Genomic DNA, 55,813 nt, shown 5'->3' with positions numbered 1-55,813 from the left:
CCTGCGGCCCGACGGTCTGGCCATAGCCGAACTTGCCGTCGACGATCGCCAGCGACGGCAGATCGACCGGCACATCAACGACCCGATCGGGATGCACCGCGCCGGCCTTGCGCCAGCGGATGTACACCGGCACACGAATGACGCCGTGGCTATCGTGGCCGGTGAGATTGGCGGTGGTAAGATAGGAACCGATGCGGCGCGCTTCGTCCTTGGACGAGCCGGCGCGTTCGAACACCTGCGCGACGAAGTCGATGAGTTTGTCGGCTTTCAGCGTCACCATGACGACGCCCTTCCCCGGCGGGGCTGGCCCGGCTGATCGCTCATCGTCTCCTCCCCTCGCGGCCCGGCGCATCGCCTGCGGCCGTCATTTGCGCCGGCGAGTTGAACCAAAATCAGCGTCGCTGTCCACCGCGCCCGCGGCATGGCGCACCGGCATCGCCGACAAGCTGTCGTCGAGCGTACGCAACAGATCCTGCAACTCGCCGAGCTGCGCCCCGCCGTAACGGCGCGCGATCTCTGCATAGATGGCTTCAGAGAATGGACCGACGGTCTCGATCAGCTTCACGCCCTTCGGCGTGATCGACACCATGCTGCGGCGCTGATCTTCGCGCGCAGTCTTGCGCGCAAGCAGCTTGCGGCTTTCGAGATCGCGCAGGATGCGCGACAGGCTGGGGCCGAGCAGAAACGCGTCATGCGCCAGCTCGGTGACCTCGATAGCATCGACCGCGCTGAGCGCGCGCAGGATGCGCCATTGCTGCTCGCTGAGCCCATGCGCCCGCAGCAACGGCCGGAAGTGCCGCATCACGGCTTCGCGGCCACGCAACAGCAGCATCGGCAGTGAGCGCGAGAACTCGCGGATCGGCGCGTCTTTATTCTGCGCTTGCCCATCCGTGTCATTGCGAGGCGCATCGCGCCGAGGCAATCCAGCGCCGGTACGTGCGGCTGGATTGCTTCGCTTCGCTCGCAATGACGACGGAGGTGATTTTTGCATTGCAACAAGCACGGTTTGGGTTTGAGCCCGATCATTTAACATGTTAATCAGTTCGTGCGCGAGCGTTTTCGAGGGCGTCGGCGCAGGGATGGAAAACGAGGCGGAAGCCGAGCATGGCGTTGTCGACCAACGAAATTCGCGCCGCGGCTGAGCGGCTGCATCAGGCCGAAAAGACCAAGGTGCAGATCCGCCAGCTGTCGCTGGATCATCCGACGATCACGATTCCCGACGCCTACGCGATTCAAAGTGCGTGGATGGACCTAAAGGTCGCTAACGGAAGACGCGTGCGCGGCCACAAGATCGGTCTGACCTCGAAGGCGATGCAGAGCCAGCTGAATATCGATGAGCCGGATTCCGGCGTGCTGCTCGACGACATGTTCTTCAACGACGGCGGCGTGGTGCCGACCGATCGCTTCATCGCGACGCGGATCGAGGCCGAACTCGCCTTCGTGATGAAGCATCGCCTCGCCGGGCCCGACTGCACCATCTTCGACGTGCTGAACGCCACGGACTTCGTGGTGCCGGCGCTGGAGATCCTCGATACGCGGGTGCAACGCGTCGATCCGGAAACCAAGGCGACGCGCAAGATCTTCGACACCATCGCCGACAATGCGGCGAATGCCGGCATCGTGGTCGGCGGCCGGCCGATCCGCCCGCTCGACACTGATCTGCGCTGGATCGGTGCGCTGACTTACAAGAATGGTCAGCTCGAAGAGACGGGCCTTGCCGCAGGTGTACTCAATCATCCAGCCACCGCGGTCGCATGGCTCGCCAACAAGATCGCCCCGCAGGGGCTGGCGCTGGAGCCGGGACAGGTGGTGCTGGCCGGCTCGTTCATCCGCGCCATCGAATGCCGCAAGGGCGACACCATCCAGGCGGATTATGGCGCCTATGGCAGCGTCAGCTGTTACTTCGGATGATGGACTAAGCGAGGCACCGATGCCGCATTTCACCATCGAATACTCCGCCAATCTCGACGACCGCGTCGACATGCGCGCCGTCGTCGAACTGGTGCGCGTTTCCGCGCTGGAGACCGGCATCTTTCCGATCGGCGGCATCCGCGTTCGCGCCATCCGCTGCGAGACCTACGCGATCGCCGACGGCCGCGAGAGCTTCTCGTTCATGGCGATGCTGCTGCGGATCGGCGAAGGCCGCGATCTTGCCGCGCGCAAGAAAGCCGGTCAGCACGTCTTCGACAGACTGTCCCACCATCTCGACCCGCTGTTCGCCGACGAAGGTTTCGCGCTGTCGTTCGACATGATGATCAACGACAAGGAAACTTCGTGGAAGCGCAACTCCATCCACGATCTGCTGATTGCCGAGGCCCGACATGGCTGATGCCGCCACGCTTTCCCCGAAGTCGAGTTCGGCCTTCCAGGCCAATCTCGACCGCGCCGCGCCGCTGCTCAAGCAGCTCCGAGCCGACGGCATCGGCCATCTCATCAATGGCGAGATCGTCGCCTCGTCGTCGGGCGAAACCTTCGCGACCTCGTCGCCGATCGACAATGCGGAGCTGGCGCAAGTGGCGCGCGGCACGGCGGCGGATATCGATCGCGCCGCAAAAGCAGCGAAGGACGCCTTCCCTGCTTGGCGCGACATGGCGCCGGCGAAACGGCGGAAGATCTTGAACAAGATCGCCGATGCGATTGAGGCGCGCGCCGACGACATCGCCGTGCTCGAATGCATCGACACCGGCCAGGCGCATCGCTTCATGGCCAAGGCCGCGATCCGCGCCGCCGAGAACTTCCGCTTCTTCGCCGACAAATGCGCCGAGGCGCGCGACGGCCTGAATACGCCGAGCGACGAGCACTGGAACGTGTCGACCCGGGTGCCGATCGGCCCGGTCGGCGTGATCACGCCGTGGAACACGCCGTTCATGCTGTCGACCTGGAAGATCGCGCCGGCGCTGGCTGCCGGCTGCACCGTCGTGCACAAGCCGGCCGAATGGTCGCCGGTGACGGCCGACATGCTGACGCGGATCTGCAAGGACGCCGGCCTGCCGCACGGCGTGCTCAACACCGTGCACGGCTTCGGCGAAGAGGCCGGCAAGGCGCTCACCGAGCATCCGGCCATCAAGGCGATCGCCTTCGTCGGCGAGACCGCGACCGGCGCCGCTATCATGGCGCAGGGCGCGCCGACGCTGAAGCGCGTGCATTTCGAACTCGGCGGCAAGAACCCGGTGATCGTGTTCGACGACGCCGACCTCGACCGCGCGCTCGACGCCGTGGTGTTCATGATCTACTCGCTCAACGGCGAGCGCTGCACCTCGTCGAGCCGGCTGTTGGTCCAGCAGTCCATCGCCGACAAATTCATCGAGAAACTGGCCGCCCGCGTCCGTGCGCTGAAGGTCGGGCATCCGCTCGATCCGGCGACCGAAGTCGGGCCGCTGATCCATCAGCGCCATCTCGACAAGGTGTGCTCGTATTTCGATATCGCCAGGAAGGACGGCGCGACCGTCGCGGTCGGCGGCGCGCGTTATGAAGGTCCCGGTGGCGGCCATTATGTGCAGCCGACGCTGGTGACTGGCGCGCGCAGCGACATGCGCGTCGCGCAGGACGAAGTGTTCGGGCCGTTCCTCACCGTGATCCCGTTCAAGGACGAGGCTGAGGCGATCGCCGTTGCCAACGACATCCGCTACGGCCTCACCGGCTACGTGTGGACCGGCGACATGGGCCGCGGTCTGCGCGTCGCCGATGCGCTCGAAGCCGGCATGATCTGGCTGAACTCGGAAAACGTCCGCCATCTGCCGACGCCCTTCGGCGGCATGAAGCAGTCCGGCATCGGCCGCGACGGCGGCGACTACTCGTTCGAGTTCTACATGGAAACCAAGCACGTCTCGCTGGCGCGCGGGACGCACAAGATCCAGAAGCTGGGGGCGGTGTAGTGCTGGGCTTCTCGACCTGTCATTCCGGGGCGCGCGAAGCGCGAACCCGGAATCCATACTCCCTGCCGGCGCGTTCGTGCACAGCCGCCAACACAGGGGTTATGGATTCCGGGCTCGCCGCTTCGCGGCGCCCCGGAATGACGAACTTTGATTCTGTGAACTAACAACTAGGCTTCCTGGGGACCCTGCAATGCCGGTGCCGCAACACGTGTTCGATCCGCCGTTCAACATCGTCCGCTCCAGCCATGTCGTGCTCGACGTCGTCGATCTGAACAAGAGCGTCGAGTTCTACGACAACATCATCGGCCTGCATGTAGAGGATCGCGACGACACCACCGCGTATCTGCGTGGCAGCGAGGAGCATCAGCATCACTCGGTGGTGCTGCGTAAGGCCGAGCAATCCGCGGCGGCGCGGCTCGGGTTCAAGGTCGGCAGCGAAGCCGATCTCGACAAGGCCGGCAGCTGGTTCGCCGAGCACGGCGTGCTGTACAGCTTCGTCGACCGGCCGTTCCAGGGGCGGACGCTGCACGTCACCGATCCGTTCGGCTTCCGGCTCGAGTTCTACGCCACGATGGACAAGCGGCCGCATCTGCTCCGCCGCTACGAGCGCTACAAGGGCTGCCATCCGCAGCGGCTTGACCACTTCAACGTGTTCGCCGCCGAGACGCAGGACACGATCGACTTCTATGCCCGGCTCGGCTTCCGCCTCACCGAATACGCCGAGGAGGACGGCGACGGCGGCCGCATTGCCGCGGCCTGGATGCACCGCAAGGGCAACGTCCACGACTTCGCCATCACCAATGGCAAGGGGCCGCGGCTGCATCATTTCGCCTATTGGGTGCCCGGCCCGCTGAACATCATCCACCTGTGCGACGTGATGGCGTCGAGGGGGCTGGCGCTGGAGCGCGGCCCCGGCCGCCACGGCATTTCGAACGCGTTCTTCCTCTACGTTCGCGATCCGGACGGCCACCGCATCGAGCTGTATTGCAGCGACTACCAGACCATGGACCACGACCACGAGCCGCTGCGCTGGTCGCTGCGCGACCCGCGCCGCCAGACCCTGTGGGGCGCCCCCGCGCCGCGCTCCTGGTTCGAACAAGGCTCGCCGTTCCCCGGTCAGGAGGTCCGCGAGCCGGTGTTCGTAGCCGATGTGGTGATTGCGGATTGACCCCGGTCATCGCCCGGCTCGTCCGGGCGATCCAGTATGCCAGAGCGCCGGTTCGAAACACGACCGCTCTGGAATACTGGGTCACCCGCATTCGCGGGTGATGACGGCCTCGCAAGACGGCCTTGCAACAAGGACATGCCGCCATGACCACGCCTCGCCTCGCCACCTTCACCGTCAACGGCCTCACCCGCTACGGCGCGGTGTGCGATCATGGCGTCGTCGATTGGTCGGCGCGCCACGCCAATGATTACCCGACGCTGCGCGAGGTGATCGCGGCCGGCGCGCTGACCCGGATCGTCGACGAGGCCGACTACACCGCGCCCGATTTCGCCCGCGACGCGGTGAAATTCGAGCCGCCGATCCCGCAGCCGGAAAAGATCATCTGCGTCGGCGTCAACTATCCGGACCGCAACGCCGAATACAAAGACGGCAGCGAGGCGCCGAAATTTCCGTCGATGTTCATGCGCACACCGCGCTCCTTCGTCGGCCACGGCACGCCGCTGGTGCGGCCAAAGGCGTCCAAGCTGCTGGACTACGAGGGCGAGCTGACGCTGGTGATTGGCAAGGGCGGCCGGCACATCGCCGAGGCCGACGCGCTGAACCACATCGCCGCGATCACGCTGTGCAACGAAGGCACGATTCGCGACTGGGTGCGCCACGCCAAGTTCAACGTGACGCAAGGCAAGAATTTCGACCACACCGGCAGCATCGGACCGTGGCTGGTGCCCTACACCAATGAAGCGCAGATCGCCGACATCCGCCTGACCACGCGCGTCAACGGCGAGACCCGGCAGGACGACCGCACCTCGCGGATGATCTTCGGCTTCCGCTATCTCATCCACTACATCTCGACCTTCACCACGCTGGTGCCGGGTGACATCATCGTCACCGGCACGCCGTCCGGCGCCGGCGCGCGGGCCGAGCCGCCGGTGTATCTGAAGCCAGGCGACGCCATCGAGGTCGAGGCCGACGGCATCGGCATCTTGCGCAACGGCGTCATCGACGAAGCCGACTAATCACTCCAGCGATACAGGAAACTCCATGAGCGTCATCACTGGCGGCGAAGCGATCGTGCAGGGCCTGGTCGCCCACGGCATCGACACCGTGTTCGGCCTGCCCGGCGCACAGATCTACGGTCTGTTCGACGGCTTCGCCAAGGCACAGATGAAGGTGATCGGCGCAAGGCACGAGCAGGCCTGCGGCTACATGGCGTTCGGCTACGCCCGTGCGTCGGGCAAGCCCGGCGTGTTCAGCGTCGTGCCCGGCCCCGGCGTCCTCAACGCCGGCGCCGCGCTGCTGACCGCCTTCGGCTGCAACGAGCCGGTGATGTGCCTCACCGGCCAGGTGCCGAGCGCCTATCTCGGCAAGGGCCGCGGCCATCTGCACGAGATGCCGGATCAGCTCGCGACGCTGCGCAGCTTCATGAAATGGGCCGACCGCATCGAATATCCCGGCCAGGCGCCGGCGCTGGTGGCGCGGGCGTTCCAGGAGATGATGAGCGGCCGGCGCGGGCCGGTGGCGCTGGAGATGCCGTGGGACGTGTTCACGCAGCGCGCCGAGACCGCAGCGGCGCTGAAGCTCGATCCGGTCGCGCCGCCCGCGCCCGATCCCGACCGCGTCGCGGCTGCCGCCAAGCTGATCGCGGCCAGCAAGACGCCGATGATCTTCGTCGGCGGCGGCGCGCTCGACGCCGGTGACGAAATCCTCGAACTCGCCGAGATGATCGACGCACCGGTGGTGGCGTTCCGCTCCGGCCGCGGCATCGTCAGCAACCGGCACGAGCTCGGCCTGACCTTCGCGGCAGCCTATCAGCTGTGGCCGCAGACCGATCTGATCATCGGCATCGGCACCCGCATGGAGCTGCCGACAACGTTCCGCTGGCCCTTCAAGCCCGATGGTCTGAAGTCGGTGCGTATCGACATCGATCCGGCCGAAATGCGGCGCTACACGCCGGATGCGGCGATCGTGTCGGACTCCAAAGCCGGCGCGCGGGCGCTGGCCGACGCGGTGAGCAAGGTCGGCTACAGCAAGACCAAGGGCCGCCGCGAGACGATCCGCGCCGCTACGGCGAAGACGCAGCAGGACATCCAGGCGATCCAGCCGCAGATGTCATACTTGAAGATCCTGCGCGACGTGCTGTCGGACGATGCCATCGTCACCGACGAACTGTCACAGGTCGGTTTCGCATCGTGGTACGGCTTCCCGATCTACCAACCCCGGACGTTCCTCACTTCCGGCTATCAGGGCACGCTCGGCTCCGGCTTCTCGACCGCACTCGGCGCCAAGGTCGCCTGCCCGGACAAGCCGGTCGTGGCGATCACCGGTGACGGCGGCTTCATGTTCGGCGTGCAGGAGCTCGCCACCGCCGTGCAGTACAAGATCGGCGTGGTGACGCTGGTGTTCGACAACTCGGCCTATGGCAACGTCCGCCGCGATCAGTTGCACGGCTTCGAAGGCCGCGTGGTGGCGTCCGATCTGGTCAATCCGGATTTCGTCAAGCTGGCGGAATCGTTCGGCGTCGGCGCGTCGCGCGTGACGTCCCCCGATCACTTCCGTCCCGCGTTGGAGAAGGCGCTGGCCGCTGGCGGCCCGCAATTGATCGCCATCGACGTGCCGCGCGACAGCGAGGCCAGCCCGTGGCCATTCATTCACCCGCCGAAGCCGTAACGGTTAGTACCGGTCGCCGTGAGCGGCGACCTCCTGCGGCGATGCCGCGAGGCGTTGATGCCACGCGACGGCAGCGTGACCGGCGAGCCGGCGAACGTCCATCAGCACGGTGGCCTGCTCGGTCGACAGCCGCTGCCGCCAACGCAGCAGACCGCCGAGATCGTGCAGCGCGATCTCTGCCTCGATGCTGGCCATCCCGGCGGCGCGGCGCAGACGGTGAATGGTCTCGATCGGCGCATTCGATAGCACCGCATCGTGATAGGCCCGGTTGGCGTCGTGGCTCCGCGCGATCCGCGTCTGCAGCGACGGACCGAGCTCCGGCCAGAACACGATCACGGACAACAGCGCCGCGATGCTGCCGATGACGTTGTCCAGCATGCGGGCCGAGACGATACCGGTTCCCGGCTGCAGCATTTCGGCGACGATGATGAACAGCATGGTCAGAAACACCACGAAGGCCGTGTAGTTAACGCTGCGCAACGCGATCGCAGCGGTCGCCAGCAGGATCGCGACGCCTGACAACAAGATCTTGGCATCGACAACGTGGAGCAGCGCCAGCGCGAGTGAACCGCCGAGCAGGCTTCCGAGAATGCGCTCGATGGTGCGCGTCCAGGTCGAGCGGACGCCACCTTGGAGAACAACGACGACGGCCATCGTCGCCCAGTAGGGATAGCCAAGATCGAACGCGAGCGCCGCGGCGTAGACCGCGACCACGCCTGCGGATTGCCGCGCCGCCTGGCGCAGACCGGGGCACAGCTTCTCGCGCCACGTCGGACGATTTGTCGGCGGGACGATGTCTTCACGGCCCCGCTGCCGGCCACGCTCCGCGATCAGTGTGAGGGCCTCATCGAGTGCGACGACGCAGCCGGCCAACAGTGGATCAGACAAGTTTTCGCGCAACCTGCCGAGCCGCGCGCGGCTGCGTCGAAGGTTCGCCAGCTTCGCCGGATCGTGGCGGATGTATCTGAGCGCAATACCATACGCGCGCGTGACGGCCGCACGCTCCTGCGCCGAGCCCAGCCCATCGATGAAGGCCTGATCCAGCGCGATGAGCGCGCTGAATACGGTCTCGGCGAAATCGAGCAATCGCCGCGTCGGCTCCGGCACTCCGGCAGGCTCGCCCGAGTAACGGTCGAGTAATCCGTGCAGCCGTTCCAGCGCCAGCCGCACGGCGCGGCGATGCTCGGCGTGCTCGCTGTGCCAATGCGTATCACGATGCGAGCCGCGTCCGATCGCCAGCAGATCGCTCGTCATGTCGGTGAGGCGCGCCAGCACCGCGTCGCCGTTCTGACGCAGCGGCGCCTTTGGATCGATCCGCCAGATCGCATTGATCAGCAGCCACGCCCATCCCGCGCCGGCCAGGAAGGCCACGGCTTGGACGGCCGCCAGATCGAGTGGTCGCGGGAATCCGACCGCCACAACGGCCACCACCGCCAGCAGCGTGCCGAGCAGCGCTCCATAAGCGACGGCCGACGACAGCAGGATCACCACGAACACCAGCAGCGGGCCGGCGATCAGACCGGCGGCGGGCGCGAACGACGCCGACCACGAGCCGACAAAGGCAATCCCGGTCCCGAAGACAACGAAGCTCAGCAGCAGGCGGCGACGCAGACGATCGGGCCCGGGGCTGTCGCACAGGCAGGTCCAGAACGCGGCAAAGACCGACCAGCCCATCCAGCTTTGGCCGGCCGCGACGGCGATCACCAGAGGGACGGCGACCGCGATCGCAGCCCGCGCGCCTTCGGCGAGGCTGAACTGTTCGGGCGCCAGGCCGATCGCCCGCAGTTCGAGCCGACGCGCCGCCCACCGCAACCGGCTCGCGGCGGTTCGCATCGCCGGAGCCGACATGCTGGCCGGGCGGGACCGCAACAAGCGCTCATTCATACCCGTCCCATCGGCCATCGCGACAACCCTGCCAGAATTGGTAAGACCAATATATACATTGATCCAGATCAATCATAAAGATATACGCCATTTCGATCAACGTCCACCTCGGCGAACGCCAAAGTGGTAAGACCAAAACTGAAGGGGTCGAATGCTCATGGAGTCGCTGTCGGACCGGATTGAAGCGCTGATCGCGCTGCGCGGCTTGAAACCGGGGGATCGCGTTCCTTCGGAGCGGCAGCTCGCTGTCGACCTCGGGGTTTCGCGGCCGACGCTGCGCGAGGCCATTCGGCAACTCGCCACGCGCGGCCTGCTGGTCAGCCGGCATGGCGGCGGAACGTTCGTGACTGCCGCGACGGATTCCGACCCGATGCGCACCGCCCTGCTGCCGCTGGCGTCACTGGCGCGCAGCGAGGCGGGCTACTGGCGCGACGTGATGGAAATCCGCAGACTGATCGAAGGCGAGACCGCCTCCTTCGCCGCGCTTCGTGCCGACGAGGCCGACAAGGCGATGCTCGAGGTTGCTTATCAGGGCGTGTTGAACGCGCCGGCCGACGATCTGGATGCGCAGGCGCGGCTCGACGCCGCCTTCCACATGGCCGTCTGCACCGCAGCTCACAACGTCGTCCTGCAGCAGGTGATGGCCGGCCTGCTCGGCCTGTTGGAAGCCAGTATTTCGCAGAGCCTTCGCCGGCTCTATCACCTGCCCGGCATTCTCGACGAACTGAACGATCAGCACCGTGAGATCCGCGACGCCGTCATCAGCGGCGACGCTGAGTCCGCGCGCGCCGCCGCCAGCCGACACCTCGATTTCGTCGAGGATCGCCTGCAGCGGATCGAAGAGGACGCACAACGCCAGCGCCGGGCTTCGCGCGCGCTACAACACATCGCCCAGGAGTGAGACGCCGCGCCATGATCATTTCGTCACCACTCGACTTCCGCGAAGCCGCTCGCCGTCGCCTGCCGCCCTTCCTGTTTCATTACATCGACGGCGGCGCCTATGCCGAGCAGACGCTGCGGCGGAATTGCGACGATTTGCAACAGCTGGCGCTGCGCCAGCGCGTGCTGAAGGAGGTCGGCACCGTCGATCTCTCGGCGCGGCTGTTCGGCCGCGACATGAGCTTGCCGGTGGCGCTGGCGCCAGTCGGACTGACCGGCATGTATGCACGCCGCGGCGAGGTCCAGGCCGCGCGCGCCGCGACGGCGCGCGGCATTCCCTTCACGCTGTCGACCGTCTCGGTCTGCCCAATCGAAGAAGTGCAGAGCCACGTCGACCAGCCGATCTGGTTTCAGCTCTATGTGCTGAAGGACCGCGGCTTCATGGCCAACGCGCTGGAGCGAGCCTGGGCGGCCGGTGTTCGCACGTTGCTGTTCACGGTCGATATGCCGGTGCCGGGGGCACGCTATCGCGATGCGCATTCGGGCATGTCGGGCCCGAACGCCGCGTTCCGCCGCGCGCTGCAGGCGATCAGCCATCCGCGCTGGGCGTGGGATGTCGGCCTGCGCGGCCGCCCGCACGATCTCGGCAATGTCAGCGCCTATCTGAAGCGGAAGATCGCGCTCGACGATTATGTCGGCTGGCTCGGCGCGAATTTCGATCCGTCGATCGGCTGGCGCGATCTGCAATGGATCCGCGACTCCTGGAAGGGCGAGATGATCCTCAAGGGCATCCTCGATCCGCAGGACGCACGCGACGCGGTGCGGTTCGGCGCCGACGGCATCGTCGTGTCCAACCATGGCGGCCGCCAACTGGACGGCGTGCTGTCGACCGTGCGGGCGCTGCCGGCGATCGCCGATGCGGTCAAAGGCGAGCTCACTGTGCTGGTCGATTCCGGCATTCGCTCCGGCCTCGACGTCGTCCGCATGCTGGCGCAGGGCGCCGACGGTGTCCTGCTCGGCCGCGCCTTCGTCTATGCGCTCGCAGCCGCCGGTGAAAAGGGAGTCGCGAAGCTGCTCGAACTGATCGACAAGGAAATGCGAGTGGCGATGACGCTGACCGGCGCACGCCGCATTGCGGATATCTCGCGCGACAGCCTGGTCTCAGCCGGAATCGCCGATCTGAATCTGGCGGCGTGACTCCGGCAGTTCACAGCGCTTTGCGGAACGTCAGGTTGATGCGCTGACGGCCGAGCAGCGGGTGCTCGCCGTCCTTCAGCGCCAGCACGCCGTGATACACGAGCCGCGTCGGGCCGCCCCAGACCAACACGTCGCTGTGGCGAAGTTCGTAGCGGCGCGGCTTGTCGCTGCGGGCCATGCCGCCGAACTGGAAGATCGCCGGCAAGCCGAGCGAGACCGAGACAATCGGCGCCGAAAAATCGCGCTCGTCCTTGTCCTGATGCAGCGCCATCTTGGCGCCGGGGACATAGCGGTTGATCAGGCAGGCGTCCGGATCGAAGCCGGCGAAGCCAACCTCCGCCGCGGCGCGACGCGCGAGATCGCGCAGCACGGCGGGCATCTCGGGCCAAGGCGTTGCGCTCTCCGGATCGTTTGGCGAATACCGATAGCCGCGACGGTCCGTGACCCAGCCGGCCGTGCCGCAACTCGTCATCGCCACCGACATCGTGTGACCGCCCGGCGTAGTCATGTGTCGAAACGGGGCGCGGGCAACCACCTCATTGATCGCCGCAAGCACCTCACGCTCCTGATCACGAGCGAAACCGCTTAGCAACGCGGCGCCGGGCGCGATATCTTCGCGCCGAGGCGACTCGTCGAGGCTGTCGAACAGATCCGCCATCACAACGCAGTCCTCTCGGCCTCGCCGCCGAAGCGCCAGTCGCCCGTTTCCACCGCGATATCGATGAAGGCACGGACTTTGGCTGAGAGCAGCCGAGAGGTCGGGTAGACGATCGCGATCGGCAACGGTGGCACCTCGTAGTTCGCGAGCACGATCTGCAGCCGCCCCGCCGCAATCGCGTCCGCGGCCTGATAGGCCAGCACGCGCGTCAGGCCGCCGCCCTGCTCGGCATGCAGGATGGCGACGTCGGCAACGTTGCTGACAAGGCGCGGGGCGCAGGCGACGCGGACATCGCGGCCGTCCACGACGAAGCGCCAATCGATCGGCGATCCGGTCTGGCCGAAGTGAACGATATCATGCGCGGCGATGTCGGCTGGCGTGTCGGGCGTCCCGCGAGCCGCCAGATAGTCCGGCGACGCCACCACGATCCGCCGCATTGCACCGAGTTGCCGGGCCACCAGACTCGAATCTGCGAGATGTCCAATCCGGACGGCGCAATCGACGCCGTCTTCGACCAGATTGATCATCAGATCCGACAATCGCAATTCGCCGGTCACTTCGGGATAGCGCTTCAAATAGTCCGACAGCAGCGGCGCGATATAGCGCCGGCCGAAACCCACCGGCGCCGACACCACTAATTTGCCGGAGGGCGTGACTCGCTCGGCCGAGGCCGAGGCATCCGCCTCTTCGACATCGGCCAGGATGCGCCGGACCCGCTCCAGATAGCGGACTCCGGTGTCGGTGAGTGCGACCGAACGCGTCGTCCGCTGCAGCAGCCTGGTGCCGAGCCGGTCTTCCAGCGCCGCAACCAGGCGAGTCACCGCAGACGGCGACAGGCCAAGCTTCCGCGCGGCCGGAGCAAAACCCTGCAGCTCGGCGACGGTGGCGAACGCATTCATGGTGTCCAGACGATCCATGGCACTATTTCAAATGACGCAACAATGAAGTGTCAAATCAACTGATTGCTCCAATCATTAGAAGGGACCATCTCTCTCCTCGTCAAGCAGGGAGGGTCTCATGACCGAAGTACTGCAAATCTCCAGCGACATCGCCTTCACCCCAGCCGTCAAGGCGATCCAGGCCCGAAAGGGTTCGCGCGACGCTTATGCCCGCGTCGAACGCAATGGCGGCTGGGCGACCGCCATCGATGACAATCTGAAGTCCTTTCTGGAAGCCCAGACCAGCGTGCTGCTCGCCACCGCCAGCGCCGACGGGCAGCCCTATATCCAGCACCGCGGGGGCCCGGCCGGCTTCCTCCATGTGCTCGACGCGCACACGATCGGGTTCGCCGACTTCAAGGGCAACCAGCAATTCATCACCCAGGGCAATCTGGCCGAGAATCCCAAGGCCTATCTGTTCGTGATCGATTACGCGCACCGCCGGCGTATCAAGATCTGGGGCCGCGCCAAGGTGATCGAGGACGATCCGGAACTGATCGCAAGGCTGATGCCGACCGGTTACAAGGCGCGCCCCGAGCAGGCAATCCTGTTCGAGGTCGCGGCCTGGGACACCAACTGCCCCCAGCACATTCCGCAAAAGTTCGATGCGGCTGATGTTGCCGCAGCGATCACAACGCGCGATATCCGGATTGCAGAATTGGAAGCGCTGCTCGCTGCCGCCACTCAGGGGCGGGAATAACCGACGATTTCGACGCTCCGCCCGCGGCTGTCGGTATCGCTGACAGTCGGGGCGGGCTAGACAGCACGGATGACCGCCCTCGCCCAGATCGATCTCGCAAGCCCGTGCCAGGGTTGCGGCGCTTGCTGTGCCTACTCGGCCAATTGGCCGCGATTCACAATCGAGGACGACGCCGCGCTGGATGCGATCCCCGCAGAACTCGTGAATGCTCGCTTGTCCGGCATGCGCTGCGAGAATGACCGCTGCGCCGCCCTCAGCGGAAAAGTTGGCGAGGCCACCGCCTGCACGATCTATGCGCTGCGGCCGGAGGTTTGCCGCGACTGCCAGCCGGGCGATCCGGAATGCACAATGGCGCGGCGGAAGTACAAGCTTCCGCCGCTGCCGGATACCCGTCCGGCCTAGGCCAGCCCAACCAGCCCCGTCTCGCTCACCGAGGATTCAGCCTCGTCGTCGTCCAGATCCAGCGGCGCAAAGCTCGACAGCGGCTTGGTCGACAGCGTGATCGCCTTGCGATGGCTATATGCCGACGGCGGGCGGTGCCGGGGCTTGGCGGCTTCCCGCGCCAGCGCTGCCAGCACGGAACCGACCCGTCCACCATGGTGGATCAGATCGCGCTCGTCGCAGCTTGCGGCGATGGTGAGCGCCAGAGCATGGAGATGCGCACGGCGGTAGCAGAACAGTGCAAGTTGGGCACGGACGTCGGAAGAGACACTTTCGACCAGGGCCGGCAGTCCGTTCTCATTGGCGCGATACATCGCGCCGAGGAGATCGTCCCGGACAGGACAGTGGTCGTTTTCGAAGGCTTCACGGCTCGACAACATCGGCGTTACTCCGAGGCGACTACGATGCCGAGGATGCGATCGAATGTCTTAATGAGCTCTTAACTATCCCTTCTGATACCTCCGATGCGCCCCGCCCGATTCGCATGGAACGAAAACGCGATCACGTTTTTCCGATCGCTCCGAATTGATCACTCGGGAGACAAGATCGGCGTTAACATTCAATAAATGCGGCGTCCTGTCCGCATTTGCCAAGTCACGACGGAGGATTCCTATGAGTGATCCCGTGACACTTTTTCCAAATCTGTTGACCTCCGGCGCCAAGTCCTATGCGCCAGCCGGCATCACCTTCTGGGAAAATGAGGAAACCATCCTCGCCGGCATGAAGGAATTTGCCGAAGGCTGGTTCGAGCGCCGGCGGGTCGGAACTCACGCCGCGCTCGAAACCGCAAAGCGGATCAGTCAGGCGGCAACGCCGCTCGATGCGCTGCGCGAGTATCAGGACTGGTTCAGTGGAGCGATGGCCAGGGTTCTGGAGGACGGGCTGGCATTTCAGCAGCAGTTCACCAAGGCCAATGCCAGGATTGCTTCGCACGTGCCGCAGGCTGAGCCGGCGTCGCACAACGCAGGCGACGATCGCCTCAGCGCTTGAAGCTGACGCCGTGTAGGCTGTCGAGGGTCCCGCCGGATGTTATCGGCGCGCGGACGCTTTGCGGTTATCGCCGACCAGCGGGCCGTTTTGCGCCATGTCTGGCGCCAGGGCGATGCTGGTCGCGGCTCCGACGTCGACTTCAACCCGATTGCGGCCATGCACCTTGGCGCGGTAGAGCGCCTGGTCGGCGCGGGCCAGAATGCCGGACGGAGAGTCGCCGGGATGGAACTCTGCGGCTCCGAAGCTCGACGTGACGCTCCCAACCTGCTCAAACGGCGTATGCGCGATCAGCACCCGCAGCTTCTCGGCCACCTCGGCGGCGCCCGCCAGTTCGGTATCGATCAGAAGTACGACAAATTCCTCGCCACCCCACCGCGCCAACAGATCGGTCTGCCGGACATTGGCCTTGAGCGTGTGGGCCAGCTGAACCAGGACCTGATCGCCGCGCGGATGGCCGTAAACATCGTTGATCGACTTGAAGCGATCGATGTCGAGCAGCACGAGCGAGAACGGCGCGCCTGTGCGCTCGCTGCGCGCCACTTCCTCCTGCAGGCGTTCATCAAACCTGAGGCGATTCGGAACACCGGTGAGTGCGTCAGTCGAGGCCTTCTGGGCGAGCTTTCGCGCGCGATGATGTAATTGAACACGGCGCAAGCGCAGAAAGCGGTCACGGACGCTTCGCTCGCGCCCCATGAAATACACCAGCATGCCGATGGCAATCTGCGTCGTGATGACGAGGCCAAGCAGGCGCCCTGCGAATATGTCGGTACTGGGAATGCTCAGCACCAAGGACCATCCGGTCGTACCAATCGCCTCCCGGACCACATAGCCAGGACGCCCATCGATCGTGCTCCACTCGCCCCCCTTCACCTCATGGGCGAAAATTGCGGGACGCGCCGGGGCCCCGAACTGCTCGCCGAGGCTCTGCGGCGGCAAGTCAGGCCGCGGCCATAGCGTGCGCTGCAACTCCGCGCGACGATTGCTGAGCAGAACGACGCCTCGGGAATCGATCACAAAAAACAGGTGATCGAAGGCCCGCAAATGCGCCGCGAGTGACTCCAGCGAACTCTCCATCATCGCCACACCAATGACGGCGCCGCTTGCGGAGCGCACCGCAGAGGCCGTGATGTAAGAGCGGGCTCCGGTGGAATCGATATCCAGGCTGTGACCTTTGCCGTTCCGCATCGCCCCGACAAACCAGGGCTCCGACTGCCGGTTGGGTACAGCCAGCGGCTCGAGCTGCCTCGGCTCCGTCGATCCCAGCACGTTGCCCGTACTGTCGAAAATCGCCGCCAGCGAGGCCCCTGAGGCATGGACGTTGAGATCCAGGATCGCCTGGAGACGCCCAGTGTTTGCCACGGTTGCATCCCGGAGCGTATCGGCGACGAGCGGCTGGCCGGCCAGCACCTGCACCATCGCGTCGAGAGTCGACGTCTCACGGGCAATTCGTCCGGTCAGCACGTCCGCTTCTGCGTTAGCCTCGCGCTCGATCTTTTCGCGGAACACATCGCCAATGAAGCCGGTGAGATTCCAGCCAACCGTCAGAATGATCAGCAGCGTCGCCAGCGCTCCCAGCGCAAGACGCTTCAAGTACGTGCTGTACAGGCGGGAGTCGACGGACTGGATCAGCAGGGAGCCCCAGGCGACCGATGCCATCAGCGAGAGAATGACGGCTGTTGCTCCGCGGATCAGTTGGATCGGCACGCCGGTGAGGTTTGCGAACCAGGCCTCGTTGACGACATTCGCCGGCCAGAACGGCGCCGCCGGAACGATCGCCGTGGAGATACCATAGACGGCGAAGGACGCCGCGACGCCGATCTTGATCGGGCGGATCGCGCGATCGTAGTCGTTGCGGCCGGCAAACATCGTGGCGCTGGTACCAAGAGCGCCGACGAGGCCGAACGAATAGCGTGCCAACACCTCGGCGGTCGTGAAACCGGCGGTGTAGGCCACGGCCGCGAGCACGATGACACCAACCACATAGATCCAGCGTCCGGGCGCGCGATGCTTGAACCGGATCGCACCCCGCCGCGCAGCTTCGGTCAACAGCATGAACGATGCCACCATCAGCGCGGAACGCAAGGTCGAAAATTCGGCCGCGGCGCCGGTCAGCAGAGTCGTCATGGCGATCCACTCGGCGACACCATGGACGATGCCGAACAGGCCGATCATTCGCACAGTGGGGGCGCCGGCGGGTCTGCTACGGGCCACGACGAAGCACAGCGTACCGAGCGAGATGAACGCCAGACCGTAGAAGAAATAGATGAAGTCCAGCTCGTATAGGTACTTTCCGGCCATGATCACCTCGGTCCCCGCTGACCGAAATCAGGTACCGATGCAAGCCGGCATCCTGCAGCCGGAGACGCTAAGCGAGAGCCATCATTCAGGAGTTAACCCCGACCCTAGTAGTAATACCTGTGTGATTACGCACAGCTACCGGGCCATCATCAATGATGATCGCTGCGATCGAATCCCGCTCAGTTCAAGCGAGGATCGATCGGCTCTGCGCTAGAGGCGTGGTCAGGGATTGGCGGCCAGAACCACTGACAGGCCGAAGCCGGTGAGATGGTGCAGCGCCTGGTCGGTGCCGATCAGCCACCAGAACCAGCGCGACTCCGGCGTGACGTCGAAATGCGAGACGCAGAATCCCTTGGCGCGATCGATCGCCAGATGGATCGCAAAGTCGATCAGGCCGATGAACCAGAAGCGCGGCGCGAGCACCAGCATTACTGCGGTCGTCAGCACTAGATGCACGCCGCAATGCGCCAGCAGCGGCAGCGCCCAGCCGGTCTTCTGGTCCTTGCCCATCGCCATCCATTTGTTCTGCAAATAGAAGTCGGCGACGACGTGCTTGACGGTGAGCACCAGCATCCATCCGACGAGCGCACCAACGGAAACCGTCGACGACAATTGGGGAAGGATCAATCTCACGCCCTTTGCCTGGGCCCGGGAAGCATCGCGGCATGAACAGGAGCACTGTTCGTCGTCCGGAGCTCCGCGCGGGCGCTGAGCATCTCAACCGGTCGGAGGGACCGTAGTCCCTTTATGACACTTTTGGTTCCGGAATGCACGTGGCGGAAACTCCAAGGCTTCGCACCGGCCGACTTTCTTGCGGATTGAGGTTAGCCGTCCTGCAACGGTTCAGGGCATCACCGACGCGGGAAGCGCCCTCGCGCTGGCGCGGTCGCGTATAGCCGCAATGGTGCGCTTCAGGGCCGTCTGGCGCCGATCCGGGACGGCGGCGCCGCGCGCTTCGGCAATTGCCGCCGTCAAATCGTCCAGCTCCAGCGTGCCGGCGAACACCGGCTTCACCAGGCTGTCGATGATCAGCGTCCAGTTGGCGAGGCCATAGCGGTAAGCGTCACCGTAGCCCCCGATCATCGTTGCGCTCTGCAGCACGGCCCACACCGCCTCCGGCCGCTTGGCCAGACTGCGGTCAATCATGTGCAGCCAACGCTCGACCCAGATGCGCTCCTGAGCGAACCGGCTCGACAACATTCGCCAGCGCCGCAGCCACGCTTCGATCTGCAGCCGACGAATGCCGAGCCAATCCGTGGCGTTGAAGCGGATCTTGATCGGCATGTGCTGCCAGCCGAGCGCCCCGAGCACCTTGAGGATCGGATTGGCAACGACGATCGGCAGCGCCGACACCACCTCGTCGATTCGAAATCGGCACTTGCGATCGACGCGGTTGCGCGGAACGCCGTCCGGCCCGATCGCCGCTTCCATCAGCGCCAGTTGAGCGAGCCGGATCGGATCCTCATAGGTCATCCGCACCGCCATCAGACGCGCGATCTCGCTCAGCAACTCGTCGCCGATATCGAGCCGACGCGCGAAGCGGCCGATCCGATCGAGATAGAGCTGCGCGTAGCGGCGGTTTTGATACTCGATCAGCCGCCCGACGGCGTCACGCACCAGTCGCTCGACGTCGGGAGAAAGCCCGCTCGGAATTTCGAGCGACACGATGGCATCGCGTTCGCCGAGTAATTCGGCGAGCGTGGACCGCAGCGCATCGATATAGCCAGCCACCGCTCCGCCCTCGCCGTATTAGGCCGTTTCGCTCGCGACCTCGGCGGGCACCGCGACATGCGCTTGCGCCAAGCGCGTTTCCAGCGTCTCGATGTTCTGAAACAGCCGCGCGCTGGCGAGCCGCAGGAAATAGAAACCGAACTCCGGATTCTGCACGTACAGCTCCTCGACCTGCCGATAGCTGACGCCGAGCACGACGCCGGCTTCGATGCATTCCAGCGTCTGCGTCCGGGTGTGCGACGGCGACAGCATGCCCAGTTCGCCGACGATGGCGCCGACCGGCAGTTCGATGCCCGACTCCACCAAACGAAAACGGCCGCTGACGATGTAGAACATGTGCTCGGCCTTCTCGTCCTTGTAGAACAGCTCCTCCCCGGCCGCGCATTTGCGCTCGGTCATGAACGGCTTCAGCCACTCCATCGACAGATCGCCGTTGACCGACTTCTTCACGTCCCGCACGAGCTGCAGCATCTGGTGCAACCGCCAGACGTTGACCGGCAGCAGCACCGCGTGCAGCGCCAGCGTCGGATAGTTGTGGGTGGGAATCGACACCGCAATCAACATCGCGTTGGTCAGGATGCCGAACACGCGCAGCGGGATCATTGTCCGCATCGTCGCGGTGGCAACCACGAAGATGGTCGCGAATACACTGCCCGCCATGCCGGCATGCTGGGCGATATGGGCAATATCCATCTTGGCCAACCCGTGTTCGAGAACCTGATCGAGACGCCGACCTGCGTAGCGGACACCGGCAGGTGCCGCAGCTGCCCAGGACCGCCAGAGCCGCGTGACTGGAATACACCTGGAAACGGACCGGATTATAAACAACCCGGTACCGGAAACGCCACCGGTCAGGCCAGGCTGCATGATTGACGGGCGGGTGCCGACGCAGGCATTTGCTGAGGAGCCGACCGGGAACAGACCGCCGCCGGCTCGAACGACCGTTCCTTCCACCTTCCCTGTCCCCAGGAGCCCTATCGATGTCGGACACGGACGGCGATAGCACGCCGGTTCTCTCGATCGACGGTCCGCGAGCCGTCATCCGGCTCAATCGGCCGAAACATCTCAATCGCCTGCTCGCGGACGACCTCACGGCTCTGCTCGAGCAGTTTGCACAGATCGACGCCGATGCCGCGATTCGTGTGCTGGTGCTGACCGGCACCGGCCGGGCCTTCTCGGCCGGGTTCGATCTTGGCCAGATCGCCGAGCGCGCAACCAGTGAGGCCGAAAGCGAGTCCTCGGGCGCCGCCTTCGAGAAGGTGGTCGACCGGCTGGAGGGGCTGCGGGTCCCGACGATCTGCCGGCTCAACGGCGGCGTCTATGGCGGCTCGACCGATCTGGCACTGGCCTGCGATTTCCGCATCGGCGTTGACAGCGCCGAGATGTTCATGCCGGCGGCGCGGCTCGGGCTGCACTACTATCCGAACGGCATCAAGCGCTACGTCACCCGGCTCGGCGTCGACAACGCCAAGAAGTTGTTCCTGACCGCCCAGCGGATCGACGCCACCGAGATGCTCCGGATGGGGTACCTGACGCAGATGGTCGCGATGGATCGCCTCGATCGCGAAGTCGACGCGCTGGCCACGATTCTCGCTGGCAATGCGCCTAATGCCGTCGCCGGCATGAAGCGCGCGATCAACGACTTTGCGCGGCAGATGATGGACGACACCGCCGTCGACAACCGCGCGCGCGCCTCGATGCGCAGCGCGGAAATTCTGGAGGGCATCGCAGCTTACAAAGAAAAGCGGGCGCCTCGGTTCTAGGCGAGTCAACCGCCGCAGCAATACGGACCCGCGCGCAATAAAACAACCACATCTCAGCTTGTCATTCCGGGGCGTGAGCGCAGCTCGCGAGCCCGGAATCCATAAGCCCTGCGCTTTCCGGGAGGCACGGCTGGCCGAACGCTCGCGTCGACAAGCGAATGCGGTGGCTATGGATTCCGGGCTCGCGCTACGCGCGCCCCGGAATGACCTGGAGTAAGGCCAACGTTCAGCGACGCGCTTACTTGTCCACGAAGGTCGCGACCTCGCCGAGCGCGGCGCGATTGGTGCGGTAGCTGTTCGCCTTGTGCTCCCGGTCGGCGTAGCCGAACGAGATGCCACAGACGACGCGACGATCGTCGCCCAGACCGAAATGCTTGCGCACCAGGCCGGCATGGAACGCCAGCGCCGCCTGCGGCACGGTGGCGACACCGAGCGCCTGAGCGGCCAGCATGAACGAGGTGACGTAGCCGCCACAATCGACCGCGCCATAGATGCCGAGCGCCTCGTCGCTGGTGATGATCGCGACATGCGGCGCACCGAAGAAGTTGAAATTCTCCAGCGCCTGCTTGGCGGCCGAGGCCTTGTCGCCGCGGGCGATACCGACCGCGTTGTAGAGCTGGAAACCACTCTCGCGGCGGCGGTCAAGGTAGACACCGCGATACTCACGCGGGAACTCAAAATCGCCCGACATCGGCGCGCCGCCGGCGGCGGCCGGATAGATCGCGTCGCGAAACTTCGTCGTCGCCTCGCCCGAGGTGATCACCACCTGCCACGGCTGGCTGTTGCACCACGATGCCGTCTTCTGAGCCGCGGTCAGGATGCGCTCGAGGATCTCGCGCGGCACCGGATCCGGCTTGAACGCCCGGCACGAAAACCGCGCGGCCATCAGGTCTTCGAGGACGTCGATCGGGGCGGAGGCAGCCGTCATGATATTCCCATTCCTGATTGTTCGTTATTCCGGGGCGCGCGCAGCGCGAACCCAGAATCCATAACCACTGTCAGAGAGTATGGATTCCGGGCCTGCGTCCCAAGAGGGACGCATCCCGGAATGACGAGGTGAGAGTTTTCGAACACGGCTTAGACTTCACCGCCCCTTGGTCGGGATCTTGTTGAACGGCACGTCCTTGTCCACGCGGATATCGCCCGGCAGACCCAGCACGCGTTCGGCGATGATATTGCGGAGAATCTCGTCGGTGCCGCCGGCGATCCGCATCGACGGCGAGCCGAGCAGCATTGCCTGGAAGCTGCCGCCCGCCTCGGCCTCGGCCGGATCGGTGAACACGCCGGCGGCGCCCTCCAGATCCATCGCGAAAGCGGCGATGTCCTGCAGCATCGGGCCGGCGACCAGCTTGCCGATCGAATTCTCCGGACCGGGCCGCTCGCCCTTCGAAAGCGCCGAGATCGAGCGATACGACGTGTACTTCAGGCCGCTGGCCTTGACCGCCCAGTTCGCCAGCTTGCTGCGCACCGCCGGATCGTCGATCGCCGGGCCGTCCACGGTAACGAGGTCGTTGCAGAACGCGAAGATCTCCGGGAAGCCGGTGGCGAGCCGCGCGCCGATCGACATGCGCTCGTTCATCAGCGTGGTCAGCGAGACGTTCCAGCCGTCGCCAACGGCGCCGAGCCGCTGCGAGTCGGGAATCCGCACATTGGTGAAGAACACCTCGTTGAATTCCTGCATGCCGTTGGCCTGCTTGATCGGCTTCACCTCGACGCCGGGGCTCTTCATGTCCAGGAAGAACATGGTGAGGCCCTTGTGCTTGGGCACATTCGGGTCGGTGCGGGTGATCAACAGGCCGTAATCCGAGTAGTGGGCACCGGAGGTCCAGATCTTCTGGCCGTTGATGATCCAGTCGTCGCCGTCCTTCTCGGCGCGGGTGCGCAAGCCAGCGACGTCGGAGCCGCCCGCCGGCTCGGAGAACAGCTGGCACCAGATGTTCTCGCCCGACGCCAGCTTGGGCAGATACTTGCGCTTGTCGTCCTCGCTGCCATAGGCCATCACGGTCGGGCCGCACATGCCCTCGCCGATCTGGAACGGCTGGGTCAGCTTGCCGTAAACGCCCTCTTCCTGCTGCCAGATCACCTTCTCGATCGGCGTGGCGCCACGTCCGCCATATTCCTTCGGCCAGGTGAGGCACGACCAGCCGCCCTCGGCCTTCTTCTTCTGCCACGCCTTGCCGACCTCGACGATGTCGGCGTTCTTCAGGCTGATCCGGCCGAGGCCGGACTTGGCCAGTTCCTGCTCGTATTGCTTCGGCGCATTGGCATCGATCCACGCGCGAGCCTTGGCGCGAAACTCGGCTTCCTGCGGGGTATCGTCGAAATTCATCGTGGCTTCCTCTCAATCGGCACCGCCCTCATGGTGAGGAGCGCGCAATGCGCGCGTCTCGAACCATGAGTTGTTCTTCTTCATCTCATCCTTCGAGACGCCCGGCTGCGCCGAGCTCCTCAGGATGAGGTTCGTGCGTGGGGCGAACTACGCCCGTCCCCGCGTCGGGATCTGGTTAAACGGCACATCCTTGTCGACGCGGATATCGCCCGGCAGGCCGAGCACGCGTTCGGCGATGATATTGCGCAGGATCTCGTCGGTGCCGCCCTCGACGCGGGTCGCCGGAGAGCGCAGCAGCATCGCCTGGAAGCGACCGCCGACGTCGGCGTCCTCGGGCGCGCTCAGCACACCGGCCGCGCCCTGCAGATCGAGCGCATACATCGCGACTTCCTGGATCATCGAGCCGGCGACCAGCTTGCCGATCGAGTTCTCCGGCCCAGGCCGCTGCCCCTTGGACAGCGCCGAGATCGAGCGGAAGCTGGTGTACTTCAGCCCGCTCGCCTTGACGGCCCAGTTCGCCAGCTTGCTGCGCACCGCGCGATCGTCCAGCGCCGGAGCGCCGTCGAGCGTCAGCGAATTGCAGTAGTCGAACAACTCGGGGAAGCCGGTCGCCACGTTGGCGCCGATCGACATGCGTTCGTTCATCAGCGTGGTGAGCGACACGTTCCAGCCGTCGCCGACCGCGCCGAGGCGCTGGCTGTCGGGAATCCGCACGTTGGTGAAGTACACCTCGTTGAAGTCGGAATTGCCGTTGGCCTGCTTGATCGGCCGTACTTCGACGCCGGGGCTCTTCATGTCGAGGAAGAACATCGTCAGACCCTTGTGCTTGGGCACGGTCGGGTCGGTGCGGGTGATGAGGATGCCGTAGTCCGAATAGTGCGCGCCGGAGGTCCAGATCTTCTGGCCGTTGATGACCCAGTCGTCGCCATCCTTCTCGGCGCGGGTGCGCAGGCCGGCGACGTCCGAACCGCCGGCGGGTTCGGAGAACAGCTGGCACCACACCTGCTCGCCGGAGCCTAGCGGCGGCAGATAGTGCCGCTTCTGATCTTCCGACGCGTAGGCCATCATGGTCGGGCCGCACATGCCCTGTCCGATGATGAACATCGCCGTGAGCTTGCCGAACACGCCTTCTTCCTGCTGCCAGATGACGCGCTCGATCGGCGATGCGCCGCGGCCGCCATATTCCTTCGGCCAATGCGGCACGGCCCAGCCGGCGTCGGCCTTCTTCTTCTGCCAGGCCTTGGCGACGTCGAGGACGTTGGCGCCCTTCAGCACGACGCGGCCGAGCGACGCCTTGCGCAGGTCGTCCTCGTATTGCTTCGGCGCATTGGCGTCGATCCAGGCGCGCGCCTTGGCGCGGAATTCGGCTTCCTGCGGAGTATCGTCGAAGTTCATGGCACACCTGCAATCGATGCGTTTGAGTTTTGCGTCATTGCGAGGAGCGAAGCGACGAAGCAATCCAGAGGCTCAGTGCAGAGAGCTGGATTGCTTCGCTTCGCTCGCAATGACGGCGAAGCCTTCACCGTCGTACGTTACGCCGCGTTCTTCTGGCGCATGCGGTCGATCAGCTGATCTTCCCAATAGGACTGGCTGCCGAGCGCCAGCGCCAGCGCATTCGAGCGGCGATAATAAAGATGGCAGTCGAACTCCCAGGTGAAGCCCATGCCGCCATGCACCTGGATGTTCTGCTTGGCGCAGTGCTGGAACGCCTGCGTGGCGCTGATCCGCGCCGCCGCGGCGGCTTCGGCCAGCTCGCCGGCATCGGTCGAGAGTGCCCAGGCGCCGTAGTAGCAGTTCGAACGCGCCAGCGTCGCCGAAACGTACATGTCGGCGAGGATGTGCTTGACCGCCTGGAACGAACCGATCGGACGACCGAAGGCAATACGGTCAAGGGCGTAGTCGCGGCCCATCTCCAGCGCGCGGTCGGCGCCGCCAACCTGCTCGAACGCGATCAGCACTGCGGCGCGGTTCATCACCCGCGACAGGATGCTCCAGCCCTCGTTCGCGGCACCGAGCGGCTCGGCCTTGGCGCCGTTGAAAACCAGCTCGGCCTGCTGCCGCGACGGATCGACGTTCTGCAGCGGCTTGGCGGTGACGCCGCCGGCCTTCAGATCGACCAGGAACAGCGAGATGTCGGCCTCGCGTCCGCTATTGCCGGTGCGCGCCGCGACGATCGCGAAGTCGGCGATCGCGCCGTCGGCGACCGGCTTCTTGGTGCCGGAAATGGTGCCGTTCGACGCGGTGACCTTCACCGCCTTGTGGGACGGATTGCCGTTGCCTTCGAACAGCGCCAGCGTTCCGATCGCCTCGCCCGAGGAAATCTTCGGCAGCCACTTCTGCTTCTGCTCGTCGGAGCCCGCGATCAGCAGCGCTTCGGCGGCGAGATAGACGGTCGAGGCGAACGGCACCGGAGCCAGCGCGCGGCCGAGCTCTTCGGCGATCACGCAGAGTTCGAGATGACCCGCGCCGGTACCGCCGAATTCCTCCGGAATCGCGACACCGAGGAAGCCCATCTCGGCCAGGCCCTTCCACAGGTCGCGGTCGTAGTCCGCCTTGCCCTCGAGCACGGCGCGCACCGCCCGCGGCGGGCACTTCTCGGAGAGGAAACGCCTTGCCTGGTCGCGCAGTTGCTTCTGGTCGTCGGAGAAATCGAAGTTCATGGGCGTGGTCTCGTTGTTGTTAGTTGTTAGTTGTCGATCGATACATTCGCGTTCGACATTCCGGGGCGCGCGCAGCACGAACCCGGAATCCATAACCACCGCCAGGGGGTATGGATTCCGGGCCTGCGCCCCAGGGGACGCATCCCGGAATGACAAACGATAGGATTGTGGCGTGGCTCACTTCAGCACCACCACATCCGCGTCCGGCGTCTCGGCGTACAGCCGCTTCACCAGGTCGGCGCGGCGTTCGAGGCCCGCGCGCTGGTTGATGTAGCCCTTGTCGGTGAGTTCGTTGCCGTCGATCGACGGCGGCTCGCTCATCAGCATCGCGCGGGCGATACGCATGGAGCTGACGCCCTTGACCTCGGCATTGTGCTTTTCGAGGCCGGCCTTGAACGCCGCGACAACGGTCGGATGCTTCACCACGTCTTCGAAGGTCGCATCCGGATTGCCGACGATCTGCCGGCAGGCATGCAGGTTCGGCCAGGCCAGCAGGCCGATGAATTCGCGGTCCTGCCCGGCCACCAGCGCGTCCTGCACCACCGGCGTTGCGGCGGCGATCGCGTCGGTGCGCACCGTGCTGACGTGCACGAACGTGCCGGTCATCAGCTTGAAGTCCTCGACGACGCGGCCGGCGAAGATGATGCCCTTCACCGGATCGTTCGGATCGACGAACACGCCGGCGTCGCCGATCTTGTAGAAGCCCTCTTCGTCGAACGCCTTCTCGGTGAGCTCCGGCTGGCCGTAGTAACCGGGCATTACATTGACGCCGCGCAGCCGCAGTTCGTATTTGTCGCCGATCGGCAGCATCTTCAGTTCGACGCCGGGGAACGGCAGGCCGATCAGGCCGACCCGCTCGGTGTCCCAATAGGTGCCGGTGGAGGTCGGCGCGGTCTCGGTCGAGCCCCAGCCGGTGTAGAACACCAGCCGCTCGCCGGTGGCACGCACTGCCAGCGCCTGCATCCGCTCGTACAGATCGTCCGGCAAACGCGCGCCGCCATAGGCCATCAGCTGCAGGTTCTTGAAGAACGACCGACACAGCGCATCGTCCTTCTCCATCGCGGAGGCTAGCGCGGCGTAGCCGGCGGGAACGTTGGCGTAGTAGGTCGGCGAGATCTCTCGGAGATTGCGCAGCGTCTCTTCGATCATGCCCGGCACCGGCCGGCCGTCGTCGATATACATCGTGCCGCCTTCGATCAGCAGCGGATTGAACGACGCATTGCCGCCCATAGTGTGATTCCAGGGCATCCAGTCGAGATTGACCGGCAGCGGGCCGCTCGGATCGCGCGGCCGCACCTGCATCATCATCGCGGCGTTGGCGCACATCATGCGCTGGGTGTTGATCACCGCCTTCGGCATGCCGGTGGAGCCGGAGGTGAACAGCAGCTTGGCGACGGTGTCGGGCGTGATCTGCGCCACCGACTGCTCGACCTCGGCGGTGACCGGCGTCGCCGCCATCTCGGCGAACGACACGCTGGCGATGCCCTCGGCCGGGTTCGCGACATGCACCACCTGCACCCCGGTCAAATCCAGCGCGTGCAGTGCCTTGGCGAACGGCGCACCGTCCTGCACCAGCACCACCGCCGGCTTCACCAGATCGAACAGATATTTGAGCTTCTGATGATCCTGGCTCATCAGCGAATAGGCCGGCGACACCGGCGCGGTCGGAATCCGCGCCTGCATCGCCGCCATCATCATCAGCGCATGCTCGATCGAATTACCCGACAGGATGGTGACCGGGCGGCCTTCGGGCAGCCGCAGATTGAGCAGCGCCTGGGTCAGGCCGTCGACGGTGCGCTTGGCTTCGGCATACGACACCTTGCGCCACTTCCGGTCGGGGCCCGAGCGCTGCGCCAACCAAATATGATCGGGGCGCTGCTTGGCCCATTTCGCCAGCGCCATCGGCAGATGCGGATCGTGATCCCGCAGCGGGAAACGCGACTTCATCACGATCACGCCACCCTCGCGGCGATCGACGTCGATCTCGCGCGGCAGCCAATTGACCTTGCGGAAGGCCGGCTTGGTCAACACCGCGGCTGCGCTTGAAGTCATTGCTGGTTTCTCCCGTCTGGGCCTCTTTCCGGGCCGCTCTTGTTCTATGTGGGCTGCTTCGCACCGAGGCGCGCGCTCGCCTAGCGACGAATATAGACCGGCTTGCGCTTCTCCAGAAAGGCCGCGATGCCCTCAGCGAAATCCTCAGAACGCGAGCACAGCACCTGGTTGCGGTCCTCCATCGCGATCACCTGCTCGATCGAGCCGGCATCGACCGCCATGTTGAGGCATTCCTTCGACAGCCGCAAACCGACCGGCGAGGCCGCCATCATCGCGTCAACAAAGGGCTGCGCGGCGGCGTCGAGCTGATCGTCCTCGACGAGTTCAGACACCAGCCCGCTCATGAGTGCGCGCTCGGCGCCGATGAAGCGGCCGGTGAGGATCAACTCGGACGCGACCGAGACGCCGACGAGGCGCGGCAAAAAGTAGCTGGTGCCGATATCGCAACCGCCGAGCCCGAGCTTGATGAAGGCGCAGTTCATCCGCGCGCTGCGGCCGGCGATGCGGACATCGGCGGCGAGCGCCAGCGCGAAGCCGCCGCCGGCGGCCGCGCCCTGCACCAGCGCGATGATCGGCTGCGGACAGCGGCGCATCAGCATCACGATGTCGGCTATGCGGCGCTGCGAATCGAGCGACTCGGTGACGCCGGGCGGCTCCTGCTGCTTGCCGCGGCGGCCCATGGCCGCCTTGAGATCGAGCCCGGCACAGAAATTCTGGCCGGCGCCCTTCAGCACCACAACTCGCGTGTCGCGATTACGCTGGAGCTGGCCGAAATAATCGTTGAGCGCGTCGACCAGTTCGGGATTGAGCGCATTCAGGCTGTCGGGACGGTTCAGCGTCACCCAATCGACGCCATCGCGATGATCGACCAGCAACACCTGGGTCACGCTTTCACTCCCGCAACTCGTTGTTCTTATGCCCTGCGAAGCCAGGGCTTATTGTTTTGCCGCGTGCGGCGGTCGTTCATGCGCCCTCCCCTTGCGGGAGAGGGCTTGCTTGCGTTGGCCGCGATGTCTGCCCGGTGAGAGGTCCGCACACGCCGCGCCCTCTCACCAGCGAACTTCGCTCGCCCCCTCTCCCATAAGGGGAGAGAGTAGTCCAATGCGCGTTTAGCGCGGGGCCATGCGGATGGCGCCGTCGAGACGGATGGTCTCGCCGTTCAGCATCGGGTTCTCGACGATCTGCACCGCGAGCGAAGCGTATTCCGACGGATCGCCGAGGCGGGCCGGATGCGGCACCTGCGAGCCGAGGCTCTTGCGGGCTTCTTCCGACAGGCCCATCAGCAGCGGCGTCAGGAACAGGCCCGGCGCGATGGTCATGACGCGGATGTTCATCGAGGCGAGGTCGCGCGCCACCGGCAGGGTCATGCCGACGATGCCGCCCTTCGACGCCGAATAAGCCGCTTGGCCGATCTGGCCGTCATACGCCGCGACCGACGCGGTGTTAATGCAGACGCCACGCTCTTCGCCGATCGTCGGCGCGCTCTGCATGCGCTCGGCGACGAGACGGATGCAGTTGAAGCTGCCGATCAGGTTGACGTTGATGATGCGGGTGAAGTGGTCGAGCGGATAGGCGCCGTTCTTGCTGACGGTCTTCACCGCGCCGCCGATGCCGGCGCAGTTCACCAGCACGCGGACGATGCCGTGCGCGGCTTCGGCCTTGGCGATCGCTTCCTTGACCGGGGCTTCCTGCGACACGTCGCCGACGCAGGCGACGCCGCCGATTTCGGCAGCGACCTTGTCGGCATTGTCCTTGTTCATGTCCAGCACGGCGACCTTGGCGCCCTTGGCGGCCATCGCACGCGCCGTCGCGGCGCCGAGCCCCGACCCACCGCCGGTGATGAGAACGGAGACGTCTTTCAACTGCATTGGTAATCCCTTTCCTTGGGCGCTTTCTTGAAGCTTGCGGTCAAGCCTTGGTGGGGCCGATCCTCGGGCGTTTCCTGAACTGTTCGACGGACCTCGGGCGGGCCCTTTGGCGTGCTCTTCTTGCGCTTTCGAACCGGGATGTTCAACGGACCCTTGGGCGTTTCCCCGATTTATCGTTTCCGGAAAGCTCTGCACCGATACGGCACGGCTGTCCTGGGTAAGTCCTGGCTCGGGAGGAGCGCCGAAAGCAACTCCCGGAATGAGCCGTTCGGCTCGGATTGTTGTTGCGGTCTCTGCCCCTTGCGCCACGCGGCCGCCTGTCGGGACGAGACGTCATCGGATAATCAAAGATACTCGGGCGTTTCCTGGCTATTTTCTTATTGTTATCGAAACACTTCAAACGATGTCCCGGGGGTGCCTGCTGTTCCATTCCGCCTGCCTCTTCCGGGCAGATTCCGTGAACTGGTCCTTGGGCGTTTATTTTTGTTGTTCGGATTTTCTTCGGCGTGTCCCGGGTCCTGATTGAAGGTCTCTCAGTTTTCTTGGGGTCGTTTCTTCTTGTTATTAACGGGTTATTCCGCGGCGGCGGCTGGCTGCGAACGCGACGTTCGGTCGCTTCTTCGCAGCAGCAATCCGCCGAGGACGATCTGTTCGATGTGGCCGATATAGGCGCGGCAGACTTCGTCGGTGACAGGACCGACGCCGGCCGCGCGCATCATGGTCTGCCGCCCGAAGAACAGGTGATCGCAGGCGCCGATCAACGTGGTGTAGAACAGCACCGGATCGACGCTGCGGAATTCCCCCGCGGCAATGCCTTCGGCGATCAGCTTGCGGTGGAAGTCGAGCAGTGGCCCCACGAAGAACTTCGTGACCTCGTCGGCAGCATCGCGATTCGAACCATGCAGCAGATAGTGGATCAGCCGGTTCAGATAGGGAAACTGGTGATACGCCTTGATGATGCCGGCGATGTGCAGCTTCATCTTCATGGTCGGCGACAACGGCTGAGCCAGCAGGAATTCGAGATGGGTCATCTCGTGGGCCGCATCGCGCTCGAGCAGCGCCAGCAGCAGCCCGTCCTTGTTGCCGAAATGATATTTCACCAACGCGGCGTTGACGCCGGACTTCTGCGCGATGTCGGACAGCGAGATCTCGACCGAGTTGCGCTCGATCATCAATTCGCCGGCCGCGACCAACAGCTTGTCGGCGGTGGAATTTTTCACCACCGGTACTCGGGTCGCCAGCACTGGGTTCTGTTGAGCTGCCATCGACGTCGCAATTAGCCCATCGCGGCGCCGGGCTCAAGCGTTAATTGATTGATTGACTAAATCCGGCCTCGCCCCTTAAATCCGCCGCCTATCGGTAAAGCCGAAACAACCAACATCAGGGAGAAAACCCATGGCCGAGGCCTATATCGTCGCCGCCGCCCGCACTGCCGGCGGCCGCAAGGGAGGCCGTCTCGCCGGCTGGCATCCCGCCGATCTCGCTGCCTCCGTTCTGAATGCGCTGGTCGATCGCTCGGGTGCTGCGCCGGACCAGATCGAAGACGTGATCATGGGCTGCGTCGGCCAGGCCGGCGAACAGGCCGTCAACATCGGCCGCAACGCCGTGCTGGCGTCGAAGCTGCCGGAAAGCGTGCCCGCGACCTCGATCGACCGGCAGTGCGGCTCGTCGCAGCAGGCGCTGCATTTCGCCGCACAGGCGGTGATGTCCGGCAGCATGGACATCGTGATCGCAGCGGGCGTCGAGAGCATGACCCGCGTGCCGATGGGCTCGCCCAGCATCCTGGCCGCAAAGGCCGGAATGGGCACCTACAAGAGCCCGAAGATGGAAGAGCGCTACCCGAACATCCAGTTCAACCAGTTCACTGGCGCCGAGATGGTCGCGCACAAATACGATCTGTCGAAGGACCAGCTCGACGAATACGCCTTTCAGAGCCACCAGCGCGCGATCGCGGCGACTCAGGGCGGCAAGTTCAAGGATGAGATCATCCCGCTGCAGATCACCCGCGCCGACGGCACCACCGACACCCATCACATCGACGAAGGCATCCGCTTCGACGCGACCCTCGACGGCATCAAGGGCGTCAAGCTGATCAACGAGAACGGCGGCCGACTCACCGCCGCGACGGCGAGCCAGATCTGCGACGGCGCGTCCGGCGTCATGGTCGTGAACGAGAAGGGCCTGAAGCAGCTCGGCGTGAAGCCGCTGGCGCGCATCCATCACATGACGATGATGGGCGGCGATCCGGTGATCATGCTGGAGGCCCCGCTGCCCGCGACCAAGCGCGCGCTGGAAAAGGCAGGCATGAAGATCGACGACATCGATCTGTTCGAGGTCAACGAAGCCTTCGCGTCGATCCCGACCGCGTGGCTTAAGGCGACCGGCGCCGATCCGGCCCGCCTCAACGTCAATGGCGGCGCGATCGCGCTCGGCCATCCGCTCGGCGGCTCCGGCACCAAGCTGATGACCACGCTGGTTCATGCGCTGAAGCAGCAGAACAAGCGCTACGGCCTGCAGACCATGTGCGAAGGCGGCGGCATGGCCAACGTCACCATCATCGAGCGGCTGTAAACCGCAACTCTCGACGTCATTGCGAGCGAAGCGAAGCAATCCAGCTGCGTGCACCGCGCTGGATTGCCTCGTCGCTTCGCTCCTCGCGACGACGGCAATTCAGAGCGGAAAGTAATCCGCCGCATCACCACCGAGGAAACATTCATGACGCATCCGTCGATTCACGCCCGCAATACGCCCGACAAGATCGCCTATCAGATGGCGTCGACCGGGAAGGCCATCACCTATCGGCAGCTCGACGAACGCTCCAATCAGGGCGCGCATCTGTTCCGGTCGCTGGGCCTGAAGGCCGGCGACCACATCGCGCTGTTGATGGAGAATCGGCTCGAATTCATGGAGATCTGCTGGGCCGCGCAGCGCTCCGGGCTCTACTACACGGCGATCAGCCGCTACCTGAAGAAAGACGAGATCGCCTACATCGTACAGGATTGCGGCGCCAAGGTCGTGATCACCTCGCCGCAGGGGGCCGACGCGATTGCGCCGCTGGTCGGCAGCACGCCGGGCGTCGAATTCTTCATGGTCGATGAGCCGGCCGCGGGCTTCCGATCCTGGGACAAGGAGGCCGCCGCGCAGCCGATCACGCCGATCGCCGACGAAGTCGCCGGCTACGACATGCTGTACTCGTCCGGCACCACCGGCCGTCCCAAGGGCATCAAGCGCGAGTTCGAGGGCAATGCCATCGACGTGCCGAGCCCGTTTCTGCGGCTGCTATGCGAGAAGATGTGCGGCATGAATGCAGGCAGCATCTATCTGTCGCCGGCGCCGCTGTATCACGCGGCTCCGCTGCGCTTCAACATGATGGCAACGACGCTCGGCGGAACCTCGGTGATCATGGAGCACTTCGACGCCGAGCAGTTTCTGGCGCTTGTGGAGAAGTACAAGGTCACGCAGTCGCAACTCGTGCCGACGATGTTCGTTCGCATGCTGAAGCTGCCGGACGACGTTCGCACCCGCTACGACGTGTCGACGCTGAAGGGCGCCATTCACGCCGCCGCGCCCTGCCCGGTCGACGTCAAGGCCAAGATGATCGAATGGTGGGGCCCGATCCTGATCGAGTACTACGCCGGTTCGGAAGGCAACGGCGTCACCGTTTCGACCTCGCAGCAGTGGCTGGCGCATCGCGGCACGGTCGGCAAGGCCGTGGTCGGCACCATCAAGATCCTCGACGAGACCGGCGACGAACTGCCGGTCGGCGAGATCGGCACGGTGTATTTCGCCGACGCGCCGTCGTTCAGCTATCACAACGATCCCGACAAGACCAAGAAGGCCTACAACGAGAAAGGCTGGTCGACGCTCGGCGACGTCGGTTATCTCGACGAAGAAGGCTTCCTGTATCTCACCGACCGCAAGAGCTACATGATCATCTCTGGCGGCGTGAACATCTATCCGCAGGAGACCGAGGACGTGCTGCTGACGCATCCGGACGTCGCCGACGTCGCGGTGTTCGGCGTGCCGAACGAGGAGATGGGTGAAGAGGTCAAGGCGGTGGTGCAGCCGCGCGAGGGCGTGACGCCCGGCAAGGAGTTCGAAGCCAAGCTGATCGGTTTCTGCCGTGAGCATCTGTCACCGATCAAGTGCCCGCGCTCGATCGATTTCGAAACCGAGCTGCCGCGCACGCCGACCGGCAAGCTGGTCAAGCGGCACCTCAAGGACCGCTACTGGCCGAAGAAGGAAGCCGCCGTGGCCTGAAATTGTCGGGACGCTGCCGCCCCTGAAAGGGTTGTAGCGTCCGGCTGTTTCGCACCCGACGAGAACCATCCACGCCGCGGGAACCGAACCCCGCGGCGTTTGTTCCTGCAGCGCGCGCGAGGAAGACGTCTCGCAACGAGACGGAAGGGCCGCTGGGAGCATCTCATATGTTGAAATGGGCGATTATCTTTCTGGTGATCTCGCTGGTGGCGGGATTCTTCGGCTTCACCAATATCGCTGCGGGCGCCGCGCGAATCTCGAAGATCCTGTTCGCCGTCGCTCTCGCGCTGTTCGTGCTGTTCTTGGTCCTGGCGTTCACCGCGGGGCAGCTGGTGTTCTAACGCACCCGCATTCTGCCGAAGATCGGAGTCCATCGACTGGGGGCGACGCGCTATGCTGTCCGGCAAGCGCCTCGCCCCGGTCCATGGAATGATCTCGTTCGCCAAGCTTCGCTCCGGCCTCTCCGTGTCCGTTCTGGCCCATCTTGGGCTGGTCGCGGCCGTGCTGTTGCTGGCGGAGGTCCGGCCGTTCGCCGACGTGCCGGAGCAGCGCGTCGAGGTGGACGTCGTCACCGCCGACGAGGCCCCGCCCGAGCCCGCGCCGAAGCCCGACATCAAGCCGGCGTTGGAGTTGCCGACCGAAACACCGACGGCCGAAACCAAGCCTGCGGCGCCCGAGGCCGCTCCCCAGCCCTCCGCCAAGCCAGAGCCGGCCGCCGCCGAGCCGGCAAAGCCGGAGTTAGCCAAGCCGGAGCCCGCCAAGTCCGAGCGCCAGGTCCAGAAAGCGGAGGCGCCAATCAAGCCGGAGCCGGCGCCCACGCCGCAGCAGGCCGCTGCTCCGCCCGCCGCGCCTGCACCCAGCTCGGCGCCGACGGCGTTTCCGCCAGCGATCCCGCAGGAGCCCGATCTCACCGTCAAATACTCCGTCGCGCTCGGTTTGCCGGCGGATCCGACGTTCGATGCGCCAGCCGAGATCGCCGCCGACATCAGCGCCGAAGCGATCGCCGCGCTACGCCGCAAGCTGAAGTCGTGCGCGGCGCTGCCCGCCGGCATCGCACCGTCCGACAATGTGAAGATCATTCTGCGGGTGCCGCTGCTTCCCGACGGACGGCTGGCGCAGGAGCCGTTCGTCATCGAAGCCAGCGCCTCCACCAAAGGACCCGCGCTGATGAAAGGCGCGATCCAGGCCCTGACCGCGTGCCAGCCTTACTCGATGCTGCCGGCCGACAAATACAAGGAGTGGAAGGTCCTCGACCTCGACTTCACCCCGCAGAACTTCCACGGCGGCTGACGGTCGGACGCCGACGTGTCGGTATCGGTAACGACACGAACTCGACCTAATCCGACACCCGGGCCGATCTAGGTGTCGATGCTTCCCCGCGGCGACGCAGGACAAGTTGTTGGATGGGCCGTCTAGCCACTGCCTGACCTCCAGTCTGGCCGCACAAATAAAGAAAGCTCCGGCCGGAGCCGGAGCTTCAAGTCTAGGGAGACTCCATCCGGCCACAAGGCCGGACACGTCGGCAGAACCTCCTCGCGCACGGCCGAACCGGCCTGCACCGAATTGATACTCACCACGGTCACACGCCTGCCTCGCGCAACGGCTGCGTCTGGCGAGGCGTCAGAACAGGATGGTTGAGTAGAGAATGAACGTGTTCTTGTCGTGCGGCGTCAGCGTGTCGCCGTTGAATTTGGTGTAGTAGAAATACTGCAAGCCGAGCCGGGTATTGAACCACGGCCAGTATGGTGCTCTGCCCGTGCCGAACGGCAGATAGGCCAGCTCCGCCATGAAGCCGGTCGTGTCCGGCACGGTGCCCCAATTCGGATCCGTCGCTGTCGGACCATACAACCCGGCATCCGGCGAACCCCAGGTCCGGAAGTACTGTCCGGTCGCGACGACGCGGTTGTCACCGCCGACCGCCATCGTCGAGCTCACCCGCAGCGTATTCAGCGAATTGGTGAGACTGGCGGGCGTGGCGGCACCGACATAGCCGGCATCGTAGCGCTGCTCCTCGCGGATATAGGCGGCCTTCCAGATCACCCAGAAGTCGTCGCCGCGATACTGATACTGCGTATCGACGCCGAAATCCGTGTACTTGTTCGTGAGGGCGTAAGGCGCGTCCGCAGGATTGCCGGTCAGGTCGAACGGCACCGGCACTCCCGCCACCGACCATGGCGCAATCTCGAAACGGCTCGCGAAGCCGCCGAGCATCAGATTGTGGTCGCCGAAGCGTTGCTCGAGTGCGACGCGCCCGTAGGGCGCCACGCCGGCGATCTGCCCAAGGCTGCCGAGCGGATCGGCGCCGAGGCGCGTCGCTGCACCGACACCGAGCGTCTTGTAGCCGGTGGCCTCCAGATACAACTGGTCGTTGATGAACAGATAGCCGCCCAGGCCGCCGACGCGTTGGCCGTACTGACCGTCGATCACAGTCGTGGTCGCCGGACCGGTGAAGCCGAGTTGCGTGGTGAAGTAAGGATGCGTCCAGGCCGGTGCCGTGTTCCAGACGTCCTGCACGGTCGGATTGTTGTGCGCCGTGATGCCGAACAGCACGTCCACGTCGCCGACCTGCCCAGTGCCCGCGTAACGGATGTCGACATTGTCCCAGCCCCAACGCCCGGTCGCGTCCGCAATCGCCGGGAAGCCGTAGGTGAGCTGCGCGAAGACGCCGACATTGTCGCTCATCGCGCCGCCTGCGAACAGGCTGGCCTGGGCCAGGCCGACATTGTCGTTGGCGTTCCAGTGGTTGACGCCCGACGTCCAGTTCGAGTCCGGCGCCTGGGTGCGGGTGTAGCCGGCGATCACCATTGCGGCGACCGGCGGAAACCAGCCGCGCTCTTCATCCGCCTGCGGCTGAACGGCGGCGAAGCTCTTCTCGATCGCCTGTTGGGCACTGCCCTTGGGCCGGCTGTTGCCCTGCTCGCCGGGGCCGACCGCCTCCGCATACGAGCGCAGTTCGGCAACCGCATCCTTCGGCGCACTGCCGGGCACCAGCACGCTGTCGAGATCGCCGACCGTCGCGAACACCTTGCCGGACGGTGGAATGGGAAACAGCGTCTTGCGGAATGGACCGCCGCCGAGCGTGTAGCCGCCGAGCTTGAAGCGGCGACCGAACGGCGTCAGCCCGAGTACATCGGTGTGGCAGTTGCCGCACGGCTGTCCGGTCTGACGCGCAAATAACGGCAACGCCTCGGCCGACGGCACCGTCATCAGCAACGCGGCGCCTCCTGCGACGGCAGCCGCGAGCAGCGCGAGCGCGCTCACGACAAAATTCAGCCTCTTCGAATTGGCAACGTCCTTCAAATCCAACCCCCAATATAACTTGCAATGTCGACCGCCGCGTGCGCCGCGGTCGACATCAATCGTCAATCAGTCACCCTTGGGAAAACGGCCGCCGGCCTATCCCTTCTGGGCATACAAAGAACACCAGCCATTGGCGCTCACCGGCCCATCGACCACCTTGCAGGTGCTCGATGCAGCGATGTAATTCGCGCACTTCCCGCAGCTTTGGCCGTTATGCGGAGACGCCTGATATTGCGCGGCCCCCTTAGCCATCTTGTTGTCTGCCAAGGCCTCGCTGCCGGCTAATCCGGCAATCGCGGCCACACCAACGGCCCCTGCGGCAACCTTGAACAAGTCGCGGCGGGATACATTTCCAAGACACACTTCGCGCGTCGTTTTGGTCACAGCTTCCTCCCGAATTTGTCAGATTTTTATGGAGACTTGTTATTTGGCGACCGGGTCGCACAAGGTAATTGAAAACCGTTATTACCTGGAGAACGCCACCCATCGCACGAATTTGACGCTGTGAGCTTCGTTACAACGACTCACTCACGTCACATGCCTAGTAATTGAATTAGTCACAGCTAACTATCATCATCGATTCAATTCAAACGTCAATTAGTTTGATGATCGCCATCACGCAATTGCATTCTGAAACACGCATATTCCCATCTGAAGGCGGCGCACAAACAGGACACACTGCGCTGGTGCGAGGCGTTTGCACTAAGTTCAACGACATGCGATACGCTATCGACGCCATCGGGAGTGACAACCTTGACATCGGAAACGAGCTTCGCCACCGCTACTGAACTCAACGCCGCCTTGAAGGCCAAGAAGGTTTCGTCCGTCGAATTGACCCAGGAGGCGATCGACCGGATCGAACGTCACGACGACAAGGTCAACGCGATCTGCGTGCGCGATTTCGACCGTGCGTTGCAGACGGCGCGGGCCGCCGACCTCGCGCTGTCGCGCGGCGGGCGCGAGCCGCTGCTCGGCATTCCGATGACCGTGAAGGAGAGCTTCAACGTCGCCGGCCTGCCGACCACCTGGGGCTTCCCCGACCAGAAGAACTTCGTCGCCGAGACTGACGCCCTGGCGATCGAGCGGGTGCGGGCTGCCGGCGGCGTGATCCTCGGCAAGACCAACGTGCCGGTCGCGCTCGCCGACTGGCAGAGCTACAACGAGATCTACGGCACGACCAACAATCCCTACGATCTCAGCCGCACGCCGGGCGGCTCGTCTGGCGGTTCATCGGCGGCGCTGGCGGCCGGCTTCGGCGCGCTGTCGCTCGGCTCCGACATCGGTGGCTCGCTACGCGTGCCGGGCCACTATTGCGGCATCTATGCGCACAAGCCGACCTTCGCGCTGTGCCCGGCGCGCGGCCATACGCCGCCGGGGCTTCCGCCACTGCCGTCCAACCGCGACCTGTCGGTGATCGGGCCGATGGCGCGCTCGGCCGCAGACCTCGCACTGCTACTCGACGTCATCGCCGGGCCGGATCCGATCTTCGACGGCATCGGCTACAAGCTCGATCTGCCGGCGCCGCGTCATGCCGCGTTGAAGGACTTCCGCGTGCTGCTGCTCGATCAGCATCCGCTGCTGCCGACCGGCTCCAGCGTGCGCCAAGCGATCGACGCGCTTGCGAGCAACCTGACCAAGGCCGGCGTCTCGATCACGCGTCAATCTCCACTGCTGCCCGATCTCGCGGAGACGTCGCGCGTGTATATGCGGATGCTGCTGTCGTTCCTTGCCTCGAGCTTTGCGCCGGATGTCCTCGCCGAGGTGCAGGGCGTCGTCAGCAAGCTCGACGCGGCCGACGATAGCCTCGCCGCCGAGCGGCTGCGCGGCATGGTGCTCAGCCATCGCGACTGGGTGATCGCCGATAGCCGCCGCACCGGACTGCGCGCGCAGTGGCGCGAGCTGTTCAAGTCGTTCGACGCAGTGATCTGCCCGGTGATGCCGACGCCGGCCTATCCGCAGGATCATCACGAGCCGCAGGAAGAACGGCGCATCCTGATCGACAACCAGCCGCATCCGTATGTCGATCAGTTGGTATGGCCCGGCATCGCCACCCTGCCCGGCCTGCCGGCGACGGCGCTGCCGGTCGCGATGTCGAGCGAAGGCTTGCCGATCGGCCTGCAGATCGTCGGTCCGTGGCTGGAAGATCGCACGCCGCTGAAACTCGCCGAACTGATCGAGCGCGAATTCGGCGGCTTCACGCCGCCGAAGGCGTTCGTCGATTAGTTGATACCAAGTCGACCTCTCCGTCATTGCGAGGAGCGAAGCGACGAAGCAATCCAGCCCCGTACATCACGCTGGATTGCTTCGCTCCGCTCGCAATCACGGGGAGGGGCATTGCATTTTAGCGCTAGGCTGCCAGCAGCGGCGCCACCTTGGCCATCGGTGCATCGGTGTCGCCGAGCAGCAGCTCGGCGATGGCGAATTCGGTCTTGCCATCGCTGACCTTGAACGGATCGGGCTGATACAGCCGATGTTCGACGACTAATCGCGACAGCAGCGCGCGGCGGGCATCGCCGCGCATCGCGTCGATCTTCATGCCTTCCCACGCCAGCGAGACGGCGCTGGCGACGTGATACAGCGAGCTGGTGGCGCGGCGGGCGTCCGACTCGTTCTCGGCACGACCGGCGACGTCGCGGGCGAAGCCGATGGCGCGATCGATCAGGCCCCGCAAACGGTCGCTCCAGGCATGAGGCAAACCTGTGGCATCGTCCAGCCGCGCATGCAAATCAGCGGCAAGTGCAGACTCCGCGCCGTGACGACCGATCGCGCGCTTGAGCGCATCGATGGCGACGATATTACCAGTACCCTCCCAGATCGAACCGAGATGCGCGTCGCGCAACAGCCTCGCAGTCGCGAATTCCTCGACGTAGCCGATACCGCCTCGCATTTCCAACGCGTCGCCGCACACCTTGCGGGCGTCGCGCGTGGCGCGGAACTTCAGGGTGGGAGTCAGGATGCGCAGCAAGGCGGCGGCGTCCTGACTGCCGGCCTCGGCGCGGTCGAGCGCGTCCGCGGTGAGGAAACTCACCGACATCGCCTGCTCGGTCGGCAGCAGGATCTTCATCAGTTGGCGCCGCGCGAGCGGCAGGTCGACGATACGCTGACCGAACACCACGCGGTTCTTTGCGACGGTGATCGCATCATGCCAGGCGCGGCGCATCAGTGCGGTCGACTTCACGCCGTTTGATAGTCGCGATGAGTTGACCATCTCGGCCATCTGCACGAAGCCGCGGTCGAGCTTGCCGACCGCGTAGGCGATCGCGCCTTCGAGCTTGATCTCGCCCGACGCCATCGAGCGGGTGCCGAGCTTGTCCTTCAGTCGCACGATCCGATAGTTGTTCGGCGTGCCGTCGTCGAGAAAACGCGGCATCAGGAACAGGCCGACGCCGCGCGTGCCAGGACCTGCACCCTGCGGCCGCGCCAGCAGCATCACCACCTTGGCGTCGGCGTTGGAGCAGAACCACTTCTCGCCGTACAGCCGCCAGTGATCGCCTTCGGACACGGCGACCGTGGTCAGCGTGCCGACATCGGAGCCGCCCTCCTTCTCGGTCATGAACTGACCGCCTTGCGTCAGCTTGCTCATGTCGGTCTGGGTCAGGCCGTCGAGATACTTCGCCTTCAGGGCATCGTCGCCGAATTTCGACAACAGCTTGGCGCAGCCGTCGGTGACGTTGATCGGGCAGCCCATGCCGAATTCGGTTTCGTTGAACAGCAGCGTGAAGGCGTGCTTGGCCGTGACCGGATAGACGTCGGGCCAGCCCATGATGCCCTTGCGGTGCGACAGCGCGTGGATGCCGAACGTGCCGAAGGCGGCGTTCTCCAGGTCGCGATACGCCGGGTGATACTCCACATACTGAGCGTCGCGGCCGAAGCGGTCGCGCTGATGCAGGATCGGCGTGTGGCGATCGGCCAGCCGGGCACAGTCGTCGAGCGGCCCGCCGGCGAGTTCGCCGAGCCGGTCGAGATGCGGCTCGAGATGCGCGACCAGATCGGCCGGCAGATGGATGCGCAGCAGATCGGCGAGCGACGGATCGGCACGATAGAAATTGAGGCCGGTGGTGTCGGGCGCGATCAGGTTCGCGGCGTTGCGGGGCGCGGCCGCCAGAGCGGCGGCGGCGTGGGTGTTTCCTGCCATGGGCTTCTCGTTTGTGGTCTTGCATCACCGGCCGCTGCACAACGGCCGACCGCAAGTGAGCCACAAAGCGAACCGGACGGCAAATCGAACGAAGTCACCGATTTCATGACGCGGAATGCTTCGCGGCTGGTTGTCGGAACAACGCAGCCACCGCGCCACCAAGAGCAGTTCCGCTTCAGGCAGGATGAGCCTTGTTGATGTGCAGCGTGTGCCACGCAGAGCCCCTCGTGGTGAGAGGCGCGCAGCGCCGTCTCGACCCATGGCGCCACAGGCACTCGTGGCCTCATCCTTCGAGACGCCCGGCTTCGCCGGGCTCCTCTGGATGAGGACTCAGTGCAATTGGAAAAGCCAAATAGCTTCGATCAAGTGATCAAGCACGCGAGCCGATCGTCTGCGAAAGCTCGCTCTGCAACGCAGCCATCCGCCAGCTTGCGCAAGGGATCGTCTGCGGCACGTAGGCGACCGGCTTGCGCATCCGCGTCTGCTTCCAGTCGATCGACGCTTCGAGCTGGTAGCCGCTCTTGCGGGCGAGGCCGATCATCGCGGCGTTGGAGCGCAACGTGTCGCCGTAGAGGGTGCCGGCGCCGAGCGCGGCGGCGCGGCAGTCGAGATTGGCGAGCAACGCGGTGCCGATGCCCCGCCCTTGCCAGCGATCGTGAACCGACACGCCGAACTCGACCGCATGTTCATCGTCGTGATGCACGTAGCGTAGCTCCGCCACGGCTGTCTCGCCGTGATCGTTCCCCAGCGTGGCAAGCACCGTGTAGGCGCCGGCCTCGCCGAGCCGCAGGAACCGGACGAGTTGTCCGGCCGGCAGTTCCGGCGCCGCGCCCATCAGGCGGCTGTAGCGCGATGACGGCGACAGCGCGCGGAAGTAGTCCTGCAGCAGCGCGGCATCATCGAGGCCGGCGAAGCGTAGCGTCAGCGCCACGCCGGACTTCAGCCGGAGCCGATCGGTGTAGTCGGCCGGATGGTCGAGATCGACGCGCATCGCCCGCCCCCTGCGTTCGTCAGGCGCGCCAGAACGGCTTCTCAGCCTCGACCATCACGTCGCTCCACGACAGGCCGACGTCGTGCAGGTCGCGCTCCGACAGATGCGCCAGGCTGTCCCGCTCGTGGTGCCGCTGACGCCACAGCAGGACTGTCTCGGCGATCTGCGCCAGGACTCCGGACGCATGATGATTTGTCATCGTATGGTCAGTGCAGATGGACATGGTCGCCTCCGCTAAATAGGATATGCGAGCAAACATCCTCCTGCTGCAGCGCAATGACAAACGACATTCGGCGCGGCTTCAGATGAGATAAACTCATGCAATCGGGTGCGCGATGACGGGCCGGCTGCCCTCGCTGAACGGATTGCGGGCGTTCGAGGCGGCCGCGCGGCATCTCAGCTTCACGCTTGCCGCGGCGGAGCTGAACGTGACGCAGACCGCGATCAGCCACCAGATCAAGCGGCTGGAGCAGGAGCTCGGACTGAAGCTGTTCGTGCGGCAGAACCGGACGCTGGCGCTGACGCCGCAGGCGCGCGAGTATCTGCCCGGCATCCGCGCCGCCTTCAACGACCTGCGGCTCGCAACCGACCGGCTGCTGCGCAAGGACAGCGCCCGCATCCTCACCGTCAGCACGCTGTCGTCGCTCGCCGCCAAATGGCTGCTGCCGCGACTATCCTCGTTTCAGGAATCGCATCCCGATATCGACGTACGGATCACCACGTCGACCACGCTGGTCGATTTCGCCCGCGACGAGGTCGATGCGGCGATCCGCTATGGCCGCGGGCGATGGCCGGGACTGCGCGCCGACTGGCTGATGGCGGACGAACTGTTTCCGGTGTGCAGTCCGGCGCTCCTTGCGGGCGGCAGGCCGCTGAAGCGTCCGCAGGACCTCGCCAGGCACACGCTGCTGCACACCAGCGGCGGCTTCGGCGACGACTGGCGGCTGTGGCTCACCGCGGCCGGCCTGCCGCCGGATATTTCCAAGCAGCCCGGCCTGTCGTTCGACGTCGCCTTCATGACCGTGCAGGCCGCGATCGACGGCCTCGGCGTCGCGATCGGCCGAACCTCCTATGTCGAGACCGATATCGCGAAGGGACGCCTGGTGGTGCCGTTCAAGATCGCGTTGCCAGCCGAGTGGGGATTCTATCTGGTGTCACCGATGGCCAGCGCGGATTCGCCAAAACTCTCGGCGTTCCGCGAATGGCTGATGACCAACATCAGCAGCAATGCCGGAGCGCCACCATGATGAACGATCTCGTCCCGCTGGCCGAAAAGGTCGCCCTGCACCTGATCGCACAGAAGCAGACGATCGCGGTCGCCGAGTCTTCGACCGGCGGCCTGATTTCGGCGGCGCTGCTCGCGGTGCCAGGCGCGTCGGCTTACTTTCTCGGCTCCGCGGTGGTGTACACCCGGCAGGCGCGGCGCGTGCTGATGGACATTCCAGATGCCGACATGAAAGTGGAGGGCGTGCGCTCGTCGTCGGAGCCCTACGCCGAGTTGCTGGCCAGACAGATCCGCGGCCGGCTCGGCGCCGACTGGGCGCTATCGGAAACCGGTGCCGCCGGCCCCGGCGGCAACCGCTACGGCGACGCCGCCGGCCACACCTGCATCGCGGTCGCCGGCCCCGCCAACGCGGTGATGACGCTGGAGACGGGAAACGCCGACCGGCTCGACAACATGCACGTGTTCGCCAGCACGGCGCTGACGTTTTTGTTGCACAATCTTTCGCAACGACCCTGACGCATCAGCTCAACGCGCAGCGCGCGAAGAAGCAGCAGTTATCTCGAAGGCCTCTCCCCGTCATTGCGAGCGAAGCGAAGCAATCCAGCGCCACGCATGCGGCATGGATTGCTTCGTCGCTGCGCTCCTCGCAAGGACGGAGAAATTGGCCCCATCGCAATGACGGAGAGGCGTCGCCTGCTCGCGATCGCCAGAGGCTCAGGTAATCGCGCGGATCAGGGCCATGCCGGCGAACAGGCCGCCGATCGCCAGCGCGACCGAACCGACCACGTAAAGGATCGCCAGCCCAACCGCGCCGCGCTCGTACAGCAGCGCGGCGTCGAGAGAGAACGCCGAGAAGGTGGTGTAGCCGCCGAGGATGCCGGTCATCAGAAACAGCCGGAGGTGCTGCGACGAGCCGGACTTGAAGGCGAAGTAGCCGGCGATCAGGCCCATTACTATCGAGCCGGACACATTGATGAAGAACGTATGATACGGAAACGCGGTGCCGAACATCCGGCTACTGGCATTGTTGACGAAGTGGCGAAACATCGCCCCGAGCCCGCCACCCACGAATACGAATAGATATGCCATGTCCAAGCCTCTCCGCGTCAACCGGCGAGACGTTGTGACGCAGCCGGCCGGCTCTCGCAAGAGGCGCCGCGATCAAAAGAAAAGGCGGCCCGTCGGCCGCCTTTTCGATTCAATCTGCGATTGAGCGCGAGCGCTTACGCCTTCGAGTAGAGCTCTTCGACGTATTCCCAGTTGATCAGATTATCGACGAACGCCTTCAGATAGTCCGGGCGACGATTGCGATAGTCGATGTAGTAGGAGTGCTCCCAGACATCGACGCCGAGGATCGGCGTGGCGCCGTGCACCAGCGGGTTTTCACCGTTCGCGGTCTTGGAAATCTCGAGCTTGCCGTCCTTGACCGACAGCCAGGCCCAGCCCGAACCGAACTGGCCGGCGCCGGCCGCCGCGAAGTCGGCCTTGAACTTCTCGAGACCGCCGAGGTCTTCGTTGATCTTCTTTTCCAGCGCGCCCGGCAGCTTGGTGCCGCCGCCATTCGGCTTCATCCACTTCCAGAAATGGATGTGGTTGAAGTGCTGGCCGGCGTTGTTGAACAGCGGAGCGTTCTTGCCGAACGAGCCCTTGACGATCTCCTCGAGCGACTTGCCCTCGAATTCGGTGCCCTTCAGCAGGTTGTTGCCGTTGGTGACATAGGCCTGATGATGCTTGTCGTGATGATATTCCAGCGTCTCCTTGGACATGTAGGGCTGGAGCGCGTCGTAGGCGTAAGGCAACTCAGGAAGCGTGAAGGTCATGGGTCATCATTTCCACAATGGTGGGGGACGGCGTCTTAACGAGCCTCCTTATAGAAGGTTCCGCCGCTGGACCCAATATCTATTCTGAATTGCAACGACCTGTCGCAGCGCTGTCATCGACGCAAAAGTGCAAACACCTGAAGCAGTTACCGCAGCCGGCGTGATGCTACCGGCCGCGTCATGCCGTCGCCGGCAGGGCCAGCTCCTCGCGCCGCCGCGGGGGGCGGACATTCATCAGCATCTGCGCCGTGCCGGCGATCAGGCCGATCAGCACCGCGGCCTGCCAGGCGCGATCGTAATTGCCGAGATGATCGTAGATCATGCCGCCGCCCCAGGCGCCGATGAAGGAGCCCACCTGGTGGCTGAGGAAGGCGATGCCGGTCAGCGTCGCCATGAAGCGCAGCCCGAACAGCTGCGCGACGAGGCCGTTGACGAGCGGGATCACGCCGAGCCACAGCGCGCCCATCACCGCGGCGAACACCAGCGTCGAGGTCGCCGAGGCCGGGAAGTAGAAATACGCGGCGATCGCCAGCGAGCGCACGATGTAGATGCCGCCGAGCAGATACTGCTTCGGATAGCGGCCGCCGAGCCAGCCGAACACGTAGGAGCCCATCACGTTGAACAGCCCGATCGTCGCCAGCGCACTGGCGCCGAGCGACGGATCGAGGCCGCAGATCGCCAGATAGTTCGGCAGATGCGTGGTGATGAAGACGAGCTGCAGGCCGCAGACGAAGAACGCGATCGCCATCACCATGAAACCGGAATGGCCGAGCGCGGCCTGCACGACTTCGCCAGCCGAACGCTCGCTGTCGTCGGCCTTGTCGATGTCGATCTTGTCGGAGCGGCCGGCGAAGAACGCCGAGGGCAGCATCACCGCGGCGAGGCCGAGGAAGCCGACCAGCGCCATCTGCCAGCCCGAGGTGGTGATCAGCGTCTGCGCCAGCGGCGACGCCAGCACGAGACCGAGCGAGCCCGCCGCCGACACCGCGCCCATCGCGACGCTGCGCTTGGCCGGCGACACGGTTCGCGAGGTCGCGGTCATGGTCATGCTCGAGGCGGTGCAGGACAGCGCGATGCCGACGCAGACGCCGCAGCCGAGCGTGAAGGTCAGCGCCGAGTCGGCGAACATCATCAGCACCAGGCCGGCCGCGTAGATCACCACGCCGCCGAGCATCACCCAGCGCGAGCCGTAGCGATCCGCCATCAGCCCGACGATCGGCTGGGTCACGCCCCAGATGATGTTCTGCAGCGCCGTCGCCAGCGAGAAATCCGCGCTGGTGATGCCGACGTCACGGATCACGGACGGCTGCAGCAGCCCGAAGCTCTGCCGCATGCCCATCGCAAGGCTCAGCAGCACCGACGCGCCGATCAGGATCGACCAGCGCTGAAACGAGGTGAGCTCTGATGCCTTCATAGGACGTTTTCCTCTGGGTCTCGTCATTTTGAGAATAGTCATGCCCTGAAACGCGGTGTTTGACCATCCTTGCAACCGGTATCGTGGTCCTGCACAGAACGCAGGGGTTCGGTGACAGGAGAGCGGATGAGTATCGAGATCGACATTCTGTCGGGCGTCGCGGCGTGGCCGATGGTGAAGCCGCTGCTCGAATCGGTGTGGCCGGCCGGCCGTGAGACGGCTCCGCAGCGCACTGGACCGGAGACCGCGCACCCGACGCTGCGGGTGCTGGTCGAGTCGGACGGAGAACTGGTGAGCCATGTCGGCATCACCATCCGGATCGTGAGCTGGAACGGCCGCAAGTGCCAGATCGGCGGCATCGGCGGCCTCGTCACCCGGGCGGACAACCGGCGGCAGGGCTACGGCTCGATCGCGCTGAGGGCCGCGGAGCGGACGCTGCGCGATCACGAGGCGATCGACTGCGGGCTGCTGTTCTGCGACGACCAGCAGGCCCCGTTCTTTCAGGCGCGCGGCTGGCAGCGCTACGACGGCGAGATCACCGCCGAGCAGCGCGGCGGCAAAGCTCCGTATCGCGACCTGACGCCGCTGCAGATCGATCTGCGGCGAAAAATTCGCGGCGGCACGCTGGACCTCTGCGGTTTGCCCTGGTGACGCCTGCGCAGGACGCACGGCCGTGCCGCTTGCGCGCATTTGATATGTCGATCATAATATTATGAAGGATCGCCGCTGAGGAGCGGTCCGCAAGGGCGGAACACGCATGACCATCGACGCACCGGTGAACACACCCCTGCCGGCCCCGCCGCCGAACCTGCTCCTCACCGCCCCGATCGTGCCGACGCTCACCCGGCTGGCGATCCCGAACATCATCGCAATGGTCGGCACCGCTGTCGTCTCGGTGGCCGAGACCTCGTATATCGGGCGGCTCGGCACCGAAGCGCTGGCGGCGATCGCCTTGGTGTTTCCGTTCGCGATGCTGACGCAGATGATGTCGGCCGGCGCGATGGGCGGCGGCGTCTCCTCGGCGGTCAGCCGCGCGCTCGGCGCAGGCGATCGCGCGCGCGCCGAAGCGCTGGCGCTGCACGCTGTGATCATCGGACTGTGCGGCGGCCTGTTGTTCACGCTGATCATGCAGCTGTTCGGCCGCTCGCTGTTCATGCTGCTCGGCGGCCGCGGCGACGTGCTCGAACAGGCGTGCAGCTATTCGGTCGTGCTGTTTTCCGGCGCGGTGTCGATCTGGCTGGTCAACACGCTGGCCTCGGTGCTGCGCGGCACCGGCGACATGGTGCTGCCCTCCGCGACGCTGCTGGTGGTCGCGGTGCTGCAGATCGCGATCGGCGGCACGTTCGGCCTCGGCCTGTTCGGCATGCCGCGGCTCGGCATGCCGGGCGTCGCATCGGGGCAACTCGTCGCGTTCTCGCTCGGCACGCTGTTCCTGCTGATCTACATGGCGAGCGGCCGCGCGCGCGTGAGGCTGCGCGCCGGATCCTTCGTGTTCGAGCGGCGGATGTTTCTCGACATCCTCAAGGTCGGTGCGATGGCCTGCCTCGCGCCGCTGCAATCGGTGCTGACCATCCTGATCTTCACCAAGATCCTGGCGACCTACGGCACTGCGACGCTGGCCGGCTACGGCATCGGCTCGCGTCTGGAATTCCTGCTGATCCCGATCGCGTTCGCGGTCGGCGTCGCCTCGATCCCGATGGTCGGCATGGCGGTCGGCGCCGGCCAGGTGGCGCGCGCACGGCGCGTGGCGTGGACCTCGGGCGCCGCGTCGGCGCTGATCCTCGGGGTGATCGGCCTGGTGCTGGCGATTTATCCGGCGCTGTGGGTGTCGCTGTTCACCGCCGATCCCGCGGTGACCGCAGCGGCGCATTCCTACTTCCACTGGGCGGGGCCGGCCTTCCCGTTCTTCGGTCTCGGCGTGACACTGTACTTCGCCTCGCAGGGCGCCGCGAAAGTCGGCGGCCCGGTGCTCGCCGCGAGCGCGCGGCTGATGCTGGTGGCGATCGGCGGCACCGCGCTGATGATCAGCGGCGCGCCGTCGTGGACGCTGTTCGCCCTGGTGACGGCGGCGATGGTGGTTTACGGGCTGGGCACCGTGACGGCGATTCATCTGACACGCTGGGTCAAATGAATCCTGCGGACCTCCGTATCTTGTGTCTGTTTGTGTCCGTCATGCCTTTGCCACGAATCCGGCTCCTCTGCTAAGGCATGCGCTGCACCGCACCGACGCGACGTGCTGCGCACTGGACGATGCCTGGAGGATAGATGACCACCCGATCCGCACTCTTCGCCGCTGCATTGCTCGCTGCGCTGGCGCCTGCCGCTGCGCTCGCGCAATCAGCGCCCGGCCCGCAGGGCACCTGGCTGACTCAGGCCGGCGACGCCAAGGTGCGTATCAAGAGCTGTGGCCCGGCCCTGTGCGGCACGATCATCTGGCTGAAGCAGCCGATCGATCCCAACACCGGCAAGCCGCAGGTCGACGACAAGAACCCGGATCCGGCCCGCGCCTCACGCCCGGTGATCGGGCTGCAGATCTTCGGCGACATGCGGCCGGTGTCGCAGGGCAAATGGTCGGGCCACATCTACAACGCCGACGACGGCAAGACCTACGAGGCCAACCTGTCGCACACAGGCCCGACCTCGCTGCATGTCGAGGGCTGCGTCGGCTCGCTGTGCGGCGGCGAGAACTGGACCTTCGAGGGACGCTGACGATCGGCGGCGCGCCTCACGCGCGCATCGCCTTCAGCGCCACCGCCGCGGCGGCATAGCCGCCGCCTGCGCCGTCGACGAAATGCACATGATCGCTGCGCGCCGCCGACGGCGTGAAGCAGGTCATCATCGCCGCGTCCTGGCGAAACACGCCGTAACGGGCGATGCCCGCGGCGGCGGCCTCCGCCAGCCGCTGCTCCAGCGCGTCGGCGACATCGGGCGGACAATCCAGGATCATCCGCAATCCGTCGTCGTATTTGCGGAAGTCGGAATTCTCCGGCACCTGCGCCATATAGGTTTGCGGCACGAAGCCTCGGAAGCTGATGCCGAACCGCATGATCACATAGACGAACAGCGTCCAGAGCAGAACGCCGACGCGGCGCAGCAGCAACGGACCGCCGCCGGCTGCCCGCGCTTCCAGCTCGAAGCCCGCGGGTGGCCATCGCATCGTCGGCCCCTGAGACGGCACGGGCCGGCCGGCGTCGGGACTGCGCTCGGTCAGGGCCACCACCTGTTCGACCAGCGCGCGAAACGCCGCGCTGTCGGCGCTGACGGTGGGCACCAGCAGCAGCGTCAGGATCACGCCGTGGGCCGCCGGGATCGTCTCGAACCGGCACGACAAACCACTGAGATCGGGCATCGTCCCGGCAGGAGCCGGATCGATCAGGAATTCGCCGCGTTTCATCGCGGCTTCCGCCCAGCCGAGACCGCCGCCCGCAAACATCGCGTAGCGAACATGCGGCGACGGCGCGAACCGCGCGATGCGGACGTCGAGCCCGCGATCCCGGATCGTTGCGACCGGCACCAACGCGATGCGCAGCGTCAGCTCGAGTTCGTCGCGGACCCAGGCGGCCGCGGCCGCCATCGCATCACGGGCCACGGCGAGATCGTGCGGCGCGACCGCGAAGCTCGCGCCGTCGCCGCCGAACACAAACGGAAAATCGCGACCCTGCAGCGCGTTGGCAATCGCCGCGATCACCGAGGCGCCCGCCATGTTGACGGCCTTGTAGCGCTGCGCGGCGATGGCCCCGGTGGAATTGACGATGTCGGCCGTCCCGACCACCCAATCGTCGGGCACCGAGGCGTAAAGCGCCGGGTCCATCAGGTTGGCGAACCCGGAGAACACCGGCACGCGGTCGTAGAACGAGTCGCTGTTCGCCACGGTCATAAACGCAAGCTCCAGTCGATGCCGCACAGATACGGCGTCGCCGGCCGCCGGTTTGCGTGGAAGCGGCCTCGGCCGCGATCAGTCACCTTTGGCGCAAAGCCCGAACATGGCCGTCACCGATCCCCGCACGCAACGCGTCAGGGTGATGTCGGTGTACAGGCCGTAGGCGAAAACCGCCAAGGCGAGCAGGACGATGATGCCGAGCGATTTCAAGCGATCCAGTTCCCTCTGCACGGCGGCCCGATCCGATGCCGGACGCCGCGTGGCCGATCCTCTCACAGCTTTGGCGGCGACTTAGAGCAGAATCGCGGCATGCCGATCAACCGCTTCGCATCCGGGCGCTCCTAAAATGCGCCGGCGGCGCGCTCGCCCGGCGCCGTTGCACCTTCGTCTGAACGCGCGCCCGACGGTGGCAACTAATGTTGCGCCGGGCGGTGCCGCGTGCTCTTGTGCGGCATCTTCGGTGCCCTTTCTCGAAAGGGTGAAACGGGAATGCGGTGAGGCGAGCGATCGCCGAGGCCGCGGCTGCCCCCGCAACTGTAAGCGGATCGTCTCCGATCACACCAGCCACTGCGGCCATTCTCCGGCCTCGGGAAGGCGATCGGGACAACATTCGCGAGCCAGGAGACCGGCCGGAGATCTGCGCAATGCCATTCGACGGTGGGTCGAAGAAGGACGTTCCGATGCCGCATCCGCTTCCGACGTAGTCCGTCCCCACAACAGCCGCGCCTGATCGCCGACCTCTGCGCATGCGCGCGCGGTGGCGCGACGCGATCTGCCGCTGGGCCGTGTCGCCCGCTCCGCATCCGAACGATCTTGCCTCGACGAATTCGTACCATGCACGCTCCCCTCGACCATTTCGCGACCTTGGCGGTCTCCGCCGTCGACAACTCGCTTGAACCCACGCTCCGCGCCCGGATCGACGGCAAGGCCAAGCCGCCGGGCTCGCTCGGCCGGCTGGAGGACCTCGCCGTCCAGCTCGGGCTGATCTGGCACCCGGCGCCGCCGCGCACCGATCGTGCGATGGTGTTCGTGTTCGCCGGCGATCACGGCCTCGCCGAAGACCACGTCTCGCCCTACCCGGCGAGCGTCACGCAGGCGATGGTCGCGGCCTATCTGGCGGGCTGTGCCGGCATGAACGTACTGGCGAAAGCCGCCGCGACCGAAGTGTGTGTGGTCGACGCCGGCATTGCGGCGGATGTGCCACCGCATCCCGGACTGATCGACCGCAAGATCGGCTACGGCACGCGCAATGCCAGTCGTGAGCCCGCGATGAGCATCGACGACGCCCGCCGCGCGCTCAGCGCCTCGATCGCACTGGTGTCCGACGCGATCGACGGCGGCATCGATATCGTGGCGATCGGCGAAATGGGCATCGGCAACACCACGTCGGCGGCGCTGATCGCGCATCGCCTCACCGGCACGCCGATCGGCGATTGCGTCGGCCGCGGCGCGGGGCTCGACGACGCTGGCGTCTTGCACAAGCGCGCCATCGCGCAAAAGGCGGCCGCGCGCACGGCAGCGAGCGCGCCGCTCGAGGTGCTGGCCGAATTCGGCGGCTACGAGATCGCCATGATGGCCGGCGCTGTGCTGGCCGCCGCGGCCAAGCGCCGGCCGGTGGTGATCGACGGCTTCATCGCCAGCGCCGCCGCGCTGGTCGCGGTGCGGCTGCATCCGGCCGCGCGGGCCTATTGCGTGTTCTCGCATCGCTCGGCCGAGCGCGGCCATGCCGTACTGCTGGAGGCGATGGCGGCGACGCCCTATCTCGATCTCGGCTTCCGGCTCGGCGAAGGCACCGGCGCGCTGATGGCGATCCCGCTGGTGCGGGCGGCCGCCGGCATTCTGACCGAGCTGGCGGACTTGTCCGACGTGCTGGCCGGCCGCCTTGGACAGACGCAGTGACGCCCGCACTCCGCCCGTTTTTCAACGCGCTGCAATTCATGACGATCCTGCCAGCGCCGCGCGCCGCGCAGTTCGACGATGGCTGGCTGCTCCCCGCCGCCAAGTACTTTCCTCTAGTCGGCGCGCTGATCGGCCTCTTCTGCGGCGGCGTGCTGATCGCGACGTCGGCGATCTGGTCGGGGCTGGTGCCGGCCGTGTTGTCGGTGATCGCCGGCGTGGCGCTCACCGGCGCGCTGCATGAGGACGGCATTGCCGACAGCGCGGATGGGCTGTTCGGCGGCCGCACGCGCGAGCAGCGGCTGACGATTATCAAGGACAGCCGGATCGGCAATTACGGCGCCGTCACACTGATCGCCAGCCTGATCATTCGCATCGCCGCGCTGGCGACACTGCCGCCCTGGGTCGGCGCCGCCGCGCTGGTCGCCAGCCACAGCCTCGGCCGCGCCGGTATCCTGGCCGCGATGTCGATGCTGCCTTATGCGGGCAATGTCGCGACCGCGAAGCTGAACTATCCGGACCAACGACTCGATCCGGCGAAGGCCATCGTCGCCATGCTGCTGACGCTGCTCGGGCTGGCGTGGCTGATCGCCGCCGAACCCGGCGCCGCCGCCTGCGGACTGATCGGCGCCGTCGCGCTGGGCGCATTGCCCGCGCTGGCCGCCGCACGGCTGATCGGCGGCTATGTCGGCGACGTCCTCGGCGCGACAGAACAACTCACGCAGATCGGCTTGCTGCTTGGCGTCGCGGCGCTAGCCGGCCATGGTTAGTTGCACACGCCATCCCCAACGTCATTCCGGGGCGCGCGCCCTTGGCGCGCGAACCCGGAATCTCTGCTCATCACGAAGCAATAGGACTTCCCGCCGATGCGCAAACTTCTCCTGATCGGCATGGGCCCCGGCGATCCCAACTACCTGACGCTGCAGGCCGTCGAGGCGCTGAACCGCGCCAGCGTGTTCTTCCTGCCCGACAAGGGCGCCGAGAAGGCCGAACTGAAAACCGCGCGCGAAGAGATCTGCCGACGTTTCATCAAGTCTCCGGACACCCGCTTCGTCAGCATCGACATCCCGCAGCGCGCACCGGCCGGCGATGACTATCGCGCGGTGGTCGACGACTGGCACGCCCGCATCGCCGCGCGCTACGAAGCGCTGCTGACGAGCGAACTCGCGGACGGCGCGTGCGGTGCGTTTCTGGTGTGGGGCGATCCGTCGCTCTACGACAGCACGCTGCGCATCCTCGATCGCCTGCGCGCGCAGGGGCTGGCGATCGACTACGAGATCATCCCCGGCATCACCGCCGTGCAGGCGCTGGCGGCGCGGCACCGCATCGCGCTCAACCGCATCGGCGAGCCGATCACCATCACCACCGGCCGCAAACTCGCGGCTGGTTTGCCGATCGATGCCGACAGCACCGTGGTGATGCTCGACGGCGACGAGACCTTCGCCAAGATCGACCCCGCCGACCTCGAGATCTACTGGGCCGCCAATCTCGGCCTCGCCGACGAAGTCCTGATCTCCGGCCCGCTCAAGGACGTCGCCGCCGACATCAGCCGCACCCGGCGGCAGGTGCGCGAGGCGAAGGGGTGGGTGATGGACATCTATCTGCTGCGCAGGGGCGGCAAGGCCAAAGCGTAAGGCGCAAAAAAGAACCCCGGCCGCTGAGGACCGGGGTTCAATTTGGTTGCGGGGATAGGATTTGAACCTATGACCTTCAGGTTATGAGCCTGACGAGCTACCGGGCTGCTCCACCCCGCGTTAAACCTTTGCGCTTTCTTCAGAAAACCGAAGACCATCAACGCCCAAGAGCGTCGATCGATCCTCCCGGAAGCTTCCTGAGAAGGGGCCCGGGGCAGTGCCCGGGGCGCGAGGGGTGTCTAGCAACGCACGGGGGATTTGGGAAGCCCCGCGACGCAGATTTTCAAGATTATATGACGGCCGGAACCGGATGCGGTTGCGGGCGGACCGTGTCCCTGCAAGACTTCGTCAAAATCGGCCTAAAACATCAACATCGGCCGAAACGGGAGCGCACCATGGACCAGCCGTTGACCGGCTTCGGGGCCAATGCCCTGCACGACAGCTTTCACCGCATGTTCGATCGCTCCCGCGACGAGGCGCCCGCGACACTGGAGCTGCGACTCGATCGGCTGGCGCGGCTGCGCAGCCTGCTGACGGACAACGAGAAGCGATTCGAGCAGGCAATTTCATCTGATTTCGGCCATCGCTGCGCGGTCGAAACGCTGATCGCCGAGACGCTCAGTCTGCTCGGCGACATCAAGCACACCGCCAAGCACGTCAAACGCTGGATGACGCCGCGCAAGGTGAAGACCGAGTTGCAGTTCTGGCCGGGACAGAACCGGCTGATCCCGCAGCCGCTCGGCGTGGTCGGCATCATCGCGCCGTGGAATTACCCGCTGCAGCTCACCATCGCGCCGGCGATCGGGGCGCTGGCGGCGGGCAACCGGGTGATGATCAAGCCGAGCGAATTGTCGCCGGCGTTCTCGGCCTTGCTGCAGGAGACCGTCGCGGCGAAATTCGACGCCGACGAGATGGTGGTGACCGGGATCGAGGACGGCATCGCCGAGGCGTTCGCGCGGCTGCCGTTCGACCATCTGATGTTCACCGGCTCGACCCGCGTCGGCCGCATCGTCGCCGAGGCCGCCGGCCGCAATCTGACGCCCGTCACACTAGAGCTCGGCGGCAAGTCGCCGACCATCGTCGACCGCTCCGCCGATCTCGACGAGGTCGCGCCGCGGATCGCCTATGCCAAGCTGATGAATGCCGGCCAGACCTGCATC

54 protein-coding genes, 1 tRNA gene and 1 riboswitch (2 of these 56 running past the window's edge) are annotated in these 55,813 nt (G+C 65.4%); of the genes, 26 read left to right on the top strand and 29 right to left on the bottom strand.

Annotation, left to right across the window (positions count from 1 at the left end; all coding sequences use genetic code 11):
* Positions 1-280, bottom strand: partial view of a malate/lactate/ureidoglycolate dehydrogenase gene (locus ACFFJ6_RS05720; RefSeq protein ID WP_378385247.1) — the 5' portion only. Its footprint begins 806 nt before the window's first position; 280 of the gene's 1,086 nt are visible here — the first part of the coding sequence; it begins with the start codon at positions 278-280; its stop codon lies beyond the left edge, outside the window.
* Positions 281-364: 84 nt separating this feature from the next.
* Positions 365-859, bottom strand: coding sequence for a homoprotocatechuate degradation operon regulator HpaR (gene hpaR / locus ACFFJ6_RS05715; RefSeq protein ID WP_378385751.1), 495 nt, complete (start codon positions 857-859; stop codon positions 365-367).
* 245 nt (positions 860-1,104) lie between these two features.
* Here hpaR and hpaH point away from each other — a divergent pair, with 245 nt between their 5' ends.
* From hpaH to ACFFJ6_RS05685, 6 genes are all read left to right on the top strand, one after another.
* The gene (gene hpaH, locus ACFFJ6_RS05710) at positions 1,105-1,911 is read left to right on the top strand and encodes a 2-oxo-hept-4-ene-1,7-dioate hydratase (RefSeq protein WP_378385245.1); all 807 of its coding nucleotides are present in this window, start codon (positions 1,105-1,107) and stop codon (positions 1,909-1,911) included.
* Positions 1,912-1,930: 19 nt separating this feature from the next.
* Positions 1,931-2,329 carry a 5-carboxymethyl-2-hydroxymuconate Delta-isomerase gene (locus tag ACFFJ6_RS05705; protein ID WP_378385243.1) on the top strand — a complete coding sequence of 133 codons (399 nt, stop codon included), beginning with the start codon at positions 1,931-1,933 and terminating at the stop codon, positions 2,327-2,329.
* Positions 2,322-3,875: a 5-carboxymethyl-2-hydroxymuconate semialdehyde dehydrogenase gene (gene hpaE, locus ACFFJ6_RS05700; RefSeq protein ID WP_378385241.1), complete on the top strand. Its 1,554-nt coding sequence runs from the start codon at positions 2,322-2,324 to the stop codon at positions 3,873-3,875. The genes ACFFJ6_RS05705 and hpaE overlap by 8 nt, the downstream gene beginning before the upstream one ends.
* A 190-nt stretch (positions 3,876-4,065) precedes the next feature.
* On the top strand, positions 4,066-5,043 hold the full coding sequence (hpaD, locus tag ACFFJ6_RS05695) for a 3,4-dihydroxyphenylacetate 2,3-dioxygenase (protein WP_378385239.1): 978 nt from the start codon (positions 4,066-4,068) through the stop codon (positions 5,041-5,043).
* Between the two features lie 143 nt (positions 5,044-5,186).
* Entirely contained in the window at positions 5,187-6,059 is an 873-nt protein-coding gene (locus tag ACFFJ6_RS05690) for a fumarylacetoacetate hydrolase family protein (protein ID WP_378385237.1), read from the top strand.
* Positions 6,060-6,084: 25 nt separating this feature from the next.
* Entirely contained in the window at positions 6,085-7,710 is a 1,626-nt protein-coding gene (locus ACFFJ6_RS05685; RefSeq protein ID WP_378385235.1) for a thiamine pyrophosphate-dependent enzyme, read from the top strand.
* A gap of 3 nt (positions 7,711-7,713) precedes the next feature.
* On the opposite strand, the gene ACFFJ6_RS05680 is transcribed toward ACFFJ6_RS05685, so the two are convergent.
* Complete coding sequence (locus ACFFJ6_RS05680; RefSeq protein ID WP_378385233.1) at positions 7,714-9,543, bottom strand: FUSC family protein; 1,830 nt, start codon at positions 9,541-9,543, stop codon at positions 7,714-7,716.
* Between the two features lie 208 nt (positions 9,544-9,751).
* Here ACFFJ6_RS05680 and ACFFJ6_RS05675 point away from each other — a divergent pair, with 208 nt between their 5' ends.
* Positions 9,752-10,495 (top strand): FCD domain-containing protein, encoded by a 744-nt coding sequence (locus ACFFJ6_RS05675; RefSeq protein WP_378385231.1) that lies wholly within the window; start codon positions 9,752-9,754, stop codon positions 10,493-10,495.
* 11 nt (positions 10,496-10,506) lie between these two features.
* The gene (lldD, locus tag ACFFJ6_RS05670; RefSeq protein ID WP_378385229.1) at positions 10,507-11,670 is read left to right on the top strand and encodes an FMN-dependent L-lactate dehydrogenase LldD; all 1,164 of its coding nucleotides are present in this window, start codon (positions 10,507-10,509) and stop codon (positions 11,668-11,670) included.
* A 10-nt stretch (positions 11,671-11,680) separates the two neighbouring features.
* Here the strand turns inward: lldD and alkB are convergent, their stop codons facing one another.
* Positions 11,681-12,328: a DNA oxidative demethylase AlkB gene (gene alkB / locus ACFFJ6_RS05665; protein ID WP_378385227.1), complete on the bottom strand. Its 648-nt coding sequence runs from the start codon at positions 12,326-12,328 to the stop codon at positions 11,681-11,683.
* Positions 12,328-13,245 (bottom strand): LysR family transcriptional regulator, encoded by a 918-nt coding sequence (locus tag ACFFJ6_RS05660; protein ID WP_378385225.1) that lies wholly within the window; start codon positions 13,243-13,245, stop codon positions 12,328-12,330. Before ACFFJ6_RS05660 ends, alkB begins: the two co-directional genes overlap by 1 nt.
* Before the next feature lie 100 nt (positions 13,246-13,345).
* On the opposite strand from ACFFJ6_RS05660, the gene ACFFJ6_RS05655 reads away from it, so the two are divergent.
* Positions 13,346-13,966: a pyridoxamine 5'-phosphate oxidase family protein gene (locus tag ACFFJ6_RS05655; RefSeq protein ID WP_378385223.1), complete on the top strand. Its 621-nt coding sequence runs from the start codon at positions 13,346-13,348 to the stop codon at positions 13,964-13,966.
* A gap of 69 nt (positions 13,967-14,035) precedes the next feature.
* Positions 14,036-14,368: a YkgJ family cysteine cluster protein gene (locus ACFFJ6_RS05650; protein WP_378385221.1), complete on the top strand. Its 333-nt coding sequence runs from the start codon at positions 14,036-14,038 to the stop codon at positions 14,366-14,368.
* Here the strand turns inward: ACFFJ6_RS05650 and ACFFJ6_RS05645 are convergent.
* Positions 14,365-14,787, bottom strand: coding sequence for a hypothetical protein (locus tag ACFFJ6_RS05645; RefSeq protein ID WP_378385219.1), 423 nt, complete (start codon positions 14,785-14,787; stop codon positions 14,365-14,367). The two genes, ACFFJ6_RS05650 and ACFFJ6_RS05645, sit on opposite strands and share 4 nt — an antisense overlap.
* A 244-nt stretch (positions 14,788-15,031) precedes the next feature.
* Here ACFFJ6_RS05645 and ACFFJ6_RS05640 point away from each other — a divergent pair, with 244 nt between their 5' ends.
* Positions 15,032-15,397, top strand: a complete 366-nt coding sequence (locus ACFFJ6_RS05640) for a hypothetical protein (RefSeq protein WP_378385217.1) — start codon at positions 15,032-15,034, stop codon at positions 15,395-15,397.
* A 39-nt stretch (positions 15,398-15,436) separates the two neighbouring features.
* Here ACFFJ6_RS05640 and ACFFJ6_RS05635 read toward each other — a convergent pair whose 3' ends face one another.
* From ACFFJ6_RS05635 to ACFFJ6_RS05620, 4 genes are all read right to left on the bottom strand, one after another.
* On the bottom strand, positions 15,437-17,695 hold the full coding sequence (locus tag ACFFJ6_RS05635) for a sensor domain-containing diguanylate cyclase (protein WP_378385215.1): 2,259 nt from the start codon (positions 17,693-17,695) through the stop codon (positions 15,437-15,439).
* 222 nt (positions 17,696-17,917) lie between these two features.
* Positions 17,918-18,322, bottom strand: coding sequence for a DUF3307 domain-containing protein (locus ACFFJ6_RS05630; RefSeq protein WP_378385749.1), 405 nt, complete (start codon positions 18,320-18,322; stop codon positions 17,918-17,920).
* Positions 18,323-18,538: 216 nt separating this feature from the next.
* Complete coding sequence (locus ACFFJ6_RS05625; protein ID WP_378385213.1) at positions 18,539-19,426, bottom strand: DUF6537 domain-containing protein; 888 nt, start codon at positions 19,424-19,426, stop codon at positions 18,539-18,541.
* Positions 19,427-19,444: 18 nt separating this feature from the next.
* Positions 19,445-20,119 (bottom strand): Crp/Fnr family transcriptional regulator, encoded by a 675-nt coding sequence (locus ACFFJ6_RS05620; protein WP_378385211.1) that lies wholly within the window; start codon positions 20,117-20,119, stop codon positions 19,445-19,447.
* A 287-nt stretch (positions 20,120-20,406) separates the two neighbouring features.
* Here ACFFJ6_RS05620 and ACFFJ6_RS05615 point away from each other — a divergent pair, with 287 nt between their 5' ends.
* A complete protein-coding gene (locus ACFFJ6_RS05615) occupies positions 20,407-21,189 on the top strand; it encodes an enoyl-CoA hydratase/isomerase family protein (protein WP_378385209.1) in 783 nt (260 codons plus the stop codon).
* Positions 21,190-21,427: 238 nt separating this feature from the next.
* Here the strand turns inward: ACFFJ6_RS05615 and ACFFJ6_RS05610 are convergent, their stop codons facing one another.
* From ACFFJ6_RS05610 to ACFFJ6_RS05575, 8 genes are all read right to left on the bottom strand, one after another.
* The gene (locus ACFFJ6_RS05610) at positions 21,428-22,075 is read right to left on the bottom strand and encodes a nitroreductase (protein WP_378385747.1); all 648 of its coding nucleotides are present in this window, start codon (positions 22,073-22,075) and stop codon (positions 21,428-21,430) included.
* Positions 22,076-22,273: 198 nt separating this feature from the next.
* Entirely contained in the window at positions 22,274-23,518 is a 1,245-nt protein-coding gene (locus ACFFJ6_RS05605; RefSeq protein ID WP_378385207.1) for an acyl-CoA dehydrogenase, read from the bottom strand.
* A gap of 147 nt (positions 23,519-23,665) precedes the next feature.
* Positions 23,666-24,913, bottom strand: a complete 1,248-nt coding sequence (locus tag ACFFJ6_RS05600; RefSeq protein ID WP_378385205.1) for an acyl-CoA dehydrogenase — start codon at positions 24,911-24,913, stop codon at positions 23,666-23,668.
* A gap of 137 nt (positions 24,914-25,050) precedes the next feature.
* Complete coding sequence (locus ACFFJ6_RS05595; protein WP_378385203.1) at positions 25,051-26,178, bottom strand: acyl-CoA dehydrogenase family protein; 1,128 nt, start codon at positions 26,176-26,178, stop codon at positions 25,051-25,053.
* A gap of 177 nt (positions 26,179-26,355) precedes the next feature.
* Positions 26,356-28,230, bottom strand: a complete 1,875-nt coding sequence (locus tag ACFFJ6_RS05590) for an AMP-binding protein (protein ID WP_378385201.1) — start codon at positions 28,228-28,230, stop codon at positions 26,356-26,358.
* Between the two features lie 80 nt (positions 28,231-28,310).
* Positions 28,311-29,117: an enoyl-CoA hydratase/isomerase family protein gene (locus tag ACFFJ6_RS05585; protein WP_378385199.1), complete on the bottom strand. Its 807-nt coding sequence runs from the start codon at positions 29,115-29,117 to the stop codon at positions 28,311-28,313.
* A gap of 222 nt (positions 29,118-29,339) precedes the next feature.
* Entirely contained in the window at positions 29,340-30,098 is a 759-nt protein-coding gene (locus tag ACFFJ6_RS05580; RefSeq protein ID WP_378385197.1) for an SDR family NAD(P)-dependent oxidoreductase, read from the bottom strand.
* Between the two features lie 572 nt (positions 30,099-30,670).
* Positions 30,671-31,363: a TetR family transcriptional regulator gene (locus tag ACFFJ6_RS05575; protein WP_378385195.1), complete on the bottom strand. Its 693-nt coding sequence runs from the start codon at positions 31,361-31,363 to the stop codon at positions 30,671-30,673.
* A gap of 130 nt (positions 31,364-31,493) precedes the next feature.
* Between ACFFJ6_RS05575 and ACFFJ6_RS05570 the strand changes: the two genes are divergently transcribed.
* From ACFFJ6_RS05570 to tolA, 4 genes are all read left to right on the top strand, one after another.
* Positions 31,494-32,669, top strand: a complete 1,176-nt coding sequence (locus tag ACFFJ6_RS05570; RefSeq protein WP_378385193.1) for an acetyl-CoA C-acetyltransferase — start codon at positions 31,494-31,496, stop codon at positions 32,667-32,669.
* Positions 32,670-32,813: 144 nt separating this feature from the next.
* The gene (locus tag ACFFJ6_RS05565; protein WP_378385191.1) at positions 32,814-34,358 is read left to right on the top strand and encodes an acyl-CoA synthetase; all 1,545 of its coding nucleotides are present in this window, start codon (positions 32,814-32,816) and stop codon (positions 34,356-34,358) included.
* Positions 34,359-34,525: 167 nt separating this feature from the next.
* Positions 34,526-34,699: a DUF1328 domain-containing protein gene (locus tag ACFFJ6_RS05560; RefSeq protein ID WP_378385189.1), complete on the top strand. Its 174-nt coding sequence runs from the start codon at positions 34,526-34,528 to the stop codon at positions 34,697-34,699.
* Positions 34,700-34,751: 52 nt separating this feature from the next.
* Positions 34,752-35,648 carry a cell envelope integrity protein TolA gene (gene tolA / locus ACFFJ6_RS05555; protein ID WP_378385187.1) on the top strand — a complete coding sequence of 299 codons (897 nt, stop codon included), beginning with the start codon at positions 34,752-34,754 and terminating at the stop codon, positions 35,646-35,648.
* Between the two features lie 330 nt (positions 35,649-35,978).
* Here the strand turns inward: tolA and ACFFJ6_RS05550 are convergent, their stop codons facing one another.
* Both ACFFJ6_RS05550 and ACFFJ6_RS05545 read right to left on the bottom strand, forming a co-directional pair.
* Positions 35,979-37,619, bottom strand: coding sequence for a cytochrome C (locus ACFFJ6_RS05550; RefSeq protein ID WP_378385185.1), 1,641 nt, complete (start codon positions 37,617-37,619; stop codon positions 35,979-35,981).
* A 135-nt stretch (positions 37,620-37,754) separates the two neighbouring features.
* Positions 37,755-38,042: a high-potential iron-sulfur protein gene (locus tag ACFFJ6_RS05545; RefSeq protein WP_378385183.1), complete on the bottom strand. Its 288-nt coding sequence runs from the start codon at positions 38,040-38,042 to the stop codon at positions 37,755-37,757.
* A gap of 369 nt (positions 38,043-38,411) precedes the next feature.
* Here ACFFJ6_RS05545 and ACFFJ6_RS05540 point away from each other — a divergent pair, with 369 nt between their 5' ends.
* On the top strand, positions 38,412-39,881 hold the full coding sequence (locus tag ACFFJ6_RS05540) for an amidase (RefSeq protein ID WP_378385181.1): 1,470 nt from the start codon (positions 38,412-38,414) through the stop codon (positions 39,879-39,881).
* A gap of 124 nt (positions 39,882-40,005) precedes the next feature.
* On the opposite strand, the gene ACFFJ6_RS05535 is transcribed toward ACFFJ6_RS05540, so the two are convergent.
* The 3 genes from ACFFJ6_RS05535 to ACFFJ6_RS05525 form a co-directional block, all read right to left on the bottom strand.
* Positions 40,006-41,793, bottom strand: a complete 1,788-nt coding sequence (locus tag ACFFJ6_RS05535) for an acyl-CoA dehydrogenase family protein (protein WP_378385179.1) — start codon at positions 41,791-41,793, stop codon at positions 40,006-40,008.
* 370 nt (positions 41,794-42,163) lie between these two features.
* Positions 42,164-42,784: a GNAT family N-acetyltransferase gene (locus tag ACFFJ6_RS05530; protein ID WP_378385177.1), complete on the bottom strand. Its 621-nt coding sequence runs from the start codon at positions 42,782-42,784 to the stop codon at positions 42,164-42,166.
* A gap of 19 nt (positions 42,785-42,803) precedes the next feature.
* Complete coding sequence (locus ACFFJ6_RS05525) at positions 42,804-43,007, bottom strand: DUF1127 domain-containing protein (protein ID WP_378385175.1); 204 nt, start codon at positions 43,005-43,007, stop codon at positions 42,804-42,806.
* A 112-nt stretch (positions 43,008-43,119) separates the two neighbouring features.
* Here ACFFJ6_RS05525 and ACFFJ6_RS05520 point away from each other — a divergent pair, with 112 nt between their 5' ends.
* Positions 43,120-44,031 (top strand): transcriptional regulator GcvA, encoded by a 912-nt coding sequence (locus tag ACFFJ6_RS05520; RefSeq protein WP_378385173.1) that lies wholly within the window; start codon positions 43,120-43,122, stop codon positions 44,029-44,031.
* A complete protein-coding gene (locus ACFFJ6_RS05515; RefSeq protein ID WP_378385745.1) occupies positions 44,031-44,525 on the top strand; it encodes a CinA family protein in 495 nt (164 codons plus the stop codon). The genes ACFFJ6_RS05520 and ACFFJ6_RS05515 overlap by 1 nt, the downstream gene beginning before the upstream one ends.
* 198 nt (positions 44,526-44,723) lie before the next feature.
* Here ACFFJ6_RS05515 and crcB read toward each other — a convergent pair whose 3' ends face one another.
* The 3 genes from crcB to ACFFJ6_RS05500 form a co-directional block, all read right to left on the bottom strand.
* Complete coding sequence (crcB, locus tag ACFFJ6_RS05510) at positions 44,724-45,098, bottom strand: fluoride efflux transporter CrcB (protein ID WP_378385171.1); 375 nt, start codon at positions 45,096-45,098, stop codon at positions 44,724-44,726.
* A gap of 134 nt (positions 45,099-45,232) precedes the next feature.
* Positions 45,233-45,829, bottom strand: a complete 597-nt coding sequence (locus ACFFJ6_RS05505; protein WP_238736580.1) for a superoxide dismutase — start codon at positions 45,827-45,829, stop codon at positions 45,233-45,235.
* Between the two features lie 178 nt (positions 45,830-46,007).
* Positions 46,008-47,243 (bottom strand): MFS transporter, encoded by a 1,236-nt coding sequence (locus ACFFJ6_RS05500; protein WP_378385168.1) that lies wholly within the window; start codon positions 47,241-47,243, stop codon positions 46,008-46,010.
* Between the two features lie 126 nt (positions 47,244-47,369).
* On the opposite strand from ACFFJ6_RS05500, the gene ACFFJ6_RS05495 reads away from it, so the two are divergent.
* From ACFFJ6_RS05495 to ACFFJ6_RS05485, 3 genes are all read left to right on the top strand, one after another.
* Positions 47,370-47,894 (top strand): GNAT family N-acetyltransferase, encoded by a 525-nt coding sequence (locus ACFFJ6_RS05495; protein WP_378385166.1) that lies wholly within the window; start codon positions 47,370-47,372, stop codon positions 47,892-47,894.
* Positions 47,895-48,000: 106 nt separating this feature from the next.
* Positions 48,001-49,374: an MATE family efflux transporter gene (locus ACFFJ6_RS05490; protein ID WP_378385164.1), complete on the top strand. Its 1,374-nt coding sequence runs from the start codon at positions 48,001-48,003 to the stop codon at positions 49,372-49,374.
* 134 nt (positions 49,375-49,508) lie between these two features.
* On the top strand, positions 49,509-49,952 hold the full coding sequence (locus ACFFJ6_RS05485) for a DUF2147 domain-containing protein (protein ID WP_378385162.1): 444 nt from the start codon (positions 49,509-49,511) through the stop codon (positions 49,950-49,952).
* Positions 49,953-49,968: 16 nt separating this feature from the next.
* Here the strand turns inward: ACFFJ6_RS05485 and ACFFJ6_RS05480 are convergent, their stop codons facing one another.
* The gene (locus tag ACFFJ6_RS05480) at positions 49,969-51,120 is read right to left on the bottom strand and encodes a DUF3095 domain-containing protein (RefSeq protein ID WP_378385160.1); all 1,152 of its coding nucleotides are present in this window, start codon (positions 51,118-51,120) and stop codon (positions 49,969-49,971) included.
* A 78-nt stretch (positions 51,121-51,198) separates the two neighbouring features.
* Positions 51,199-51,354, bottom strand: coding sequence for a hypothetical protein (locus ACFFJ6_RS05475; RefSeq protein ID WP_378385158.1), 156 nt, complete (start codon positions 51,352-51,354; stop codon positions 51,199-51,201).
* Between the two features lie 210 nt (positions 51,355-51,564).
* Positions 51,565-51,771: riboswitch (cobalamin riboswitch) on the top strand.
* A 186-nt stretch (positions 51,772-51,957) separates the two neighbouring features.
* Here ACFFJ6_RS05475 and cobT point away from each other — a divergent pair.
* The 3 genes from cobT to cobF all read left to right on the top strand — a co-directional run bounded on the left by cobT (position 51,958) and on the right by cobF (position 54,653).
* Positions 51,958-53,022, top strand: a complete 1,065-nt coding sequence (gene cobT / locus ACFFJ6_RS05470; RefSeq protein WP_378385156.1) for a nicotinate-nucleotide--dimethylbenzimidazole phosphoribosyltransferase — start codon at positions 51,958-51,960, stop codon at positions 53,020-53,022.
* Entirely contained in the window at positions 53,019-53,789 is a 771-nt protein-coding gene (gene cobS, locus ACFFJ6_RS05465; protein WP_378385154.1) for an adenosylcobinamide-GDP ribazoletransferase, read from the top strand. Before cobT ends, cobS begins: the two co-directional genes overlap by 4 nt.
* A 96-nt stretch (positions 53,790-53,885) precedes the next feature.
* Positions 53,886-54,653 carry a precorrin-6A synthase (deacetylating) gene (gene cobF, locus ACFFJ6_RS05460; protein WP_378385152.1) on the top strand — a complete coding sequence of 256 codons (768 nt, stop codon included), beginning with the start codon at positions 53,886-53,888 and terminating at the stop codon, positions 54,651-54,653.
* A 43-nt stretch (positions 54,654-54,696) separates the two neighbouring features.
* Here the strand turns inward: cobF and ACFFJ6_RS05455 are convergent.
* Positions 54,697-54,773, bottom strand: a tRNA-Met gene (locus ACFFJ6_RS05455).
* 275 nt (positions 54,774-55,048) lie between these two features.
* On the opposite strand from ACFFJ6_RS05455, the gene ACFFJ6_RS05450 reads away from it, so the two are divergent.
* Positions 55,049-55,813, top strand: the 5' portion of a protein-coding gene (locus ACFFJ6_RS05450; RefSeq protein ID WP_378385150.1) for a coniferyl aldehyde dehydrogenase. Its footprint extends 669 nt past the window's final position; only the first 765 of its 1,434 coding nucleotides appear in the window; the start codon lies at positions 55,049-55,051; its stop codon lies off the right edge, out of view.

The organism is Rhodopseudomonas telluris, assembly GCF_042432815.1.
Taxonomy (GTDB): Bacteria; Pseudomonadota; Alphaproteobacteria; order Rhizobiales; family Xanthobacteraceae; genus Rhodopseudomonas; species Rhodopseudomonas telluris.
This window is presented reverse-complemented; position numbering and strand designations above follow the sequence as displayed.

Excerpts from the sequence above, each read along its gene's own strand:
- hpaH (WP_378385245.1), top strand. The coding sequence starts at position 1,105 with ATGGCGTTGTCGACCAACGAAATTCGCGCCGCGGCTGAGCGGCTGCAT.
- ACFFJ6_RS05705 (WP_378385243.1), top strand. The coding sequence starts at position 1,931 with ATGCCGCATTTCACCATCGAATACTCCGCCAATCTCGACGACCGCGTC.
- hpaE (WP_378385241.1), top strand. The coding sequence starts at position 2,322 with ATGGCTGATGCCGCCACGCTTTCCCCGAAGTCGAGTTCGGCCTTCCAG.
- hpaD (WP_378385239.1), top strand. The coding sequence starts at position 4,066 with ATGCCGGTGCCGCAACACGTGTTCGATCCGCCGTTCAACATCGTCCGC.
- ACFFJ6_RS05690 (WP_378385237.1), top strand. The coding sequence starts at position 5,187 with ATGACCACGCCTCGCCTCGCCACCTTCACCGTCAACGGCCTCACCCGC.
- ACFFJ6_RS05685 (WP_378385235.1), top strand. The coding sequence starts at position 6,085 with ATGAGCGTCATCACTGGCGGCGAAGCGATCGTGCAGGGCCTGGTCGCC.
- ACFFJ6_RS05680 (WP_378385233.1), bottom strand. The coding sequence starts at position 9,543 with ATGCGAACCGCCGCGAGCCGGTTGCGGTGGGCGGCGCGTCGGCTCGAA.
- ACFFJ6_RS05675 (WP_378385231.1), top strand. The coding sequence starts at position 9,752 with ATGGAGTCGCTGTCGGACCGGATTGAAGCGCTGATCGCGCTGCGCGGC.
- lldD (WP_378385229.1), top strand. The coding sequence starts at position 10,507 with ATGATCATTTCGTCACCACTCGACTTCCGCGAAGCCGCTCGCCGTCGC.
- alkB (WP_378385227.1), bottom strand. The coding sequence starts at position 12,328 with ATGGCGGATCTGTTCGACAGCCTCGACGAGTCGCCTCGGCGCGAAGAT.
- ACFFJ6_RS05660 (WP_378385225.1), bottom strand. The coding sequence starts at position 13,245 with ATGGATCGTCTGGACACCATGAATGCGTTCGCCACCGTCGCCGAGCTG.
- ACFFJ6_RS05655 (WP_378385223.1), top strand. The coding sequence starts at position 13,346 with ATGACCGAAGTACTGCAAATCTCCAGCGACATCGCCTTCACCCCAGCC.
- ACFFJ6_RS05650 (WP_378385221.1), top strand. The coding sequence starts at position 14,036 with ATGACCGCCCTCGCCCAGATCGATCTCGCAAGCCCGTGCCAGGGTTGC.
- ACFFJ6_RS05645 (WP_378385219.1), bottom strand. The coding sequence starts at position 14,787 with ATGTTGTCGAGCCGTGAAGCCTTCGAAAACGACCACTGTCCTGTCCGG.
- ACFFJ6_RS05635 (WP_378385215.1), bottom strand. The coding sequence starts at position 17,695 with ATGGCCGGAAAGTACCTATACGAGCTGGACTTCATCTATTTCTTCTAC.
- ACFFJ6_RS05620 (WP_378385211.1), bottom strand. The coding sequence starts at position 20,119 with ATGGATATTGCCCATATCGCCCAGCATGCCGGCATGGCGGGCAGTGTA.
- ACFFJ6_RS05615 (WP_378385209.1), top strand. The coding sequence starts at position 20,407 with ATGTCGGACACGGACGGCGATAGCACGCCGGTTCTCTCGATCGACGGT.
- ACFFJ6_RS05610 (WP_378385747.1), bottom strand. The coding sequence starts at position 22,075 with ATGGCCGCGCGGTTTTCGTGCCGGGCGTTCAAGCCGGATCCGGTGCCG.
- ACFFJ6_RS05605 (WP_378385207.1), bottom strand. The coding sequence starts at position 23,518 with ATGAATTTCGACGATACCCCGCAGGAAGCCGAGTTTCGCGCCAAGGCT.
- ACFFJ6_RS05600 (WP_378385205.1), bottom strand. The coding sequence starts at position 24,913 with ATGAACTTCGACGATACTCCGCAGGAAGCCGAATTCCGCGCCAAGGCG.
- ACFFJ6_RS05595 (WP_378385203.1), bottom strand. The coding sequence starts at position 26,178 with ATGAACTTCGATTTCTCCGACGACCAGAAGCAACTGCGCGACCAGGCA.
- ACFFJ6_RS05590 (WP_378385201.1), bottom strand. The coding sequence starts at position 28,230 with ATGACTTCAAGCGCAGCCGCGGTGTTGACCAAGCCGGCCTTCCGCAAG.
- ACFFJ6_RS05580 (WP_378385197.1), bottom strand. The coding sequence starts at position 30,098 with ATGCAGTTGAAAGACGTCTCCGTTCTCATCACCGGCGGTGGGTCGGGG.
- ACFFJ6_RS05575 (WP_378385195.1), bottom strand. The coding sequence starts at position 31,363 with ATGGCAGCTCAACAGAACCCAGTGCTGGCGACCCGAGTACCGGTGGTG.
- ACFFJ6_RS05570 (WP_378385193.1), top strand. The coding sequence starts at position 31,494 with ATGGCCGAGGCCTATATCGTCGCCGCCGCCCGCACTGCCGGCGGCCGC.
- ACFFJ6_RS05565 (WP_378385191.1), top strand. The coding sequence starts at position 32,814 with ATGACGCATCCGTCGATTCACGCCCGCAATACGCCCGACAAGATCGCC.
- ACFFJ6_RS05560 (WP_378385189.1), top strand. The coding sequence starts at position 34,526 with ATGTTGAAATGGGCGATTATCTTTCTGGTGATCTCGCTGGTGGCGGGA.
- tolA (WP_378385187.1), top strand. The coding sequence starts at position 34,752 with ATGCTGTCCGGCAAGCGCCTCGCCCCGGTCCATGGAATGATCTCGTTC.
- ACFFJ6_RS05535 (WP_378385179.1), bottom strand. The coding sequence starts at position 41,793 with ATGGCAGGAAACACCCACGCCGCCGCCGCTCTGGCGGCCGCGCCCCGC.
- ACFFJ6_RS05530 (WP_378385177.1), bottom strand. The coding sequence starts at position 42,784 with ATGCGCGTCGATCTCGACCATCCGGCCGACTACACCGATCGGCTCCGG.
- ACFFJ6_RS05525 (WP_378385175.1), bottom strand. The coding sequence starts at position 43,007 with ATGTCCATCTGCACTGACCATACGATGACAAATCATCATGCGTCCGGA.
- ACFFJ6_RS05520 (WP_378385173.1), top strand. The coding sequence starts at position 43,120 with ATGACGGGCCGGCTGCCCTCGCTGAACGGATTGCGGGCGTTCGAGGCG.
- ACFFJ6_RS05515 (WP_378385745.1), top strand. The coding sequence starts at position 44,031 with ATGAACGATCTCGTCCCGCTGGCCGAAAAGGTCGCCCTGCACCTGATC.
- crcB (WP_378385171.1), bottom strand. The coding sequence starts at position 45,098 with ATGGCATATCTATTCGTATTCGTGGGTGGCGGGCTCGGGGCGATGTTT.
- ACFFJ6_RS05505 (WP_238736580.1), bottom strand. The coding sequence starts at position 45,829 with ATGACCTTCACGCTTCCTGAGTTGCCTTACGCCTACGACGCGCTCCAG.
- ACFFJ6_RS05500 (WP_378385168.1), bottom strand. The coding sequence starts at position 47,243 with ATGAAGGCATCAGAGCTCACCTCGTTTCAGCGCTGGTCGATCCTGATC.
- ACFFJ6_RS05495 (WP_378385166.1), top strand. The coding sequence starts at position 47,370 with ATGAGTATCGAGATCGACATTCTGTCGGGCGTCGCGGCGTGGCCGATG.
- ACFFJ6_RS05490 (WP_378385164.1), top strand. The coding sequence starts at position 48,001 with ATGACCATCGACGCACCGGTGAACACACCCCTGCCGGCCCCGCCGCCG.
- ACFFJ6_RS05485 (WP_378385162.1), top strand. The coding sequence starts at position 49,509 with ATGACCACCCGATCCGCACTCTTCGCCGCTGCATTGCTCGCTGCGCTG.
- ACFFJ6_RS05480 (WP_378385160.1), bottom strand. The coding sequence starts at position 51,120 with ATGACCGTGGCGAACAGCGACTCGTTCTACGACCGCGTGCCGGTGTTC.
- cobT (WP_378385156.1), top strand. The coding sequence starts at position 51,958 with ATGCACGCTCCCCTCGACCATTTCGCGACCTTGGCGGTCTCCGCCGTC.
- cobF (WP_378385152.1), top strand. The coding sequence starts at position 53,886 with ATGCGCAAACTTCTCCTGATCGGCATGGGCCCCGGCGATCCCAACTAC.